The sequence below is a fragment of the Sulfuriferula sp. genome, assembly GCF_054605375.1.
Genome location: NZ_JBTSEG010000004.1, coordinates 112,599 through 170,269, shown reverse-complemented (window position 1 = coordinate 170,269; position 57,671 = coordinate 112,599). Strand labels below are relative to the sequence as shown.

The window sequence follows — 57,671 nt, the reverse complement described above, 5'->3', positions numbered from 1 at the left end:
TTGTCGAATACGATGCGGCCCTCGCGCACGGCCCGTGCGATGGTCGCGAAATTGTCATCGGTAAGCACCAGATCGGCGGCCTCACGGGCAGCATCCGTCCCCTTTTGTCCCATGGCCACGCCGATGTTGGCCGCCTTGAGCGCCGGCGCATCATTGACACCGTCGCCGGTCATGGCGACCAGCTCACCCTGAGCCTGCAAAGCTGCTACCAGGCGCAGCTTGTGCTCGGGGCTGGCGCGGGCGAATACATCGGTTTCGAGGCTGGCGCGCCCAAGGGCTACGGCATCCATCGTCTGAACTGCTTCACCTGTGAGAGCGCGATCAGCCCGAAGCCCGAGTTGCCGTCCGATGGCCGCCGCCGTGACGACATGGTCACCGGTGATCATCTTGACACGCAGTCCGGCGCGTTGGCATTCGGCCACCGCTGCGATGGCCTCCTCCCGTGGCGGATCGATAAGACCAGTCAGTCCCAGCAAGGTGAAGCGCCGGGTGATGTCGGTCATGGAAAGTGCCGTCGTGCCGGCAGGCATCTCGCAGCGCGCCAGCGCCAATACACGCTGTCCGGCGCTGGCGGCGGCTTCCATGCTCGCTTCCCAGGCGCTGCGATCGAGTGGTTGGCCGGTGGCATCCTGCACGCACAGATCGAGCACGCGCTCCGGTGCGCCCTTGAGCAACACGAAGGCGTGTCCCGCATGATCGTGATGTAATGTAGCCATGAAACGGTGTTCCGACTCGAAAGGAATTTCATCAATCCGGGGCATTGCCGCAGCAGTTTCGAGAGGATCAAGCCTGGCCTTGTGGGCAAGCGTCAGCAGAGCCCCTTCGGTAGGGTCGCCCACGAGCTGCCAGCCGGTTGCTTCATCGTGCTTAAGCTGAGCATCGTTGCACAGCAAGGCACAACGGGCCAGCCCTTGCAGCTCGTCATCCTGCACAAAGTCCACAGCCACCCCGTTGCGATGGAAGCCGCCCTCGGGCGCATAGCCGGTACCGCTTACTTCCAGAGTGTGGCTGGGTAGCATGACACGCACGGCGGTCATTTCATTTTTGGTGAGCGTGCCAGTCTTGTCCGAGCAGATCACGGTAACGGAGCCCAGCGTCTCCACGGCCGGTAACCGCCGAATGACGGCGTTATTACGGGCCATGACGCGGGTGCCGATGGCCAGCACGATGGTCACGACAGCCGGCAATCCCTCGGGGATGGCCGCTACCGCCAATCCGACGACCGCCAGAAAGATGTCGAGAACCGGCATCTGGCGCATGAAATGCCCGTAAAGAAACGTGATCAGCCCCGCTGTCAGAATGAACAGCGTGATCTGGCGGGCGAATTGATCGAGCCTGCGGGTGAGCGGCGTGACCAGCATCTGCACCTCGCCGACCAGCTTGCCGATGTGACCCATCTCGGTTGCTTCGCCCGTGCCGACCACCACACCATGCGCCTGGCCGAAGCTGACCACTGTGCCGGCATAGGCCATGCAGGTACGATCACCGATAGACGCGTCCCCGTCCGCCGGTTCCGTACCCTTGTCCACCGGAACCGACTCGCCGGTGAGGGCGGCTTCGTTGACGCGCAAGTTCTTCACGCGCACCAGACGCAGGTCGGCCGGTACTCGGGCACCTGACTCCAGCAGCACGATATCGCCCGGCACCAGCAGCGCGGCGTCGATCTCGTGCCGCTCACCCTCGCGCAGTACCGTGGCGTGACTGGCCAGCATCGCGCTCACTGCTTCCAGCGCTTTCTCCGCCTTGCCTTCCTGAATGAAACCGATCATAGCGTTGATGAGCACTACACCCACTATTATCCCCGTATCCACGTAGTCCTTAAGCCCAAACGTGATGGCACCGGCAACCAGCAGCACATAGATCAAGGGGTTGTGGAATTGCAGAGCCAAGCGCAGCCAGGGGCCGCGCCGCTTTGATGCCGGCAGGCTGTTGCGGCCGTATTGTTCAAGACGCCGTGCGGCCTCCTCGCAGCTTAGACCAGTGCTGGCCGTGACGGACAGTGTGTGCAACGCCTCGTCCAGTGGCTGGGCGTGCCAAGCAGGCGATTCATCGGATGCTAAAGGGTGTGCTGGGATCACTATCTTTGCATCAGCCACAGGGGAATTTCTCATCGTAGTAATCCCTCACAGATATTTGAATTCCAAGGCGGCAACCATGGTGGGTAACAACACCAGCAGAATGGCGAGGTTGAATACGCAGCTGCCCGGTACGTCGCCGATGGCGATATTCGGTGCGTGTGCCACAGTAACTGCGCTGATGCCGGTAGCCAGTTCCGGCAAAGACGTGACGCTGACCAGCATCACCAGTCCTACCCAGGTGCCGCCCAGACCGGTCTTGTCGGCAATAATGTCGCCGTAGCGCGATAATTTGGTGCCGGCATAGCCAATCAATGCCATGCATACAAAAAATTTCAGCCAGACCATGGTGCGTACCCGGTTTCGAGCAATTGCTGGATCAGTTTGCGTACAGGCGTCGGGATGGCTGTCTGTAGGGCATCTTCCGGTGTCAGCCAGCGTTGCCCGGCTTGTTCCATCACACCATGATGAATGCGCGCCACATCCAGTAACTGGGGTGCGATGCGCAAGCTGAAATGCGTGAAGCTGTGCTTAAGCTCAGGCAGGTTCCCGGTTATCACCGTTTCCACGCCGAAGCGGGTACGGCAATGTGCTGCGATGTCGGTATTCATGCCTGCTTCAGGCAGGCTCCACAGGCCGCCCCAGATGCCGATGGACGGGCGTTTTTCCAGCAGAATTTCGCCTGCGTGACGCAGGATGAGCATGCGTGTGGTTTTTTGCGGGGTGACCTTTCTGGGACGTGGTGTGGGTAAAACGGCCACCTGATTTGTAGCGCGTGCGATACAGCTGGCGCTGACCGGGCAGCTGCCACAAGCCACGCGAGAACGTGTGCATACCGTGGCACCCAGATCCATCTGCGCCTGGATATAGGTCGCCACGCTGTGGGTGGGCAGCAGCGATTCTGCCAGTTGCCACAAGGCGGTTTCCACTTTTTTTTCGCCGGGATGACCGGTGATACCAAAATGGCGCGTCAGGACACGCTTTACGTTGCCGTCGAGAATGGCAACGCGCCTGCCGAAGGCAAACGCCGCAATGGCATGTGCGGTGGAACGGCCGACGCCGGGTAATGCAACAATATCTTCGACGCGCTCGGGGAATATGCCGCCATGCTGCTCTCGCACCTGCTGCGCTGCGGCATGCAGGTTGCGTCCGCGGGAATAATAGCCAAGCCCGCTCCATAGCTCGAGCACTTCATCCTGAGAAGCCTCGGCAAGCCGGGCAAGGTCGGGAAATCGTTCCAGGAAACGCCGATAATACGGAATCACCGTGCCGACCTGGGTCTGCTGCAGCATGATTTCTGACAGCCAGATGCGATAGGCATCATGCGTACCCTGCCATGGCAAATGATGGCGGCCGTGCGTTTGTTGCCAGCGGATCAGATGCTGCGCGAAGTCGGACATGGCGTCGTGCGAGTTTTCCATCAAAGTGTATGCAGTGCCATCGGGTATTACAAGTGCAGTCTCGAGTCGAAGTCGGGTTCGATTGTAGTGCACTCAAACAAAGCGTCCTAGTTCAAGCAGCTATTGCCTGGTACCAGTATGTGTCTGACCGCACAGACAGCGAGACAGCACACCCATATCATGGCTGTAATCAATCTGGCTCAAACTATCAATTCTATCGTCGGCCTCAGCTCTCATGCTGTTTTTTCAGTCTTCCCGCGCTTGCGGCTCCTGATATTTTAAAAATCCGGATGAAAAAAGTGTGAGCGGACGCAGATGCGCCAATCACTTGGGTCAGCTGTCAGAATCGCATGCGAAATTCATGACTTTAATTGGTGGCATCCTTTGCTTAGTGCAAATTATCCTATATGGTTAAAAGGTATACAGGCAACGAAGGTATGAAAATGTCATCGTCTACCAATCTTCCTGAAGCAGCACTTCTTCCCGCTACTTTACTCACTGAACAGGATATCTATCTGTTTAAACAGGGTAGCCATTTTCGTTTGTACGAAAAGCTGGGCCCGCACACCATGTCCGTGGATGGCGTACAAGGCATCTGGTTCGCTGTTTGGGCGCCTAATGCTTCTGTCGTTGCGGTGATCGGCGAATTCAACCATTGGGATGCGGGGCTCAATGCCCTGCAGCTTCGCAATGACGGTTCCGGTATTTGGGAAGGATTTATCGCCAATGTGCCGGACGGCGCAAGTTATAAATACCGGATCGTTTCCAGTAACGGCAAGATGGCAGACAAGGGTGACCCCTTCGCGCCATTCTGGGAAGCACCGCCGCTTACTGCTTCCCGGGTGTGGAATCTGGATTATGCTTGGGGTGATGCCGCCTGGATGGCGCAACGGGGTGAAAAAAACCGTCTGGATTCACCCACCAGCATTTACGAAGTGCACCTCGGTTCCTGGCGCCGTGTGCCGGAGGATGGGAATCGCTCCCTCACGTATCGTGAAATGGCAGAGTGGTTGCCGAATTATGTCGCTGACATGAATTTTACCCATGTGGAATTCATGCCCATAACGGAGCATCCTTTCTATGGTTCATGGGGCTACCAGACTACGGGTTATTTCGCGCCCACAGCGCGTTATGGCACGCCGCAGGATTTCATGTTTCTGGTGGATACATTGCACCAGCATGGCATCGGCGTCATTCTCGACTGGGTACCCTCGCATTTCCCTGACGATGCGCATGGCCTGGGACATTTCGACGGTACCTTTCTGTTTGAACATGCGGACCCGCGCCAAGGGTATCACCCGGACTGGCATAGCTCGATTTTCAATTACGGCCGCCATGAAGTGCGCGCATTTCTTGCCAGCAGTGCCCTGTTCTGGCTGGATAAATATCATATCGATGGATTGCGTGTGGACGCCGTGGCATCGATGCTTTACCTGGATTACGGTCGCAAGGAAGGTGAATGGATTCCCAACCAATTTGGTGGTCGTGAAAATCTGGACGCGGTGACTTTTTTGCGCGATCTGAATGCCGCTGTGTACCGCGATTACCCTGATACCCAGACCTTCGCAGAAGAATCCACCTCCTGGCCGATGGTATCGCGTCCCACCTATGCTGGCGGCTTGGGGTTCGGACAGAAATGGAATATGGGCTGGATGCACGACACGCTCGCCTATTTTTCCCAGGATCCGGTTCACCGGAAATACCATCACTCGCAGCTTATTTTCAGCATCTGGTACGCCTTCTCCGAGAACTTCATTTTACCTTTTTCGCACGATGAAGTGGTGCATGGAAAGGGCGCGCTTATTGGCAAAATGCCGGGAGACGAATGGCAGCAATTTGCCAATCTGCGCGTAATGTATGGCTATATGTGGGGGCATCCGGGCAAGAAGCTGTTGTTCATGGGTTGCGAATTCGGTCAGAAACGCGAATGGCAGCACGAGGAGAGCCTGGAGTGGTCAGTGTTGCAATATCCGCATCACGCAGGTTTGCAGCGCTGGGTTGAGGATATCAACCATTTCTACCGGAACGAACCCGCGTTGTATCAGAAAGACTTTAGCCCGGATGGTTTCCAATGGATGGATTGCAACGATGGGGAGAATAGCGTGCTGAGTTTTGTGCGCCATGGAAATGACCCCGGCGATATGCTCCTGGTGGTGTGTAATTTCACACCGGTCGTGCGCGAAAACTATCTGGTTGGCGTACCCGCCAACGGATATTGGCAAGAGGTGCTCAACAGCGATGCCGAGTTATACGGTGGCAGCGGGGTGGGTAATTTCGGTGGCTGGGAAGCGGCGCCGGTAGCGGCGGGGGAAATGTACCATTCTTTGACGCTGCGTCTGCCACCCCTGGGCGTGCTGTACTTCAAACGGGGAAGTAATAATCCGTGACAGACTTCGCCAAACTGGATGGCGGGCAGCGTGTCGTCATCGAAAACGTACAGCCGCAAATCGATGGCGGGCGTTTTCCCGTCAAGCGCGTGATCGGCCAGTCTGTAGACGTTGAGGCAGATGCCTTCGCCGATGGGCATGATGCGCTGAGATGTGTACTGCGTTACCGCCACGACTCGGAAACAGGCTGGCACGAAATTTCCATGGTATCGATTGGTAACGATCGCTGGGGTGCCGCGTTCCCGATCAGCGAACTGGGCCGGTATTTATATACGGTGACCGCCTGGGTTGATCATTTCCTTTCCTGGCAGCATGAATTGGCGCGTCGTACCGATGCAGCAAATATCGCCGTGGCGCTGCAGGTCGGCGCAAAATTGATTGACGAGGCTGCGCAACGTGCAAGCGGTGATGATCAAGTGCAGCTGCAGCGTCATGCGGAAAAAATGGGCTCGGCCAGTCCAGCCACCGGTAAGCAGCTGGCGATGGCCGAAGTGCTGATGAGCCTGATGGCTCGGCATCCGGAGCGCAGTATGGCCACGCATTACCCGATCGAATTGGTCGTTCGGGCCGAGCGTGTCAAAGCCTTGTACAGTACATGGTACGAGCTATTCCCGCGCTCTTGCGTGGGCGAAGACATGCGCCACGGGACTTTTTCAGAATGCGAAAAACGGCTACTCGCTGTGGCGGAAATGGGTTTCGATGTAGTGTACTTGCCACCCATTCACCCCATCGGTATGACCAGCCGCAAGGGCCCGAATAATACTTTGCTGGCAAGCGAAGCTGATCCGGGCAGCCCCTGGGCGATTGGTGCCGCGGATGGTGGCCACAAAGCCGTTCATGCGCAATTGGGCACGCTTGAGAATTTTCGCAGCCTGGTGGCGAAAGCGCGCGAACTGGGTCTCGATATTGCGCTGGATATTGCCTTCCAGTGTTCACCCGACCATCCATACGTGAAAGAGCATCCGGAATGGTTTCGTCACCGGCCCGATGGCAGTATCCAGTATGCCGAGAATCCGCCCAAGAAATACGAGGATATTTACCCGTTCAATTTCGAAACCGATACCTGGAGCGGGCTATGGCAGGAACTGCTGGATGTGTTCCGGTTCTGGATCAGCCAGGGAGTGAGCATATTCCGGGTCGACAATCCGCACACCAAACCGTTTCCGTTTTGGGAATGGCTGATTGGTGAGGTGCAGCGCGATCATCCTGAAACAATTTTTCTGGCGGAGGCGTTTACCCGTCCGAAAATGATTTACCGTCTTGCCAAACTCGGCTTCAGCCAGTCCTATAACTATTTCCCGTGGCGCAACACGAAAAGCGAAATCGAGGCTTATTTCACCGAACTTACCCGCACTGAAGTGCGCGAATATTTCCGTCCCAATCTGTGGCCGAATACGCCCGACATCCTTTCCGAGTATTTGCAGTTTGGCGGCCGCCCTGCATTCATGGTGCGTCTGGTCCTTGCTGCGACGCTGGGCGCAAGTTACGGCATTTACGGACCGGCCTATGAATTGATGGAAGCGGCACCGCGCGATGCAGGCGGAGAAGAGTATCTCAATTCAGAAAAATACCAGGTGCGGCATTGGGATATCGGCCGTGCCGACAGCCTGAAGGATTTTATTGCGCGGGTGAATCGTATCCGCCGGGAAAGCCCTGCATTGCAACAGGATCACAGCCTGCGGTTTTTTGATGTCGACAACGATAGTCTGCTCTGTTACGCAAAAGCAACACTGGATAACAAGGAGGTCATTCTGGTGGTCGCCAACCTGGATCCGCATCATACCCAGTCCGGGTGGTTGACGTTGCCGATGGAAGAATTGGGGCTGGATGCGCAACATCCTTACCAGGTGCACGACCTGCTGACGGATGCGCGCTTTTTATGGAATGGTGCGCGCAACTATGTTGAAGTGAAACCACAGGCGGTCCCAGCGCATATTTTCAGGTTGCGTCGTCGGGTACGTACCGAACGTGACTTTGACTACTTTCTATAGAGATATCCATGAGCGAAACGCTACCCGGCAACAGAAAAAAAACGCCTGTAGACAACAGCCAATGGATGAACGATCCGCTTTGGTATAAAGACGCAGTTATTTACGAGCTCCACGTCAAAGCTTTTTTTGACAGCAATGACAACGGCATGGGCGATTTTGCCGGATTGATCAAGAAGCTCGATTATCTCCAGAATCTGGGCGTGAACACGCTTTGGCTGTTACCTTTCTACCCCTCGCCGATGCGCGACGATGGGTATGACATCGCCGATTATCACAACATCCACTCCGAATACGGCTCCATGGCCGATTTCAAGCAATTCGTGAAAGAAGCTCACCGGCGCGGTCTCAAGGTGATTACCGAGCTGGTCATCAACCACACCTCGGATCAGCATCCCTGGTTTCAGGCAGCACGTCGCGCGCCGGCTGGTTCGAGCAAGCGCAACTTCTATGTCTGGAGCGATAGCAACCTGAAATTCCCCGAAACACGCATCATTTTTACCGATGCGGAAAAATCAAACTGGACCTGGGATGAGGAAGCGAAGGCTTATTACTGGCATCGTTTTTTTTATCATCAGCCGGATCTGAATCACAACAATCCGCAGGTGGTGAAGGCGGTGATCAAGTTGATGCGTTTCTGGCTGGACCAAGGTGTGGACGGCGTGCGTCTGGATGCGATCCCCTACCTGTGCGTGCGCGAGGGCACACAAAACGAAAATTTGCCGGAAACGCACGCGGTGATCAAGCAAATGCGTGCGGTGATTGATGAGCATTACAAAAATCGCGTGTTTCTCGCCGAAGCCAATCAGTGGCCGGAAGATGTGCGTGATTATTTCGGCGAGGGTGATGAATGTCACATGGCTTACCATTTTCCGTTGATGCCGCGCATGTACATGGCTATCGCGCAGGAAGATCGCCATCCGATCGTGGAGATCATGCGCCAGACGCCGGATATTCCCGAGACCTGCCAATGGTCCATTTTTTTGCGCAATCACGACGAGCTGACTCTGGAGATGGTCACCGATAAGGAACGTGATTACATGTACCAGATGTATGCCAACGATCCGCGTGCGCGCGTGAATGTAGGCATCCGTCGCAGGCTTGCGCCACTGATGGACAATGAGGCGGATAAAATCCGCCTGATGAACGGTTTGCTACTGTCGATGCCCGGCTCACCGATCATCTATTACGGCGACGAGATCGGCATGGGGGACAATTTCTTTCTGGGCGACCGCAATGGGGTGCGCACGCCCATGCAGTGGAGCCCGGATCGCAATGCGGGTTTTTCCCATGCCGATCCACAACGTTTATATCTGCCGCCTATCATGGACTCTGTGTATGGTTACGAGGCCGTCAATGTGGAGGCGCAATTACGCGAACGCGCATCACTGCTGAACTGGATGCAGCGGGTACTGGCGGTGCGCAAGAATCATCAGGCCTTTGGGCGTGGCACGCTGGTTTTTTTGCGTCCAGGCAATCGCAAGATATTGGCTTATTTCAGAATATACGAAGACGACATCATCCTTTGCGTATCCAATCTGTCGCGTGCGGCACAGCCTGTTGAGCTTGATCTGTCCGCCTACAAGGGATACGTGCCGGTGGAGTTGATGGGGCGCGCGGCTTTCCCGCCGATTGGTGAGTTACCCTATTTTCTCACCTTGCCTGGCCACAATTTCTACTGGTTCCGGCTGACCAGCGGTGAGCATATGCCTGCCTGGCACGAGGAACACTTGCCACCCGATGAATTACCGATGCTGGTGTTGTTTGACGGCTGGCGCAGTTTCTTCCGTGACCGTGTCGTACCCTGGCGCATAGCCATGGCTGAGAAAGTGCGCAGCCATCTTGAAGAAGACGTGCTTCCGCATTTCGTAGCGGCCCAACGCTGGTATGGGGTTAAGGGTGAAGCGGTAAAACGTGTCGCCCTGAGCGATCATGCCGAATGGGGTGGTGGCGATAGCAAATGGCTGATATCCATATTCCGGATCGAGACGGCAGCCGGTTCCACGCAGACCTGCTTTTTGCCGCTTGCGCTTGCCTGGGAAAACGGCAGCGAGGAGCGCTTGCGCGCGATGCAGCCAGTCGCTGTGGCCAAAGTACGTCAGCAGGCACGGGTCGGAATCCTGGCCGACGCGTTTGCCGATGAACTGTTTTGTCACAAGCTGGTGCAGTCTATTGGTGCGGGAGATACGTTGACATGTGAACAAGGCAATATTCGTTTTATACCGACCGCAGTCTTCTCCGCGCTCGCCTGGGCCGACGCTACCATCCTGTCCGTACGAGCACCCGGCATGCAGGGCAGTAATACGGCTGTGGTGTTGGGTGAGCAGTTGTTTTTGAAAGGCTACCGGTATTTGCAAGCGGGGATTAATCCGGAACTTGAAATGGGCCGTTTCCTTACCGAAGTGGCGAAGTTCCCTAATATCGTTCCGGTGGCCGGAGCGGTGGAGTATGTTGCCAATGATGGTAATGCCATGACATTAGCCCTGCTGCAGGGATATGTCGAAAATCAGGGCGATTTCTGGAACTACACGGTAGGTTATCTGGAACGTTTTCTCGAAGAATGCTGCGCTACTGCCGACAATGCCGGCACTCCCGAGCCGCCGGAACAGGCACATGGTTCCTATCTGGTTCTGATTCGCACGCTCGGCCAGCGGACGGGTGAGCTGCATAAGGCGCTGGCAACGGCAACCGGCGATCCCGCCTTCGATCCGGAACCTGCGGTCGAAGCAGATTTCGTTACGTGGAATCAGCGCGTGCGTACCGGGATGGAGTCGACGCTGGATAACCTGACGCGACATCAGGACGCGCTGCCGGAATCGGTGCGAACCACGGCGCGGGCATTGCTTGGACAGCGCGATGCCATTGCGCAACGTATCCAGGCTTGTGCCAGGGCATCGACGCAGGCAATCAAAATACGTTATCACGGTGATTACCATCTTGGGCAGGTGTTGCTCACCCAGAATGATTTTATGTTCATTGATTTCGAAGGTGAGCCTGCGCGTCCACTCGCGGAACGTAATCAGAAACACTCACCCTTGAAGGACGTGGCCGGCATGTTGCGTTCATTCAATTATGCAGCCTATGCAGCACTCGCACAGGTTGGCGCTGAGCGCCCCGATAACTTTGCCACGCTCGAACCTTATGTGCGGGCATGGGAGGCTGAAGCTGCACGAGTATTTCTCGAGGCTTACCAGGAAGCGGTTCGCGACGCGAATCTGTACGCAAATCCGCAATCACTGCGCAGCTTGCTTGGCCTGTTTCTGTTGGAAAAGGCGTTTTATGAACTGCGCTATGAGCTGGATCACCGCCCGGATTGGGTGAGCATTCCGCTGCATGGCATTTTGGAGCTGTTGGACAGGCCGCTGCATGCCGCACAAGAAGCTTAGCTTGGCCGGTTGGATGGTTTTTAGAGTAAGGAACGACAGTTCTATACAACCAGGAGAGAATTATGGAACAGGTGAGCATGGTGCTGGAACCGGTACGCGCATTTCTTATCCAGCTAGGCGAGTTTTTACCCAAACTGATCATTGCCGTCATTATATTGCTGGCCGGTTGGCTCCTCGCCAAGGCAATCAAGCTGGCAGTAGTCAAGGGGCTCAGATCAATCAATTTCAATGTGGTGACCGAGCGGGCCGGTATCGACAATTTTCTGCAACAAGGTGGTGCCAAAACCGACACCATCGACATACTCGGCGTGCTGGTCTACTGGCTGGTCATCCTGGCGGCATTGATGATTGCATTTAACAGTCTGGGACTGGCGCTGGTAACCGAGCTGATCGGACGTATCGCCATGTTTGTTCCCAAGGTGATGGTGGCTGTGCTGGTGCTGGTGTTCGGCGCCTACTTTTCCCGTTTTATCGATAATGCCATCAGCACTTATGGCAAGAACGTGGGTCTTGAAGATGCCGAACTGCTGGGTCGATTGGCGCGTTACGCGATCATGGTGTTCGTGGTGTTGATTGCGCTCGAACAGGTGCAGGTTGCCACCGAACTGGTGCGACTGAGCTTTTTGATCCTGCTGGCGGGCGTAGTACTGGCGTTGGCACTGGCATTCGGGATCGGCAGTCAGAACCGTGCCGCAGAGATGCTGGAACGATGGTGGCCTAAACAAACCAAAAAAACCATTTCAGACAAGGAATAGGAGCATCAAGGGGGCGGTTGTGTGAAAGCGGGTCAGGGCAAACGCAACAAGCGCAGTATTGGCAAGCCATTGCACATGTCGGCTTGTCGTGGAAATTAGAGGCATACGATCAAATCCAAGGAGAAAAAATGAGTTCAACGCCCACCATTCTGGCGCTTGTGCTGGCTGGTGGTGAAGGCTCGCGCCTGCATCCCTTGACAGCTGTCCGCTCCAAACCTTCCGTACCTTTCGGCGGGCGTTATCGTATCGTGGATTTCGTGTTGAGCAACCTGGTGAACTCGGGCATTAAATCAATCTATCTGCTGGTTCAATACAAATCGCAATCGCTTATCGAACATGTCAATCATGCGTGGACACTGTCCAATGCGATTCCTGATCAGTTTGTTACGGTCGTACCGCCGCAGATGCGGGAAGGGCCAGAATGGTTCCAAGGCACGGCCGACGCGGTATACCAGAACATCAATCTGATCGAGAGCCGCGCGCCGGATATGGTTGCGGTATTTGGCGCAGACCATATCTACCGTATGGACGTGCGGCAGATGGTGAAATTCCATCAACAAAATGGTGCCGATGTGAGTGTGGCTGCCATCCCCGTTCCACTGAATCTGGCCCCCTCGTTTGGCGTCATAATCGCCAATAGTGATGGGCGTGTCAGTGATTTTATCGAAAAACCTACGCAGCCTGTGCCAATGCCAGGGCGATCAGACTGCGCCTATGGCAGCATGGGGAATTATCTGTTCAATACCGCAGTGCTCAAAGAGGCATTGCTGGAAGCGCGCGAGCGCGGCGAGAATGATTTCGGGCGTCATATTCTGCCGCGCCTGATCCGCAGCCACAAAGTTTATGCCTATGATTTTGCCACCAACCGGATTCCGGGGACACGGGATTACGAGGAGCCGGCGTACTGGCGTGATGTGGGCACCATTGAGGCCTACTACGCAGCACATATGGATTTGTTGGGGCTGGAACCGCATTTCAATGTGTTCAATCCAAAATGGCGAATTTTTTCGAGCGGCTATCAAGGGCCTACCTCCAAAATCATCGGCGGACATGTCCAGAACAGCATGATCGGGGCCGGTGCAATCATCAAGGGCGGCTCGATCCGCAATTCCATCATCCGGCGTGAAGTCATCATTGAAGAGGATGTGGAGCTGGAGGATTGCATTGTCATGGATTACACCATCATCCGTAGAGGCGCCAGATTGCGTCGCGTTATCGTGGATCGCTACAACACAATCGCTGCAGATACGCAGATTGGTTATGACAGCGACGCCGATCGTGTGCGTTACCACGTTTCCGAATCGGGCCTGGTGGTGGTTAAAAAAGGTAATGAACTGGATACCAGCCGCTATTTTTGAGGCGGTGTCACTTTTCCGGGAATCCAATGACTATCTTTAGGAAACAGCATTATGAGTAAGCCGATTACTGCAGTGTGGCCAGGCAGGCCAAATCCGCGTGGTGCGACCTGGGATGGTGAAGGCGTGAACTTTGCACTGTTTTCAGAGCATGCGGAAAAGGTGGAGTTGTGTATTTTTGATATCAAAGGACGGCGCGAGGTTCAGCGTATCGAACTGAAGGAACGCAGTGACCTGATCTGGCATTGCTATCTACCCGAGGCGCGTCCCGGTTTGCTATACGGTTATCGGGTGCATGGTCCATATCGTCCGCAGGAAGGGCATCGCTTCAACCCGCACAAATTGCTGATCGAGCCTTATGCCAAGGATATCGTAGGTTCTCCCAACTGGAGCGATGCGCATTTCGGCTACCGGATTGGCAGCAAACATGCAGACCTGTCTTTTGATCGCCGCGACAACGTCAACGGGATGCCGAAATGCCGGGTGATAGACCAGGCCTTCACGTGGGGGAACGACAAACCTCCAGGCATCCCATGGCACGACATGGTGATCTACGAGATGCACGTCAAGGGATTCACCATGCAGCATCCGGACGTACCTGCCCAATTTCGCGGCACTTACGCCGGCCTCTCCATGGCTCCACCCATCGAGCACCTCAAGCGCCTGGGGGTCACAACGGTCGAGTTGATGCCGGTACATGCTTTTCTCGATGATCGTCATTTGGTCGAGCGCGGACTGAGTAACTACTGGGGCTATAACTCCATCGGTTTCATGGCGCCGGATTCCCGTTTCTCTGCCAGCGGCCATGTCAGCGAATTTAAAACGATGGTGAAAACACTCCATTCAGCAGGCATCGAGGTTATTCTGGATGTGGTCTACAACCATACTGCCGAAGGTAATCATCTGGGGCCGACATTGTCTTTCCGTGGCATCGACAATGCCTCCTACTATCGTCTGGTGGAAGATGATCCGCGGTATTACATGGACTATACCGGTTGCGGCAACACGCTCGACATGCGTCATCCACGTGTGCTCCAGCTGATCATGGACAGTTTGCGTTACTGGGTGCAGGAGATGCATGTAGATGGCTTCCGTTTCGACCTGGCTTCGGCCCTGGCCAGGGAGTTGCATGAAGTGGACAGGCTGGGCACCTTTTTTGATACGATCAGCCAGGATCCGGTACTCAGTACGATCAAGCTGATTGCCGAACCCTGGGATCTGGGCGAAGGCGGTTACCAGGTGGGTAATTTCCCGATCGGCTGGGCGGAGTGGAACGATCGTTATCGTGACAATGTGCGGGCTTACTGGAAGGGCGACGGAGGGCAGATTGGCGAACTGGCGCAACGCCTGGCCGGATCCAGTGACCTGTACGAACGTAGCGGACGCAGACCCCATGCCAGCATTAATTTTGTCAGCGCTCACGACGGGTTTACCTTGCACGATCTGGTGAGTTACAACGACAAGCACAACGAGATCAATCAAGAGGGAAATCGCGACGGTAACGACAACAACAATTCCTGGAATTGCGGCGTCGAAGGTGAAACCGATGATCCTGAAATCAATGCTTTGCGTGCGCGCCAAAAGCGTAATTTTTTGGCGACGCTGCTATTTTCGCAGGGCGTTCCCATGCTGGTTGCAGGCGACGAGATGGGCCGCACCCAGGGCGGCAATAATAATGCGTATTGTCAGGACAACGAGATCAGCTGGCTGTCATGGGATTTGAAACCGCAGGATCAGGAGCTGCTGGAATTCACCCAATATATTATCAGTCTGCGCAAAGCTCATCCGCTGTTACGGCGGCGCTATTTCTTCCACGGACGCCCGATTCGCGGCGGTGAAGTAAAAGATATTGTGTGGCTGAATCCGGACGGAATCGAAATGGGCGACAGCGACTGGGCGCAGGCATTTTCGCGGTGTCTGGGCGTGTATTTTGCGGGCGACACGCTGCTCGAAACCGACGATCGCGGGCGTGTCCTGACCGATGATAATCTGTTGATGCTGATCAATGCCCATCATGAAGATATCGATTTCTCGCTGCCGAAATTCGACGGGCATTATTATTGGGATGTACTGCTCGATACGCTGGAGGCTACCGGTACACCCAGGATCACCCGTTACAAGGCAGGGCAAGATTATCCGGTAAGCGGACGATCGCTCGTGGTGCTTAAACAGGCGCTGACAGCATGAAGCGTGTGCATGAAATGCCATTTGGCGCCAGCGTGCTTGCAGATGGCGGCGTGCGGTTTCGTTTGTGGGCACCTGCGGCACGCAGTGTGGAACTGTGCCGTGCAAATCTGGCTGGTGAAGACAGCAAGACGGCGATGAGCCAGCTTGAGGATGGTTGGTTCCAGCTCGAATTGGCGCAAGCTCAGGCAAAGTCGGGAACGCGTTATCGCTATCGTATCGATGGCGGCCTGAACGTGCCGGACCCGGCTTCACGCGCCAATCCTGAGGATGTTCACGGCTACAGCCAGGTGGTCGATGGCGCGGCATTCGAATGGCAGGATGGCGGCTGGAGCGGCCGCCCATGGCATACCGCAGTCATTTACGAACTGCATCTGGGTTGCTTCACCCGGGAAGGCACCTGCACGGCTGCTATCGAGCGTCTGGATTATCTGGTCGAATTAGGCGTCAGTGCTATTGAACTGATGCCGGTAGCGGATTTTCCGGGGCGACGTAACTGGGGTTACGACGGCGTATTGCCGTTTGCACCGGATAGCAGCTACGGTATGCCGGATGAACTCAAGGCGCTGATCCAGGCGGCGCATTTGCGTGGATTAATGGTACTGCTTGACGTGGTATACAATCACTTCGGACCGGACGGCAATTATCTGCATGCCTATGCACCGCAATTCTTTAGCGAGCGTCACCATACGCCGTGGGGAGTCGCGATCAATTTTGATGGGGACGGCAGTCGTGTGGTACGGGATTTTTTCATCCACAACGCACTTTACTGGCTGGATGAATACCATTTCGACGGTTTGCGACTCGATGCCGTACATGCCATCGTCGACGATACCCGCCCGGATATTCTGAAGGAGCTGGCTGCCGTGGTACAAGCCGGACCGGGGCGCACCCGGCAGGTTCATCTCGTGCTGGAGAACGATGCGAATGCTGCGCGCTATCTGCAACAGGGTGCCATCACTGCGCAATGGAACGACGATATCCACCACGCCCTGCATATTCTGCTGACGGATGAACGCGACGGTTACTATGCCGACTATGCCGATCAGCCTGTCCGGCATCTGGCGCGTTGCCTGGCCGAAGGATTTGCTTTTCAAGGCGAGCCTTCGCCCTTCCGTGCGGGCCAACTGCGTGGGGAACCCAGCACACACCTGACACCCGGCGCTTTTATCAATTTCAGCCAGACGCACGATCAGGTTGGTAATCGCGCATACGGTGAGCGGATTGCCATGCTGGCAGCGCCAGCCCCGTTGCAGGTCGCGCTGGCGGTGCTGTTGCTGGCGCCTTCGCCGCCCATGCTGTTCATGGGTGAGGAATTTGCCGCGGCCACGCCATTCCAGTTTTTCTGCGATTTCCAGGGCGATCTGGCCAATGCGGTCACCGAAGGGCGCCGGCGCGAATTCGCGGGTTTCCGCGAATTCGCCGACCCTGCTGCGCGGGCGCGAATTCCTGATCCCAACGATGCGCTGACCTTTGAACGCTGCAAACTTGACTGGGATAGTCTCGAGAGTCCGCAACACCAAGCCTGGTTTCAGCACTACCGGTATCTGCTGATGCTGAGGCGCGACCATGTTGTCCCGCGTCTGCCGGGTATGGGCGCGGGTGCTGAATTCGAGCTGCTCGGGGCGGCTGGTCTGTGCGTGCGCTGGCGTCTGGGGGATGCTTCCCGGCTGACATTGCTGGCCAATCTGGGCGATGCTTCGAGCGAGGGCATTCCGCCTTTTTGCGGCACGGATGTTTATCTCAGCCAGCCGGATTTGCCGGAAATTCTCGCCTCGGGTCATATTCCGGCGTGGAGCGCCGCCTGGTTTATTGAGGAAGCGACCCTATGACGCAACAGGAGGCGTTGGAGCAGCTCGCTGGCTTGCATGGGATTGCGACTGACTATTACGACATATGGGGCAATATCCGTCATACCAGTGAGGGAACGCAGCGCGCACTGCTGGCTGCGATGGGCGTGGAACTGGACGGCGATCTATGTGCCCTCCTCGCCGAGCACGAAGCCCGGCCATGGCGCAGGCTGCTGCCCCCTGTACTGGTGGTGCGAACCACGGACGACACACTGGCTGTTCCGGTTACTTTCCCATCTGCGCTGGCTGCCGCCACTTATCGATGGACATTGTCCCGGGAAGAAGGGGGGCGGGAAGAGGGGAAATTCCAGCCTTCCATGCTGGAAATAACGGGCAGCAAGCCCATTGATGGCGGGACGTATCAGCGCGGCTTATTGCGCCTGCCATGTCCTCTACCGGGCTATCATCAGCTGACTGTCTGCAAGCCGGATGGTGCGGAAATCAGCATGACGCTCATCATCGTGCCGGTGACCAGTTATCAACCAGCAGCGCTCGCCGATGGTGGCCGGATTTACGGCCCTGCTTTGCAGCTCTACGGCGTACGTTCCCAGCGTAACTGGGGTATCGGCGATTTTACCGATTTGCGTCTGATGGTCGAGCTGGCGGGTGAGTCCGGTATGGACATTATCGGACTCAATCCGCTGCATACCCTGTTTCCCGGCAATCCTGCCCATATCAGCCCGTACAGCCCATCCAGCCGCCTGTTCCTGAACATCATGTATATGGATGTGGAAGCCGTGGCGGACTTCGCCGAATGCCAGGAAGCGCGCGCCATAGTGGCGGATGAGGCTTTCCAGGCACGTCTGCGTGCGCTACGTTCGGAAGAGCTGGTGGATTATCCGCAAATCACCGCGGCCAAACTGACGCTGCTGGCACAGCTGTATCAACATTTCCGCAAACAGCATTTGCAGGTCGATAGCGAACGTGCAAAACAGTTCCGTGTTTTCCAGGTCGAAGGTGGCGAGGCACTGCGACGCCACGCCTTGTTCGAGGCCTTGCAGGCGCATTTTCAGGGACAGGATGCCGGCATATGGGGTTGGCCGGTATGGCCCGAGGCGTATCGCAATCCAGCCGCGCCCGTGGTTATTGCATTCGCCCAGGATCATGTAGAAGAACTCGAGTATTACGAATACCTGCAATGGCTGGCTGACCAGCAGCTTGATGCGGCTGGCAAGGCCTCACTGACCTTCGGCCTGGGCGTGGGACTATATGGAGACCTGGCGGTCAGCGTGGATCGCGGTGGCGCGGAAGCCTGGGCGAATCAGGATATTTATGCACTCGGCGCCAGCGTGGGTGCGCCGCCGGATGATTTCAACCTGAACGGACAGGATTGGGGATTGCCGCCATGGATACCTGGCCGTTTGCAGATGGCCGCCTATGCGCCGTTCATTGCGACATTACGCGCCAACATGCGCCACATGGGCGCGTTGCGTATTGATCATGTGATGGGGTTGATGCGACTGTTCTGGATTCCGCATGACAATGGCGGAGGCGCAGTTGCCGGCGCTTACGTGAGTTATCCATTCGATGATCTATTGGGTATCTTGATGCTGGAAAGCCAGCGTAATCGCTGTCTGGTGATCGGCGAGGATCTGGGTACCGTGCCGGATAGTTTGCGCGAACCACTGCAACACGCGGGTATCCTGTCTTATCGCGTGCTGTTTTTTTCGCGCGATGCGCAGGATGGTTTTATGCCGCCTGCCGCTTATCCTGCGCAGTCGCTGGTGACGGCGACTACACACGACCTGCCCACACTGCGCGGCTACTGGGATGGCCGGGATATCGATCTGCGCGCAACACTGGGGCTGTTCCCCAATGAAGATGTACGTCAGCAGCAGATCATCGCACGTTCGCATGATCGCGCCGCCCTGTTGATCGCGCTGGAGCGGGAAGGACTGCTCGATGCGGGCAGCAGCCTGCACCCGGTAGCGAATCCGGACATGACACTGGATCTGGCGAGTTCGGTGCATCGCTTCCTGGCCAGAACGCCTGCGCAGGTGATGATGATCCAGCTGGACGATATTTTCGGTCAGATAGAACAGGTTAATTTACCCGGCGCAAGAAGTGAAGTTTATCCAAGCTGGCGACGGCGCTTGACGGTCAATCTGGAGGAATGGCGCGATGATCTGCGCGTGAAGCGCATGGTCGAGGCGATGAGCGCGGAAAGGGTCAGGACCGCCGGGCCGTCTCCATTGCAGCAGACGGATACGGCGCAGGTACTTCCAGCCCGCATTCCGCTATCCACCTATCGCCTGCAATTCAACCGCGACTTCACGTTTAATCAGGCGCGCGAAATTATTCCTTACCTGAGCGCGCTGGGTATCTCCCACTTGTATGCCTCGCCTTATCTCAAGGCGCGTCCGGGTAGCACCCATGGCTATGACATCATTGATCACAACACGCTGAATCCCGAGATCGGTACACACGAGGAATTTGAACAGCTTTGCGCCGCCCTTGCCGGACATGGCATTGGTCAGGTGCTGGATATCGTGCCTAACCACATGGGCGTGCAGGGCGGTGACAACGTATGGTGGCTGGACGTTCTGGAAAACGGTCAGGCATCGGCGCATGCCGGATTCTTCGATATCGACTGGAAGCCAGCCAAGGCCGAGTTGCACGGCAAGGTGCTGCTGCCGGTGTTGGCTAACCGCTATGGTGCGGTGCTGGACAATGCCGAATTACAACTGCGTTTCGACGCGCAACGCGGTGAATTCGTCATTTATTACTATGAACACCATTTCCCGGTGGACCCGGCGGAATACACGCAAATTCTGACCTATCGAATGGATATGCTGAGCGCGCGCCTGGGTCTGGATCATCCTTTGCTGATGGAATACCAGAGTCTGGTAACGGCGTTCCGCAATCTGCCGTCGCGAGACGAAACTTCCCCCGAACGTCAGATTGAGCGGCGGCGCGACAAGGAAGTGCATAAACGCCATCTTGTCGGGCTGGTTGAGCGCTCTTCCGATATTGCCTGGTTCCTGGAGGAAAATCTGCAGATATTCAATGGCTCGCCAGGGGAGCCGTCCAGCTTCGATCACCTGCATCACCTGATCGAGGCACAGGCCTACCGGCTGACATTCTGGCGCGTGGCTTCGGATGAAATCAATTACCGGCGGTTTTTCGATATCAACGATCTGGCCGGGTTGCGCATGGAGAACGACGAGGTTTTCGATGCAACCCATCAGCTATTGTTGCAACTGGTTCAGGACGGCAAGCTGGATGGTTTGCGTCTGGACCATCCGGATGGCCTGTATGATCCGGAAGCCTATTTTTGCAAGCTGGTAGAGCAATGCAAGCGTGTGGGTCATGCCCCTTATCTGGTGGTGGAAAAAATCCTGGCCGTACATGAACGTTTGCGCGCCAGCTGGCCGGTGCATGGCACCACCGGTTACGAATTCATCAATCTGCTCAACGGGCTGTTTGTAGTGACCAGTGCTGCCGAGCGTATGGAGCGTCTGTATAGCGGTTTCATCGGAGAGCATATTGATTTCGATGATCTGCTCTACAGCTCCAAGAAACTCATCATGAAAACGGCCCTGTCGGGCGAGCTGAATGTGCTGGCTAATTTGCTCTCGAAAATTGCTGAAGCGGATCGGCAGACCTGCGATTACACGCTGAATGGATTGCGTTCTGCATTGGCTGAAATTGTTGCCTGTTTCCCCGTTTATCGGGGTTACATCAGCGCCCGCGAAGTCACGGCAGAAGATCGGCGTAACGTCGAACAGGCGACGCTGGCGGCGAAGCGCAGAAGTACCGCAGCCGACACCAATATTTTTGATTTTCTGCGTGATGTACTCACGCTGGCGGTAGCGGAAGGAAAAACGCCGGAATACCACGAGCAAGTCCTTGCGTTTGCAATGAAATTCCAGCAATTCACCAGCCCGGTGATGGCGAAAGGGCTGGAAGATACCAGCGCTTATATTTATCACCGTTTGCTGTCGCTCAATGAGGTCGGCGGTGATCCGCGTCAATTTGGTGTGACACGCACAGCATTCCATCGCGCCAATCTGGCGCGGGCAGAGCATTGGCCGCATGCGATGCTGACTTCTTCCACGCACGACACCAAGCGTAGTGAAGATGTGCGCGCACGGCTAAACGTACTGTCCGAAATGCCGGCCGCCTGGCGCCTGGCGTTACGTCACTGGAGCCATGCCAATAGCCGTTTGAAGCACAAGGTGGATGGACTGTTGGTACCCACACCCAACGACGAATATTTTATCTACCAGACCTTGCTGGGCATTTGGCCACCAGGCGAGCCAGAGCCAAATGAAATGGCGGATTTCAATGCGCGATTGACCGCATATCTGGTCAAGGCAGTGCGTGAAGCCAAAGTGCATACCAGTTGGATCAATCCCAACTCGGCCTATGAAGAAGCGATCGTGGCATTTGCCGACGCGCTGATCAATGCACCGGCAAAGGGTGAATTTCTAGCTAGCTTTCTGCCCCTGCAGCAACGCATCGCCTGGTTGGGCATGTTTAACAGCCTGTCCCAGACCTTGACCAAGCTGACCGTGCCGGGTGTGCCGGATGTTTACCAGGGATGCGAGTTGTGGGATTTCAGTCTGGTAGATCCGGACAATCGACGTCCGGTCGATTTTGCGCACCGGCGAGGCATGCTCGAAGTATTGCATACGCTCGCTGCGCAGCCGGTGAAACAACGGATTGCCGGGGTAAAAGCGCTATGCAATACACTGGAAGACGGGCAAGCAAAATTGCTGGTTGTCAGTTCGGCGCTGGCACTGCGGATGCGTTGGCCGGATCTGTTTCTGTATGGAAAATACCTGCCTCTGGCAGTCAAGGGTGTACATGCAGCTCATGTTTGCGCCTATGCGCGCATTCTCGACACGCGGATTGTCATTACGCTGGCGCCGCGCTTTTTTGCGCAGCTGTTAGGAGAAACGAGAAGCTTGCCCCTGGGAGACAAAGTCTGGGTGGATACTGCCGTGGACTTGCCGTTTCACCGCAAGGACATGCAATACAAATGCGCCTTTACGGGCAAAGCCCTTAGCCCGCATCGGCGCGGCAGTGGGTGGGCTATCTCCATGGCGCTGGCGCTGACAGAATTTCCGGTAGGGCTCATCGCCGGAGAAAGTATTCAAGCCGATTCAGCGTGACTGGGCGGCTGTCCAAACAGTATTCAGGCCGCCTTGCTTTGCAGGCGGTGAATAAGCTTTTCGACTGCGCGCTCGGTCAGAGGCGATGCCTCGATGAGGCGCGCCTCATTGTTGCGTAACCGTGCAGCCAGACGCGGCAGCGCAATAGTCAGTGCATCCATCCCCTCGTTGTTGGTAAACAGATAGATACCACGCATCGAACTGACCCAGGACAGTCGTGCCAGGCGCATGTCCGTGTCGTCATGGACAAACTCCAGCCAGTCACCTTTTTTCAGGCTGCGTGCCAGGTCGGTGTATTCGTCTTCGATCATGTCGTCGGCCGCATCGAGCTCAAAACGCTCGGGTGCGGCAGGTTGCGGCGCATTGATTTCCACGCTTGCGACGGTGGTTTCCGGACTATTGTTTTCGCTGATCCCGGGTGTGGGTTCGCCCGATTGCAATTCCTGCTGTAGTTGCAATCCTGCCTTGACCGCAGCAGCGTGGCATGTGACCAGTCGTGAGAACACGATTTCACGCTCTTTGGGATCGATCTGGACGCTATTCATGCCTTCGCGCAAGTGCTTGAGCAGATCCGGCAACATGACGACCAGTGACAAGCGGTCTTCGGTGTTGCGCTTGGGCGTAACGCTCCATACCAGGTCTTGCATGGTTTTCAGGCTGGATTGCCAGGCCTGGCTCTGTTCTCCCTGATCCGTGAAGGCATGACTGAGCACTTCTTTCCATGGGCCATTCAGAAACTCGCGGATTACATCAGGCAGCTGCAGGTTTTCAGTCACGCGACGGATTTCGTCGGCAACGACCACTTTGGCAATTTCTGCGCGTTCAGCGGCCTCTATATTTTGAGCGGACTGTTCGACTGCGGACTCTGCCTGAGCCTGGTGTGCGGACAAAAATTCCAGCAAATCGTCAAGCAGGGTCGCAAATATTTCCACATCTTCGGAGAAATCGGCAAGAATGGTTTGTACGATGCTGTCGAGTTTGATGAATAGTTGAGCGTTGTATCCATCCGTCTCCTGCCAGCCGATAGAGGCAGCCGCAATTTCATCCAGCAGGCGTCGCGCAGGGTGCGATTTTTTCGAGAAAAACTGTTTGTCCAGCATCGCCACCTTCAATACCGGGATCTGCAGGCGGCCAATCAGCGCCTTGAGCTTGTCCGGGATGGTGCGGTCATCAAAGATATAGTCAAACAGCATGGCAACGATATCTATGGTGAATGCATCCACCTGGTTATCCATGTTAACCAGACCGGCTGAACGAATATCACGCAGGATATTGACTGACCCGGATTGCAACGAGCCGGTATCGAATCCTGGCACATTGCCGAGCGATACAGTACCAACCACGCCGTGCTGTAGCTGGGTGAGCGAGCCGACAAGGCTGGCTATGTGCGCGGGTGATGCGACGGCAGTGATACCCGGTAATTGGAACGGTGCGCCGCCACTCGGCCCGGCTGCCGCGTTTGCCCCGATCAACTGCTGCAGCAACAAGGCAAATATATCCTGCTGATCGGCGTTCTCGGTTTGGGTCGCACCGGTTTTGACAGAGGCATGACGGGTGCGGCTTTTATGCTCTGCCAGACCGACGCGGATCGAAGGCAGGATGTCCTTGCTGACCAGAAACTGGTTCAGCCGCTGGTATATTTTAGGCAGGTCGCCGGCGATCCTGAACCCGAATTGCTGTAGCAGTACCAACTGGATTTGGGAGCCGATCTCGAGTTGTTCGCAGGCGGCGAGGAAAGCCTGGCAAATGGCTTTGGCGCCGAGCGGATTGCGCTCATCCTTTGCTTGCGGATCCTGCATCAGGGCCGAAATGCGCTGATCCAGCGCCGCCAGTTCCTCTACCGAGTCAAACTGCAGGCGCGCGACCGCTTTGCTCAGCGCCAGCGATTGCTCGAAATCCTCCTCATCGACCAGAGCCAGCTCCATGCTCAACGCACCGGGTTTAGTGTCGTTGCGGGCTGTTCCGCTGGCACGGATCCGGCTCTCGAAAGTCTCGATAAAATGCTTGCGTAGCGCGAGCGTCAGCGCATCGCCCCGGTTATGCACGATACCTTGCGCGGCATAGTAAAGATTGCGTGTTTCCAGCGTAGGAGACTGATCTGCGTTGGCCAGCAGACTGTCCTCTATTTGCGTATTTCTGTCCCGCCAGGCATGGCAGATGGCTTCAATGGCCTGATTACGGCATGCATGCAGCAGTTCGATCGCCTCCGCAGCCGTCAGCGACTTGCGCGACCGGTCAAAAGAGTTGGCATTTATATTTACTACATTGCGTTGCAGCGTGTCCGTCATGACATATGTCCTTCAGGCTGAGCGGCAGGCACATGGAGCGTATCGTCCCAAGGAGACGGTACAATGCTGAAGGCGGGAGCGTGACAAACCCGCATTTGGCAACCCCGCTGTCATAGCGCCTGAGCCCCTTAGACCGGAAATTTTGCGTCTCCGCCTTTCAGCGGATTTGCCCTGACAAATGCTATGGTACGCCGTGAGGCGGAATGCATCTGTAACGGGAATGGAGGTGTTCATACCCGTCGTAAGCTATTACGGCGGCAGTTTTTGGAACTTTAGGGAAAATTCTTGGAGCGGGCGATGGGAATCGAACCCACGGCTCTAGCTTGGGAAGCTAGGGTATTACCATTATACGACGCCCGCTATGGTAAAATCGAAAACGCATCATACTTGAATTGCAAGGGTATTTGAAGTTGATCGAACTCACTATTAATGGCGCTGCCAAACAATTTCCGCAGCCGCTCAATGTAGCCCAGCTGGTCGTCAATCTGGAATTGACTGGTAAACGCATTGCCATCGAACGCAACGGCGAGATTGTGCCGCGTAGCCAGTTCGACACTGTGGCGCTGGCATCCGGCGACCAGCTGGAAATCGTGGTCGCGGTCGGCGGCGGTTAGCCAGCTATCTTCGCGTCTGGCCTGGGCCAGGCGCATCCTGAACCTTACTTTCGAGATTCCGAGAATCGTATGGACACTTTAACTATCGCAGGCCGCGATTATTCATCCCGCTTGCTGGTCGGCACCGGCAAATACAAGGATTTCGACGAAACACGCCTGGCTGTGGAAGCCAGTGGTGCCGAGATTGTTACCGTGGCCATCCGTCGCACCAACCTCGGCCAGGACCCCAGCCAGCCTAATCTGCTGGATGCGCTGCCACCGTCGAAATATACCTATCTGCCCAACACCGCCGGCTGTTACACGGCCGATGAGGCGGTGCGCACGTTGCGGCTGGCGCGCGAACTGCTGGACGGCCATGATCTGGTCAAGCTGGAAGTGCTGGGCGATCCGAAATCTCTCTATCCCAATGTGGTGGAGACCATCAGGGCCGCTGAAATTCTCATCAAGGAAGGCTTCAAGGTCATGGTGTATACCTCCGACGACCCCATCATCGCCAAACAGCTGGAACAGATGGGGTGCGTGGCGGTGATGCCGCTGGCGTCCCTGATCGGCTCGGGCATGGGCATCCTCAACCCTTGGAATCTGCAAATCATCATCAATGAAGCCAGGGTGCCGGTGATCGTGGACGCGGGCGTGGGCACTGCGTCGGACGCGGCCATTGCGATGGAACTGGGTTGTGCCGGGGTGCTGATGAATACCGCCATTGCCGGGGCGCAAAACCCGGTGCTGATGGCCTCTGCCATGAACAAGGCGGTGCAGGCCGGGCGTGAAGCCTACCTGGCCGGGCGCATGCCGAAAAAAATCTATACCGCCAGCCCGTCCTCGCCCACCAGCGGCGTGATCGGTTCCTGAAGCATGGCCGAAACCAGCCCGGTCGGGCGCCCGATCCGCAGTTTTGTGCTGCGCCAGGGGCGCATGTCGGTTGCCCAGCAACGCGCGCATGACAGCCTGACAGCGGTGTATGGCATCCCCTATGCCGTTCAGCCACTGGACCTCGCGGCCGCGTTTGGACGCGACGCACCGAAAATTCTGGAAATCGGTTTCGGCATGGGCGATGCCACGGCGGTGATCGCCAGCGCGCATCCCGAAAACGACTATCTTGGCATCGAAGTGCATAGTCCCGGCGTGGGCAGCCTGCTGAACCAGATCCAGGAGCGCGCACTCACTAACCTGCGCATCATCCAGTACGACGCTGTGGAAGTGCTGCGCGACATGATCCCCGATGGCAGCCTTGCAGGCGTGCATATTTTTTTTCCCGACCCGTGGCACAAAAAACGCCACAACAAACGCCGCCTGATCAAGCCCGATTTCGTCGCGCTCATTGCCCGCAAGCTCGCCTCCGGCGGTTATTTGCATTGCGCCACCGACTGGGAGGACTACGCCATCCAGATATTGGAGGTGCTGTCCGGTGAGCCGGCACTCACCAACACGGCCGACGGCTACGCCCTGCGGCCGGACTACCGTCCGCTGACCAAATTCGAGCAGCGCGGGCTGCGGCTGGGGCATGGTGTATGGGATATTGTGTTCAAAAAGGCAAAATAACCTTTCCAAAGAAAAGATTTAGGAATAAAATTTCTCCAGAATTAGGAGGAATTCATGATCGCTGCTCACCCTACCCCACTCCCCGAAGCTGGAGCCACGCTTTCCAAAGCCGTGGCACGCACACTCAATCTGCTCCAACTCAGGCAGTCTACGCTGGCACGCATCCTGGGAGTGAGCGGGGCCACGGTTTCACGCCTGTGCGCTGGAACTTACACGCTGAACCCGAGCCGCGCCAAGGAATGGGAATTCGCCCTGCTGTTCGTGCGCCTGTTTCGCTCGCTCGATGCCATTCTCGGGCATGGCGACAACGCGCAAAAATGGCTCACCGGCCACAATACCGCACTCAATGCCCGCCCGCTTGACCTGATCGAGAGCACCGAAGGCCTGGTGCGTGTAGTGCATTATCTCGACGCCCATCGTGGCCGAATTTAACCCGGCCCGGATCGAACTCGATGTATGGCGCGCAGTCGAGGCGCAACACCGGGTATCTACAATGGCGCTGGTGGATACGCTGGATGAACAGGCGCTGCTGGAGCGCTTGCTGGACGCCTCCAAGCCGCCCCTGATGGCAGAACAGCGCGCACTGCACTGGCTGCTGTTCACGCCGTTCCGCTACCCGCCGCTGCCGTCCGGGTCACGCTTTCGCGCACCCGATGATCCGGGTGTGTTCTATGGCGCTGACGAGCGCCGCAGCGCCTGTGCCGAGCTCGGTTACTGGCGTTGGCGCCTGTTGCTGGACAGCCCCGCGCTGGACGCCATCGAACCAATACCGCAAACCGTATTCAAGACCCCGCTGCGCGGTACGGCCATTGACCTGCGCCAGCCGCCGTTTTTGACGCAGCGCGCGCGCTGGACCCATGCCAGCGACTATCAACTGTGTCAGGATTTGGCGCACCAGGTACGGCTGGCAGGGATACAAATGATCCGCTATGAATCGGTGCGCGACCCGGAACATGGCGGCTGCGCAGCGCTGTTGAGCCATGCCGCCTTTGCCGTCAATGCACCTACCGAACACCAGACCTGGATGCTGGCTGTGCACCGCGACCGGGTGGTATGGCGGCTGGATTCGATTTTTGACGAGGCCGCGTTTGAGTTTGAAGCGTCTGCATGGCGCAGCGATTCGCCGAATAACCTGGTCTGATCCATGTCAACGAATAAACAGGTTGCCATCATCGGCGGCGGCCCGGCCGGATTGATGGCGGCGGAAACCCTCACGGCAGCAGGTGTGCGGGTTGCGGTGTACGACGCCATGCCCTCGGTGGGGCGCAAGTTCCTGTTGGCGGGCAGGGGGGGATTGAACCTCACCCATACCGAAGCGCACGAGTCCTTCCTTTCACGCTATGGAACGCGCAGCGAATACCTTGCGCCGTGGCTGCAAGATTTCGACGCACAGGCCTTACGTGATTGGGTGCATGCCCTGGGGCATGACACTTTCGTTGGTACATCGGGGCGCGTATTCCCCACCGACAAAAAAGCCGCACCGCTGCTGCGCGCCTGGTTGCACCGTCTGCGTGAATCCGGCGTTGTGTTTCATGTGCGGCACCGCTGGCTGGGCTGGGCGGAGAACAACGCACTGTGCTTTGCCACCCCGGAGGGCGAACGCCAGATCCGCGCCGATGTCGTGGTGCTGGCGCTGGGCGGCGGCAGCTGGGCGCAACTGGGTTCGGACGGCGCCTGGGTGCCGATACTCCAGGCGCGGGGCGTGCCGGTCGCCGCGCTGCAACCGGCCAACTGCGGCTTCGACGTGGGCTGGAGCGAGCACTTGCGCACTCGCTTTGCCGGCCAGCCGATCAAATCCGTGGTGCTGAATTTCACCGCTGCCACAGGCGCGCCATTCCGCAAACAGGGCGAGCTGATGCTGACCGCCACCGGGCTGGAAGGTGGGCTGATCTACGCCGCTTCCGCGCGGCTGCGCGACGCCATTGCCGCAACCGGGTCAGCCACAATCTATCTCGACCTTGCTCCCGGCTGGGAACTGGCGCGGCTCACCCGGGAAATCGCCCACCCACGCGGGTCGCGTTCGCTGTCCAGCCACCTGCACAGCCGTATCAATATTCATGGCGTCAAAATGGCGCTGCTGCGCGAAATCGGCAGTGCCGGAGACTTCGCCGAACCTGCGCGCCTGGCTACCCTCATCAAAGCCCTGCCGATACGCCTGATCGCCCCGCGCCTACTCGACGAGGCAATCAGCAGCGCAGGCGGCGTGATGTTCGAGGCGCTGGATGCGCACGGGATGCTGCGCACGCTGCCCGGCGTATTTTGCGCGGGTGAGATGCTCGACTGGGAAGCGCCTACCGGCGGCTATTTGCTGACCGCGTGTTTTGCCAGCGGGCGTGCAGCAGGGTTAGGGGTGCTGGACTGGCTGGGCGCTATTTGAAAAATTCAACCTAAAAACGGCTATTGATCCACAAAAAACACGAAAGGCACGAAATAAATCAACAGCTTGTACAGACCTAGTCATTCACCCATTGGGTAACGATCTACGGCTTGATATCTCTTTGAATATTTTGCGAGCCTTCGCCTTACGGCGAAATGCCTGCTTACCCCATTTCGTGCTTTTCGTGTTTTTCGTGGACTAACTGCTTTTTCCAGGTTCATTTGCCACAGAGAACACAGAGGTCACAGAGTTTCCAGTGCTCAAACAGATGGGGTGATTTTCTCTGTGATTTCTGTGGCTAAAGCTGCTCAAGCCTTATCCACCCCCAATTTGTTCCATCCCTCAAGCCCCAGCGCATTGAGCGTTTCCATATTCTTTTCAAAAATCTGTTCGGCTTCCGGGAAAGCTGCCACGGCGCGCTCCACACTGGCCTCGCGCAACAGGTGCAGCAGCGGATAGGGCGAGCGGTTGGTGTAGTTCTCGATGTCGTCCGGGGCGGTATCGGCGAACTGGTATTGGGGGTGGAAACTGGCGATCTGGAACGCGTCGCCAAACTCCGGCTCGGCAGCGGCGGCATCGGCGATGTCGAGAAAATCGTTGTAGTCGAGGAAATCCTCAAGCACGTGCGGGTGGATCAGCAGCGTGGTATCGGTTTGCTCGGGGTCGGCGTCCTGCAGCGTACGCAATTCAGCCAGCAAGTCTTCGAGCAGCGCCTCGGGCGTGGTGGCCGGGCTGACCACATAACGGATTTGCTGTTTGACGTGGACGGCCTTGGCGAAGGGGCAGAGGTTGAGGCCGATGACGGCTTTTTCGAGCCAGGTTCGGGTGGCGTCGATGATTTCGGTATCGGTGGGCATTGGGGTACTCCTTGGTGCTGAAAACGGATTTTGCCACAGAGATCACAGAGGACTCAGAGAAAAGCATCCAATGTTGGCTCCGTACTTTCTGAGATATCTGTGGCGCATGCTGTTGGAAATCACCCTACCCACAGCGGCGGCTCGTCCATCAGCGCGATCTGCTCGCGCAGTTCCAGGATGCGGTCCTGCCAGTAGCGCTGGGTATTGAACCAGGGGAACGCCGCAGGGAAAGCCGGGTCGTCCCAGCGCCGGGCAATCCAGGCAGCGTAGTGGATCAGCCTCAAGGTGCGCAGGGCTTCGATCAGGTGCAGTTCGCGCGGGTCGAAATCGTGGAAATCCTCGTAGCCGGCCAGCAGGTCGGCGAGCTGTCGCGTCATCTCGCCGCGTTCGCCGGACAGCAGCATCCACAGGTCCTGCACCGCGGGTCCCATGCGGCTGTCGTCGAAATCCACGAAATGCGGGCCGGCGTCAGTCCACAGCACGTTGCCGATGTGACAATCGCCGTGCAGGCGCAGGCTGGCAACTTCTCCGGCGCGGTCGAAGCAATGACGCACGCCGTCCAGCGCCTGCGCCACTACGCCGCGATAGACTTCAACGAGTTCAATCGGGATGAAATCGTGGCTTAACAGGTAGGCGCTGGGCTCTTCGCCAAAGCTGGCGATATCGAGCGTGGGGCGGTGCTGATAGGGGGCAATGGCGCCGACCGCGTGGATGCGGCCGATGAAGCGGCCCAGCCACTCCAGCGTGGCGGGATTGTCCAGCTCCGGGGCGCGGCCGCCGTGCTTGGCGAAGACGCTGAAACGGAAGCCGGCGTGGGTGTGCAGTGTGCGGTCATGCATGGACAGTGCCGCCACGACCGGGATCTCGCGGCCCGCGAGATCGCTCACAAAGGCGTGTTCTTCGAGTATGGCGGCGTCGGTCCAGCGCTGCGGGCGGTAGAATTTGGCGACAATGGGCGCGCCGTCCTCCATGCCGACCTGATACACACGGTTTTCATAGCTGTTGAGCGCGAGCAGACGGCCATCGGTGCGCAAGCCGAGGCTGTCGACTGCATCGAGCACATGATCCGGTGTCAAACCGGCAAAAGCGTGTGTTTCCATTGGCGTATTGTACGGGAAGCTGGCTGATATCGAACGCGTAGCCGTGTCAACTATCCAGCAGCGTGATTCGTTATACTGCTCAGGTCACACCCGTGGCTGGCTTTTCTTAACCAACAAATCGTGGAGACAACATGAATAAATTGATGACCGCACTGATTATGGCCGCAGCACTTGCCTTTACCCCGTTCGCTGCATCGGCAAAAACCGAACAGCAAACCAAAATGAGCGCTTGCAATAAAGATGCCGCAGCCAAGTCACTCAAAGGCGACGAGCGCAAAGCCTTCATGAAGAGTTGCCTGTCAGCACCTGCTGCTGCCGCTGCACCAGCGAAAGCCGAGCCTGCTGCTGCCGCCAAACCCAAAAACGCCATGGGCGCATGCTCGACTGCTTCCAAAGGCATGAAAGGCGCTGAGCACAAGAAATTCATGAGCGAGTGCCTGAAAGCCAAAGGCCCGGAAAACATGAAAAAATAAGTTTGGATATTACTGAAAAAACCCCGCTGCGGCGGGGTTTTTTATTGGCTACCTGACGTGTTGCGATCGCAGGGCTGGTTGTGCGATTCAAACTTCGCACAGCCCCACGGTGGTGGCTATTCCATCCTGATCCACGCTCTCCATCCGCACACTGTAGCCCCACAGGCGCGCTATGTGGCGCAGCATTTCCGGGGTGGTGTCGCCGAGCGGGCGGCGGTCGTGCATGTAGTGGCGCAGGGTCAGGGCGCGGTCGCCGTAAACGTCTACCTTATAGACCTGGATGTTGGGTTCACGGTTGCCGAGATTGTATTGTTCGGCCAGGTGCTGGCGCACCGCGCGATAGCCGGCGTCGTCATGGATGGCGCTGATTTCGAGCTTGTCCTCGCTGTCGTCGTCGCGCACGGCGAACAGCTTGAAGTCGCGGATGAGTTTGGGCGACAGGTACTGGGCGATGAAGCTTTCGTCCTTGAAGTTGCGCATGGCGAAATCAAGTGACTGCTTCCAGTCGCTGCCGGCCAGTTCCGGGAACCAGTGGCGGTCTTCGCCGGTGGGGTGTTCGCATATGCGGCGAATGTCCTGGAACATCGAAAACCCCAGCGCGTAGGGGTTGATGCCGCTGTAGGCGCGGCTGTGAAACGGCGGCTGGTAGACCACATTGGTGTGGCTTTGCAGGAATTCCATCATGAAGCCATCGGTGAGTTTCCCCGCGTCGTACAGATGGTTTAACAGCGTGTAGTGCCAGAACGTGGCCCAGCCTTCGTTCATCACCTGGGTCTGGCGTTGGGGGTAGAAATACTGGGCAATTTTCCTGACGATACGGACGATTTCGCGTTGCCAGGGCTCGAGACGCGGGGCGTTTTTTTCGATGAAGTACAGCAGATTTTCTTGCGGCTCGACCGGAAACTGCTTGCTCTGGTTTTGTTTGTCGGTTGCCTGACGGGTGGGCAGGGTGCGCCACAGGTCGTTGACCTGGGACTGCAGATAGGTTTCGCGCTCGATCAGGCGTGCTTGTTCCTTGGCCATGGAGAGCCGGGTCGGGCGCTTGTAACGGTCTACACCATAGTTCATCAGGGCGTGGCAGGAGTCGAGCATATTTTCGACGGCTTCTTCGCCGTGGCGCTGCTCGCATTCGGCGATGAAATTGCGCGCGAATACCAGGTAATCGAGGATGCCCTCGGCGTCGGTCCAGGTGCGGAACAGGTAATTGCCCTTGAAAAACGAATTGTGGCCATAGGCGGCATGCGCAATCACCAGCGCCTGCATGGTCATGGTGTTTTCTTCCATCAGGTAGGCGATGCACGGGCTGGAATTGATGACGATTTCGTAGGCCAGCCCCATCTGGCCGCGCTGGTAGCTTTTTTGCGTAGACAAAAAGCCTTTGCCGTAGGACCAGTGGTGATAGCCGACCGGCATACCGACCGAGGCGTAGGCATCGATCATCTGTTCGGAAGTGATGACCTCGATCTGGCGCGGGTAAGTGTCCAGTCCGTAGTACGCGGCGGCCAGGCCGATCTCGCGATCGTAGGTGTCGAGCAGTTCGAAGGTCCATTCGGAGCCTTCGGACAAAGGCCGGCGTTCGGCGACGGGCTCTGTATCGGTCATCTCAAGCCACCTTTTTCCTGAACAGTTCACGAAATACCGGGTAGATGTCTTCCAGCGAGAGGATGCGTTGCATGGCAAAGCGGCGGCTGGCTGCACTGACCTGAGTGTATTCGCGCCACAGGCTTTGCGGCTGTTCGGTTTCGATTTCGACGTAAGCGAAATACTGCGTCAGAGGCAGAATGTCCTGCACCAGCAGTTCCCGGCAGCGCGGCGAATCGTTTTCCCAGTTATCGCCATCCGACGCCTGCGCGGCGTAGATGTTCCAGTTGGCCGAAGGATAGCGCTCGCGGATGATGTCGCGCATCAGCACCAGCGCACTCGATACCACCGTGCCGCCGGACTCGCGCGAAGAAAAGAAATCCTCCTCTTCGACCTCCTTGGCCGTCGTGTGGTGACGAATGAACACCAGATCGATGCGCTCGTAGCTCTTGGTGAGAAACAGGTAGAGCAGCATGAAAAAGCGCTTGGCGATATTTTTGCGGTTTTCGTCCATCGAGCCGGATACATCCATCAGGCAGAACATCGCGGCCTGGCTGCTCGGCGTGGGCTGGTTCACCCGGTTGGCGTAGCGCAAGTCCCATGTGTCGATGAAAGGCACGGCGGCAATGCGCGCCTTGAGGCTGGCAATTTCCTCACGCAAGGCGTCGGCTTCAGGGCTGGCGTCGCGGCCTTGATCTAGCAGTTCCTGCAGCGCTTCTTCGGCTTCGCGCAAAGCTTCGCGCGGGCTGGATGACATCGCCATGCGCCTGCCGATGGCCTGTTTCATGGAGCGCACCACATGCAGACTGGACGGGTTGCCCTGACTGACGAAACCGGCGCGTGCGCGCTTCACTTCGGGCACAGCGGCGAGCTGTTTCTTTACCATGTCCGGCAGCGCCAGATCCTGGAAGAAATAGTCCATGAATTCTTCGCGCGACAGTTCGAACACAAAATCGTCCATGCCTTCGGCGTCTTCCGAGGCGCTGCCGCTGCCCCCGCTACCGCCGCCACCGGGAGGGCGATCCGCCTTGTCGCCGCGCACGAACTCGCGGTTGCCGGGATGGACGATGTTGCGGCGCCCGCCCGGACCGTGATGGAACGCCGGCTCGGCCATGTCCTTGGCGGGTATGGAAATCTTCTCGCCGCGCTCCAGGTCAGCCACGCCACGACTGGAAACCACGTGCTTCACGGCGTCACGTATCTGCTCCTTGAAGCGGCGCAGAAAGCGCTGGCGGTTGACGGCGCTGCGGTTTTTGCCGGCCAGGCGGCGGTCGACGAGCTGGCTCATGGCAGCAATTCCATCATGAGGTTTTGCGGGCGCGCAGATACCATTCGGCCAGCAAGCGCACTTGCTTGTCGGTGTAGCCTTTGGTCACCATGCGCTGGACGAAGTCGTGATGCTTTTTCTGCTCTTCGCTGGACGCTTTGGCGTTGAATGAAATGACCGGCAACAGGTCTTCGGTGCTGGAGAACATGCGCTTTTCAATCACCACCCGCAACTTCTCATAGCTGGTCCAGGCCGGATTCTTGCCGTGATTCAGGGCGCGTGCACGCAGAACGAAATTGACCACTTCATGGCGGAAGTCTTTCGGATTGGCAATGCTGGCGGCCTTCTCGATTTTTTCCAGCTCGGCGTTGAGCTGGCTACGGTCCAGGCTCTCGCCGGTGTCGGGGTCGCGGTATTCCTGATCCTGTATCCACATGTCGGCGTAGGTCACGTAGCGGTCGAAGATATTCTGGCCGTATTCAGAATAGGATTCGAGATAGGCCGTCTGCAATTCCTTCTCGATGTATTCGGCATAGTGTGGCGACAAATATTCTTTCAGGTAGGCCACATAGCGTTGCTCCACTTCGGGTGCAAACTGCTCCTGTTCGATCTGCTGTTCCAGTATATAAAGCAGATGTACCGGGTTGGCAGCGACCTCGGTGTGGTCGAAGTTGAACACGCGCGACAGAATCTTGAACGCAAAGCGCGTGGAAATTCCGGTCATGCCCTCGTCCACCCCGGAAAAATCGCGGTATTCCTGATAGCTTTTGGCCTTGGGGTCGGTGTCCTTGAGATTGTCGCCATCATAGACGCGCATCTTGGAATAGATACTGGAGTTTTCCGGTTCCTTCAACCGCGTCAGCACCGAAAACCGCGCCAGCATTTCCAGCGTGCCCGGAGCGCATGGCGCTGCCGACAGCGAACTGTGCTGCATCAGCTTTTCGTAAATCTTGACCTCTTCGGATACGCGCAGGCAGTACGGCACCTTGACGATGTAAATACGATCCAGGAATGCTTCGTTGTTCTTGTTGTTGCGGAACGTCGTCCACTCTGATTCGTTGCTGTGCGCCAGTATCACGCCGTCGAACGGAATCGCGCCGAAGCCCTCGGTGCCCTTGTAGTTGCCTTCCTGCGTGGCAGTCAGCAGCGGGTGCAGCACCTTGATCGGCGCCTTGAACATCTCGACGAATTCCATCAGCCCCTGGTTGGACAGGCACAATCCGCCGGAAAAGCTGTAGGCATCGACGTCATCCTGCGAATATTTTTCCAGCTTGCGGATATCGACCTTACCCACCAGCGAGGAAATATCCTGGTTGTTTTCGTCGCCCGGTTCGGTCTTGGAAATCGCCATCTGCCCCAGTACCGAAGGCCAGCGTTTGACCACGCGAAATTTTGTGATGTCACCGTTGTATTCATGCAGGCGCTTGACGGCCCAGGGCGACAGGACTTTGCCCAGGTAGCGACGTGCAATACCGTATTCCTGCTCCAGGATATCGCCGTCCTCGTCCGCAGCAAACAGCGACAGCGGCGAGTCGTTCACCGGCGAGCCCTTGATGGCGTAGAACGGCGCTTTTTCCATCAGGTGTTTGAGCTTTTCCGCCAGTGACGATTTACCCCCGCCCACCGGCCCCAGCAGGTAGAGAATCTGCTTGCGTTCTTCCAGGCCCTGCGCGGCGTGGCGGAAGTAAGACACGATCTGCTCGATCGTTTCCTCCATGCCGTAGAAATCCTTGAATGCCGGGTACACCTTGATGACCTTGTTGGAAAAAATACGGGACAAGCGCGGATTGAGCCGCGTATCGAGTAGCTCCGCTTCGCCGATAGCCATCAGCATGCGTTCAGCGGAACTGGCGTAGGCAGACGGCTCCTGTTTACAAACATCAAGGAATTCCTCCAGCGAGTATTCTTCTTCCTCGTGGCGGTAGCGTTCGATGTACTGATTGAATAGACCCATGACGAACTCCTAATTGTTGATCAATCGGGTGTTGCATTGTCTCCAGCAAGGCGCATGCCAAATACATAACGTCAAAGTTTGGACAGGGTTGAGGATAAATAGTGCAATTGCGTGGCACCGACATGAATTCAGTATAGTCATTGTGCACAGAGGTGGTGCGCTGCAAAGGGAAAAAGCAAAGCTCGATTCAAGCTGGTGCGCATGCTGTGTTGATGCTGCCATCCAGTGCATATCACGCTGGGCAAACTCGCCAATAGCGCCGATCTTTCGGCAGGGAGTGGATTTCAGAGGTGACAACGTAGCGCGTCAAAATGTGCCGGGATTGTGAAAAACGGCCCAGCCATTCTGTTTAAGGTGCCGGGTTTTTTATTCGGTGAAGACTGATGTGTCGACTGGTCAAAAACTATCAAAGGCGAGAAGCTTTCGAGTTCAGGCCTGCCAAACGCCATATCCCGCTTCGCGCAGACTGATGGCCAGTTCCACCTCCATGTCCCGGGCACCCTCATAGGGCATCGGGTTATAAACTTCGTAGAGATCAGGCAATAACCGCAGGCCGAATTGTTTGACGTAGCGATTGGACTGGATACCAGCCTTGTGTTTATCGAAACGCACGTCGGGATCCAGTCCTGTCATGCCGACATAAACGCAAGGCTTTCCGGTCAGGTAACCGGGGTTGGATTTCTTGAATCGCCCTTCGTACAGCACATCCCTGGACAATTCGATGACATACACGTGATAGTGATTGCGGCGTCCCATGTCTGGATCAGAGGACTAAATGAAGGTTTGTTGCAGCAAGACCGGCAGGTGATTGCCGGTCTTTGGGTGGCAGGCTTACTTCTTTACACCGTTCACAGCGGCCTTTAATGTTGCGCCGGCCTTGAATGCAGGGGCTTTGGATGCCTTGATCTTGAGCTCTGCACCGGTGGCAGGGTTGCGGCCGGTACGCGCTGCGCGCTTGCGAACTTCAAATGTACCAAAGCCGACCAGAGCGACATTGTCGCCTTTCTTCAGCGTGGCGGTGACAATTTCGATGAGGGCCGCAATGTTACGGTCGGCATCAGCCTTGGTGCCGCCAGTTTTTGCTGCCAGTGCGTCGATCAGTTCTTTACGGTTCATGTGTGACTCCCGGTTGTTGTGGTCAAAGTACCGATGTGGATTGTTGTGGAAATTTGGCTGACTTGCAAGTGCCTATGATCATTTGTTGTGCGTTTGCGACAGTCAAGCCGGGAAATTATCGTGCTATTCAAGTGGCAGGACGGCCCGATTTTATCGCTTGGCATGCCTGTTAGGGCAGCCAGATCATGCTCTGGAAACAGTGATTGCATGGGCAACAGAAATGGCCGTGTGCTGCCATATCTAGCCCAGCGCCTCGAAATCCGGTACATGGGCGACTTCCCATAAATGGCCGTCCGGGTTCTGAAAGTATCCGGCGTAGCCGCCATAGAAGGTTTTTTGTGCGGGCTTGATAATACTGGCCCCGGCCTTTTCAGCGACCAGCATGACTGCATCAACTTCTGCATCCGAAGACACATTGTGTCCAATGGATAACTCGGTCGGGTTTGGCGCCTGAAGCGGCAATCCCGTATCGGCGGCAAGGTTCTTGCGGGGCCATAGCGCCAATTTCAGGCCGGATTCCAGGCTGAAGAAGGCAACCGCCCCGTGCTCAAGCGCTGTTCCGATTATGCCCTGCGTCGCGAAGCCGAGGCCGTCTTTGTAGAACGCAACAGAGCGTTCCAGGTCGTCGACACCCAGTGTGATCAGTGTGATGCGAGCTTGCATATGGCGCCCCGTTCAATAAGGAAAGCATGATTGTGGCTTGCAAAATTTAATCGGAAACGGCACGTTCCAGCCCGGCATTTGTTGCGTTCGCCAGCCAAACGCGGCCACATTTCTACCCTTGTAGCGTGCGTAAAAATTCATTCCGTGATTGATGGCTGGAGTCAAAGCAGCCCGTAAATGCCTGGGTTACCACGCGTTCGTCACCGCGCCGGTCTTCGCCAAGCAGCAGGCACAGCTGTTCTGCTTCGATGATGCACGCTGCGCCCAGCGCTTTGCCGTGGGTCATCAGTGCTTCGGCGATGTCGCGTGTCATCCATTCCTGATAAGTGAAGCGGTGGCCGATGGCGTCCACCAGCCGGGCGATGCGGCCGAAGCCATGCAGTCGTCCGCCAGGGATGTAGGCGACATGCGCGACGCCGCGAAACGGCACGAGATGATGCGGGCAAACACCGTGGATAGCGATGCCGCGCACCACCACCATGTCCTGGCGGTTGTCCTCGAAGCCTTCGCCCAATGCTTCGGCGGGGTCAATGGCATAGCCGCCCAGCAGGCGCTTTTGCCACAGTTCGCGCACGCGCTGCGCAGTTTTGCCGGTGTGCGTGCTCTCCGGGTTGACCCCGCAGGCCAATAACAAATCAGTGACTGCCTGCTCGAATGCGTCCGGGTTGAATTCCCCCTGGCGTGGAATGCCGATGCTGCCCGGGATTGAATGGCCGGCGGGTTCATGATCACAGTGATGGTTACTCATGTTTATCCTTACAAAACGGTGTTGCTGTTGCGTTGATCGTGAGGTTGCCGAACCCGGAACCACGCCGCATACAGTGCCGGCAGAAACAGCAGGGTCAAGATCGTGGCGATGAACAGGCCGCCCATGATGGCGGTGGCCATGGGTCCGAAAAATACATCGTCCGACAACGGAATCATCGCCAGTATGGCTGCCATGGCGGTGAGCATGATTGGTCGAAAACGGCGCACAGCTGCTTCGATAATGGCGTCCCAAGGCGCCTGCCCTTCGCTGATGTTGCGTTCGATCTGGTCGATCAGGATCACCGAATTGCGCATGATCATGCCGGTTAGCGCCAGTGTACCCAGCATGGCGACAAAACCAAATGGGCGATTGGACAGCAATAAGGCCATCGCCACGCCGATTAACCCGAGTGGCGCAGTCAGTACCACCATCACGACGCGCTGAAAGCTTTGCAACTGCAACATCAAGAGTGTCAAAACAGCCACCAGAAAAATCGGCAGCCCTGCATTGATGGATGCATTGGCTTTTGCGCTTTCTTCTGTTGCGCCGCCGGTTTCAAGCCGGTAGCCAAGCGGCAGCGTCGCGCGAATTTTATCCATTTGCGGCTCAAGTTGAGCGGACACGGTCGGCGCCTGAACGGTATTGTAAATATCCCCCATGACCGTGATGGTCGGGACACGGTTGCGTTTCCATATCAATCCTTCCTCCAGGCCATAGCGCAGTGTGGCGACTTGCGATAACGGTACGGTTTTGCCGCTGGCGGTGGGGACATTGAGATTGGCGAGCAGGCCCATGTGCTCGCGTTCCAGCGGCGCACCGCGCAACACGACTTCGATAAGCTGGTCGCGTTCTCGGTAAGTAGTGATATTGGCACCCTGGATTGCAGTTTGCAAAAGTTGTGACAGACTCTGCTGGGTGACGCCCAGCGCTTGCGCGCGCGCCTGATCCACATCCAGAAAAATTGCTTTGGAGCGCTCGCCCCAGTCCATTAGTACGTTGCGTAAATTCGGATTGGCGCGCATCTCCGCGGCCATCCGTTCGGCGATACTGCGCAAGGTGTCGAAATTGTCACCGGAGATGCGAAATTGCACCGGAAAGCCGACGGGTGGGCCGTTTTCCAAACGCAGTACGCGTCCGCGCAATGCCGCGAATTCGACGCTGTCGAGCAAGGCGATGAGCTGGCCGCGCAAATGTTCACGGGTCTGGATGTTTTGAGTGGTGATCACGAACTGGGCAAAATTGGCTGCGGGCAGTTGCTGATCCAGTGGCAGATAAAAACGTGGCGAGCCGCTGCCCACATACGCCACATAATTATCGATGCCGGTTTTGTGTTGCTTGAGCCAATGCTCCAGTTTGACAACCTGGCGCTGGGTATCAACCAGCGAGCTGCCTTCGGGCAGTTTCAGATCGACCAATAGCTCCAGCCGGGTAGCGTCCGGGAAGAACTGCTTTTGCACAAACTGGAAACCGACGACCGCGCTGATGAATACCAGCAGCGTGATCAGAATGACAGTTTTGCGCCGGGTAACACACCACGTCACCACGTTACGAAAGCGTTTGTAAAACATTTCGCCCAGCGCATGCTGACGCGCGCTGATTGCCCGGACTGTGCGTTGCAAGCCGCCAAACCGGCGAGACTCTGCGTCACCTTGATGCGGGTTGGGAAGTAATTTGTAGCCCAGATAGGGAATCACGACCACGGCAGCCAGCCATGACAGTAGCAGTGCAATGGTCACGACTTCAAACAGCGAACGAGTATATTCGCCCACCGTGGATTGTGCGGTGGCGATCGGTAAAAAACCGGCAGCGGTGACCAGCGTACCGGTGAGCATGGGAAATGCGGTGGTGGAATAGGTCGCGCTGGCTGCCTTGATGCGATCGAGACCTTGCTCCATTTTTACCGACATCATTTCCACGGCGATAATGGCGTCGTCCACCAACAGGCCGAGCGCCAGAATGAGCGCACCGAGCGAAATTTTGTGCAGGCCGACATCAAAGATGTTCATAAAGAAAAAAGTGGCTGCCAGCACCAGTGGAATAGACAGTGCGACCACGGTTCCTGCACGCAGGCCGAGGCTGAAAAAACTCACTGCCAGAACAATAAAAACGGCCTCTGCTACGGATCGCTGGAATACGCCGATCGAGGCGCGTACAGCACGTGGCTGGTCGTTTACCCGGTGCAGCACCAGTCCGGCCGGGAGTTGTTTCTCAATGCGGTTAATGTCGACATCAAGATGTTTGCCCAGCGCGATGATGTCGCCGCCCGCCTGCATGGATACACCGATACCGATTGCCGGTGTGCCTTCATAACGCATCTCGGGTTGTGCGGGATCCGCATAGCCGCGTTTAACCTCGGCGACGTCTTTCAGCAGTACGGTGCGATTGCCGACGCGTATCGGCAGATCGCGGATTTGTTCAACCGTCCGGAATTTGCCGCTCGGGCGCAGATATATCCTATCCGTCGGTGTTTCGAAGCTGCCCGCCGGATTCATGCTGTTCCAGGCTTGCAGTGCTGTGATTATTTCGTTGGCGTTAAATCCCAGATTGGCCAGTTTCTGGTTGGAAAGATCGACATGGATTTTTTCGTCCTGCACACCGATCACGTCGACCTTGGCCACACCCGGCACACGCAGTAATTCCTTGCGCAACCGGTCTGCCGTATCGCGCAGTTGCGCCAGACTGAAGCCATCGCCGGTCAGCGCGAATACATTGCCATAGGTTTCCCCGAATTCGTCGTTGAAATAAGGACCGATCACGCCTTGCGGCAGCGTGTGCCGAATATCGCTGACCCGTTTGCGTACCTGGTAATACATGTCCGGAATGTCGCGAGGCGGCGTGGCATCCTTGCCGGTGATGAAGATTTGTGTCGAACCGGGACGTGAAAAACTTTTTACCGTGTCGATGTGAGGTGATTCCAGCAGTGCTTTTTCTATGGGATTGGCGACCAGTTGCTCCATCTCGTGGGCAGTTGCGCCAGGCCAGTAAGCCTGTACCAGCATGACCTTGAAGGTGAATGGCGGGTCTTCCGACTGGCCCAGTTTGCCATAGGCAAGTACCCCCAGAACGGTGAACAGCACCATCAGGTAAAGTACGAAATTACGGTGTGCGAGTGCCCATTCCGACAGATTGAACCGGCTCACAGGCGGCTTCCCGCCCCCACGGGGGAGACGCCGTCATAAGGTACAGGCTGAATTTTCTGTCCGGCCAAAAGTTTGTGGGCACCTGCCGCAATTACCTGGGTGCCGGGGGGTAAGGTGCCACGCACCAGAACGGCATTGCTGCGGTATTGCACCACTTCAACCGGTACTGCGTTGATCAGATGCTGCGTGTTGACTACCCATACAGCAGGCTGTTGTCCGTTCTGGAACAAGGCACCCGGGGGGAGAGAAATCGCGGGTATGTTGCTGGTGGCACCGGCAAACAGCAGACTGGCGCTCATGCCCAGCTTGACTGCATCATTGGCATCCTTGACGGTAGCTTTCACCAGATAGGTACGATTTTCATCGGCAGCGGGTGCCACCTCACGGATGACACCAGTATAGGTTTTATCCGGAGCCGACCACAGCCGGATCTGTACCGGCATACCCGTTTTCAACTGGTGTGCCTGTGCTTCGCCCACGCGCACATGGACTTCCTTGTCACCCGTGTAAGCCAGACGCAGAACCGGCTGACCTGCGCTGACGACTTGCCCTGCCTCGAAATTGACGGTGGTCACAATCCCCGCTGCGCTTGCTGTCAGAGCGGTATAACGCGACTGGTTGGCGCTGATGTCGAACTGGGCACGTGCGGCAGCAAGTTTGGCACGCGCAGTTTTGTCGGCAGTGAGGCGCGTATCCAGTGCGGCCTGGCTGATGAATTTCTGCTGCACCAGTTTTTGTGCCCGTGCCAATTCGCTGGCGGCGTTGGCAGCTTCGGATTCAGCACCTGCCAGCTGTGCCCGCGCCTCGGTAGTGGCGAGTTGCGCATCCTGCGGATCGAGTCGACCAAGTACTTGCCCGGGCGTAACAGCACTGCCGGAATCAACCAGTCGGGCAGTGACCTTGCCGCCGACACGGAAGCTGATATCCGCTTCGTGGCGCGCGTGTATTTCGCCGGCATACACGCTGGCGCCATGGTTTTCGTTTGCGGTTACGGTATAGACCAGTGCCGGACGCGGCTGCACGACCTGTTCGGTAGGCTTGCCGCATGCCGACAGGATCAGCAGCAATGGGAATGTGAAAAAGGTACGTATCGCCATCCGGTTAAATCCAGCGCCGTACACGGGCACTGTAGTCGTGATAGGGGGTGCCGAATCTGGCGCGTAGATGGACTTCCTCATGGGCGATGACCGCGTAGCGCATGATCACCCATACCAGCGGCGCGAATACCAGTGGCCAAAAACTGCCGATGAGCAGCATGACCCCCACATAGATCACGACGTCGGCGAGATAGATCGGGTTGCGCGAAAATGCGAAAGGCCCGCTGGTAACCAGCTCGGAAGCGCCTTTGAAGGGATTCACCGTAGTGCGGTGACGCCAGATGGTGAGCACAGCCCATAGCATCAGCGCGCAGCCCAATCCAACATCAGTCCAGCCCAGCGTATGCAATAGCGGGGTGACGTCAAAACCCAGCGGGAAGTGGCGTTCCAGCCACCATGACACAATCAGGGCGGCTGCATAAACCAGGGGAGGAGGAACGCGGGTGCGGGGACGCTGGTTGGCATCGTTCATGGCGTCGCTTTCAGCATGTTGATGTAGGAAATCAGCTGACTGCCGCATTGACGCAACGTGGTGGCAGACTGATGGTTTTTGGCCAGGCTCATGCAACCTTCCATGCCGGCGATGATGAACAGCGCAGCGGCGTCACAATCCACATCGGCGCGAATTTCGCCGCTTTTCTGTGCACGTTGCAGCGCGATGGTAAAGGCGTTTTGCCATACTTCCAGCCAGTGCGCCAGACGTCGCTGGAATGCGGGATTGATGCCGCTCATTTCCTGCATCAGGTTATTGAATGGGCACCCCAATGCAGTGGACGCATCGCACGAGCTACGCCCGACCTCATTGAGGGTTCGTAGCAGGGCATCCACCGGTGAGCGGGCCTCGGCAAGCGGGGTGATGAAATTGCGCTGAATATACGCGCCGATGACTTCGTCCAGGACTGCCAGGCCAAGCGCCTGTTTGCCGGCAAAGTGATGATACAGGGCGCCTTTGGTGAGCCCCGCCGCAGTCAGAATATCGGTCAGGCTGGCGGCTTGATAGCCATTGCGATGAATTTCAGCGAATGCGGCTTCCAGCAGGCGCGCGCGGGTGACGTCGGGTTGGCGGTTGGCAGTAACGGTGTCCATGAATTGATCATACCGACCGGTTTGTATCTGTCAAGAAGGCAAGCTGGCGGTCCTGGAGTCGAGCCAATCCCAATTGCCCAAGGATGCTGCCTATCAGTGCCATAGCCATGTCTTTTTGTGTGTCCCATATATCGCCCTGGGTGGCGAGAAAAGCGACCGCATCGCTACCGCTTGCTTCGGCTACACCCCATTCGATCAGCTCATAGCTTGCGCTGATGGCCAGGCTCACGCTCACCACCAGGAAAAACAGCATCTTGCCAGGTTGCAAAAGTGTGCGCCGTAGCAGGATTTCCCGGGCTACCAGCGCCGGTACCAGGCCCTGCGCAAAATGCCCGACGCGGTCATAGTGATTGCGTGCGAGCTCAAAGGTATCGCGCAGCCAGTTGAACAACGGCACCTCCGCGTAAGTGTAATGGCCACCCACCATCAGGATTGCGCAATGCAACATAATCAGCACATAAACCAGCGGCGTGAGCGTAAAAGTCTTGCGCGTGGCAATCAGTAGCGGTAGCGCGATCAGCACTGGCGCCACTTCCAGCAGCCAGGTGAAATAATCGTGTGGATGAATCCCTGACCAAACCAGTATGCCCAGCGTGACGATGAGCAGTCCGGCTTGTAGTGGTGTTGCTACAGTGTTCATGGCAGGAACAAGCCCAGCAGATCGTTGAGAAAACGCCGCCCGGTTTGCGTAGGCATGATGCGGGCATGGTCGCGAACGATCAAGCCGCGCTGTTCAGCCTCTTCCAGCGCGGTTTGTGCGGCAGTGATCGGCAGCCCGGTGCGCTCGGCGAACAGTGCCGTATCAAAGCCACCGGTCAGACGCAGCGTATTCATCATGAACTCAAACGGTAAATCAGTGTGTGTGACTTCGTGCTGACTCTGTATTGGATTTCCCGTCAGCGCATGCTCCATGTACTCGCGTGGATGTTTGTGGCGCATCTGGCGCAGAATGCGATTGTGGAACGACAATTTGCTGTGGGCCCCCGCGCCGATGCCAAGGTAATCGCCAAACTGCCAGTAATTCAGGTTATGCCGGCATTGGCGGCGCGGCTGGGAAAAGGCAGAGGTTTCATAGTGCTGATAGGCGGCTCCAGTCAGGCTGGCCTCCACCATCAGTTGCATGTCAGCCGACAAATCATCATCCGGTAACGCAGGGGGGGCAGCGTGGAACGGCGTGTTTGGCTCCAGCGTGAGGTGGTAGCACGACAGGTGCGGCGGTGCGTAACGCAGTGCCGTATCCACGTCATGCTGCGCCTGTTGCAGGGTTTGGCCGGGTAGCGCATACATCAAATCCAGATTGAAATTATCGAACGTGGATGCAGCGATTTCCACTGCACGGTGCGCTTCCTTGTCGTCATGGATGCGTCCTAAAGCATGCAGATGACCGGGGTCGAAACTCTGGATGCCGAGTGACAGCCGATTCACGCCTGCGGCCTTGAAACCCGCAAATTTTTCAGCCTCCACTGTGCCTGGGTTGGCCTCCAGCGTGATTTCTGCAAAGTGATCAAGCTTGGTCAAGGTGCGTACCATACCTAGGATGGCATCGATCCCCTCGGCAGAGAACAGACTCGGCGTGCCGCCACCAAAAAAGATGGAATGAATGCCGCGTCCCCAGATTAGCGGTAGTGCCGATTCCAGATCGCGGGCAAGTGCTTCGATATAGCGCGCCTCGGGCAGGGATTCACGGGCTGTGTGCGAATTGAAATCGCAATAGGGGCATTTTTTGGCGCACCAGGGAATGTGGATATACAGCGCTAGCGGCGGTAATGCGGTAAGACGGAATTCCAACGGCAGGATAGTCATCGCAGGATTGTACCGCGATGCGCGGGGGCCATGATTGTTGGGTGTAAAATACGGGGTCCGGCACCTTATGCCACAAAAAGTATTTGTGGCATAAGGGCTTAAAATTGGCCGGAATTTACCGATAATTGCGTATGCTAAAAAAAATCCATATACGTGACGTGCGTCTGGGCATGTACATTCACGAAATTTGCGGTAGCTGGATGGATCATCCGTTCTGGAAAAAATCGTTCCTGCTTTCCGAACAAGCTGATTTTAATACGCTCGCACAGTGTGGCGTGAAAGAGGTTTGGATTGACATCAGCAAGGGGCTGGATGTGGCGGCGCTGGTTCATACTGTCAGCGCCGAAACAGAAAACGCGCGCGTAGAAACCACATTCCAGCTATTGGCCAAGACCGCCAAAGAGAAAGAGCCGCCGCGCGCGAATTTGCAGGATGAATTGGGGCGTGCCAGGAAGATTCACGCCAAAGCCGCACAGGCGGTTACCTCCATGTTCAATGAAGCGCGCATGGGCAATGCCTTCAAGGTGGAACAGGTGGCTACCCTGGTGGAGGAAATCAATCAGTCGATTGCGCGTAATTCGGATGCCTTGCTTAGTCTGGCGCGTTTGAAAAATGCCGACAATTACACTTATCTGCACTCGGTCGCCGTATGTGCCCTGATGATTGCCCTGGGGCGCCAGCTCGGCCTCGAAGACGATATCCTGAAAGAAGTCGGAATGGCTGGCTTATTACATGACGTAGGCAAGATGGCCATTCCCAGAGACATATTGAACAAGCCTGGGCGTCTGACGGATGAAGAATTTCTGATCGTCAAGGCGCATCCGCAGCAGGGATGGGAGATGCTCAAGGACTGCCCTGATGTCGGTGAAATGGCACTGGATGTTTGCCTTCACCATCACGAGACTGTGGTCGGCACGGGCTATCCTGACGGGCTTTCCGGCGAAGTATTGAGCTTGTATGCCCGCATGGGTGCGGTGTGCGATGTGTACGATGCCATCACTTCCAACCGCTGCTACAAGGTTGGCTGGGCACCAGGGGAAGCGATCCGAAAAATGACCGAATGGAAGGATGGCCGGTTCGACGAGGCGGTTTTCAGCGCATTTGTCAAAACGGTAGGCATCTATCCTGCCGGTACCTTGGTTAAACTTAAATCCGGGCGTCTGGGTGTGGTGCTGGAACAATCTGAAAAAGGCCTGCTCACGCCTGTGGTCAAAGTGTTTTTCTCGACCCGTTCAAATACCCATATCAAGCCGGAGCTGATCGATTTATCGAAATCGGCGGAAGCGATCGCCAATCTGGAAGATGCACAGAAGTGGGGGTTTGATCTGGATGAACTGACCGGTTTAAAGATGTGACTGCTGGCAGATTGCCCCCGCATCATTGACCGGAACGTAGTTTGTCCACCAGTTGCAGCAGCGCCTTCCCGCGGTGACTGATCGTGTTTTTTTCATCGGGTGCCAATTCGGCACCTGTCTTGCCTAATGCAGGTACCAAAAAGTAGGGGTCATAACCGAAGCCACCATCACCACGCGGCGTATCGATGATTTCACCGTGCCAGCTGCCTTCGGCTATGAGCGGTTGCGGATCATCCGCGTGACGCAGATAGACAATCACGCAGTAATAATGAGCCTGCCGGTTGCTTTGTCCAGCGAGCGCGGCAATCAGTTTTTCATTATTGCGCTGGTCGGATTTGGGTTCGCCGGCGTAGCGTGCAGAATACACGCCCGGCGCGCCCCCAAGGGCGTCCACGCAGATGCCGGAGTCGTCGGCCAGTGCCGGCAGGCCGGTGAGATGCGCAGCATGGCGCGCCTTGGCGATGCAGTTTTCGACAAAGGTGACATAGGGTTCTTCCGCTTCGGGTACGTTATAGGCGGATTGCGGCACGGCTTCAAATCCCAGTGGGGCGAGAATGCGGCTGATTTCGCGTAGCTTGCCGGGATTGTTGCTGGCAATGACGAGTTTTTGCATGGCTAGAAAAAGTCTCCAATTGTTGATTTATTTTTTTTATATTCTATATTGAGTCCAGTTACTGTACTCGATTCATAATTTTTCCCTCGTTTAATATTTTTGTCATATAAATTTTCCATCATGTTTTTACGGAGCCTCATTTTACGTTTTGACCACGTCAGGTAAAGGAGTAGCTGGTTATGAGGATGATGAAAGGCTATTTGTTTGGTGTATGGGCACTCGCAGCAACATCGATTTCCCTGACAGCGATGGCCGCGCCGCTGGGCCTGCCGCCTGTTCCCATTCCTGCAGGCAATCCGCAGAGTCCGGAGAAAATCAAGCTGGGCGATAAATTATTCCACGATAAGCGGTTCAGTTCTACCGGGCAGGTGAGTTGCGCCACTTGCCACGATGCCAAAAAAACCTTTACCGACAGTCCGCTGCGAGTTTCGCAGGGCGTCAACAAGCTCAAGGGTACACGCAACGCCCCAACCGTGGTTAATGCAGCTTATTTTCATAAGCTGTTCTGGGATGGGCGAGAACCAAGCCTGGAAGAGCAATCCAAGGATCCCATGGTGAATCCGGTAGAAATGGGGTTGCCAAATCACAAGCCAGTACTTCAGCTTGTACGAACCGATCCGAAATACGTGAAGGCGTTTAAAGCGGTATTCGGCAAGAGCGGAGATCAGCTGACGATGGAGGAGGTGAAAAAAGCCATCGCCAGTTTCGAACGCACTATCGTTGCGGGGGATTCGCCCTTCGATCACTACTATTTCGGCGGTGACAAGAAAGCCATGACGTCCGCGCAGATTCGGGGCTTCCAGGTATTTATGGGGCAAGGGCGCTGCGTTTCCTGCCATACCGTGGAACAAGACCAGGCGCTTTTTACCGACAACCGTTTTCACAATATTGGCATAGGCATTAACCAGATGCAGAAAGACGTGCCGCGTCTGGCTGGTGAATTCCTGAAAGCCAAGGCGCAAGGCGGAGACGTGGACAAGGCCGTGCTGAGCGACCCGAAAACCTCGAATCTGGGCCGTTTTGCGGTGACGGAGGCATTGGACGACATGGGTTCGTTTAAAACTTCGACATTGCGCAATATCGCCATGACCGCGCCGTACATGCACGACGGCAGCTTGAAAACCCTGAAGGAAGTGGTCGTCCACTACAACAACGGCGGGTTTACCAGAAAAGGCGAGCGGGTCAATGACTTCCTGAGCGGAGGCATCCGGCCATTGCACCTGAGCGAACGGCAGATGTCGGACCTGGTTGCTTTTCTGGGCGCTCTGACCAGCCCGGAATACGCAAAATCAGTCAAGACGGCCAAAAAATAGGGGAACAGGCATGAGCAAATCAATCAATCGCCGGGATTTTCTGAAAGGCGCAGGTGTGCTGGCGGCTGCGAGCGCGTTGCCTGTCAGCATGGTAGAGCTGGCGTTCGCCGACAGCGCGCAAAACTTCAGCTTTGCGTATATTTCTGATGCGCACCTTCAGCAAATCAAGGGTACGAAGTTCGTAAATAACTGGGATCGCGGCCTGATCCGCGCCGTGGCGGAAACCAATTTGCTTACCCCGAAACCGGATTTCATTGTGTTTGGCGGAGACCTTGCCCAGCTTGGCAAAAAGGCCGAGCTTGATCACGGTGCAGAAATCCTCTCGGCCTTGCGGAATAACAAAGTGCACCGCGTGATGGGTGAGCATGATTATTATCTGGATCTCGGACAATACTGGGAGAAGCTATTCGGGCCCCAGTACTACAGCTTTGATCACAAAGGGGTGCATTTCGTGGTGTTGAACAGTATTCTCACCTACGATGACTGGACTTATAAACGCTGGCCTACTGCCGAGCAGCGCATGCTGGAAATGGCCGACCTGGATAATCCGAATGGCTCACCGTTCATGGTGGGAGACGGGCAGCGTGAGTGGTTGAAGAAAGACCTGGAAAAAATCAACAAGGCCACGCCTATCGTGGTGCTTTCGCATTCGCCGCTGCAAAAAATTTACAAGAACTGGAACTTCTGGACCGACGATGCCGATCAGGTGCAGGCGCTGCTACGGCCGTTTAACAAGGTGACCGTGCTGTACGGGCATGTACATCAGATTCAGTACAACCAGATTGGCAACATCAGCTTCAACTCCGTCATGTCTACCGCCTGGCCCTGGCCTTATCCTTCCACCTATGCGAAAGCGGAGCAATATCTGCCCAAACTCACGGTGCCGATGAGCCGTGCCGATCCGTTCTTCGAACGCGATGCAACCGGATGGCAATTCATTAACCTGTCAAACGGCAATGTGGATATGCACTATGACTTGTTCGGCAATACCAGCCGGACCGTGGCTTTCAATACCGCAACCGGCGAGCCGGAAGATACGGTATTCCAGTCCCCGGACAAGCGTATTCCATCGCAAACCCAATATTAAGGATAGAGGGAGTGAAACCATGCATTTTGCACAACTGAAATTTGCGGCCTTGTGGATGATGGCAACGGGCCTGGCTGGCGTATTGTCTGCGCCGGCGCAGGCAGATGAATTCACCCAGGCCGATTTAAATCGCTGGCAGGAACAATACGCGAAAGTGGTCAAGGACGGGCGCGAACTCTGGACCAGTTCCAACAAGCTGGGCAGTAACGGCGTGGCTTGCGTACAGTGCCATCCCAATGCCGCTGATACCCACCCTGAAACCTATCCGAAATTCCAGAAGCAGCTCGGCAAGGTGGCGCCAATCTGGGAAATGATTAACTGGTGTATCCAGAATCCCCTGGAAGGCAAGGCGCTCGCCGCTGATGACTACAGAATGATTGCGCTGCAGGCTTATATTACCGAGGAACGTCGTGGCGTGAAGCTGGCGCCGGGCAAGCATTAGAATACTTGTCAAATTCCCAGGGCGGCTTTTTGTGCGATGGTGAGTTGCTGGATGCCTTGACTGGCAAGATCGAGCAACGCGTCCATTTCGGTGCGGCTGAATGTAGCGCCTTCGGCCGTACCCTGCACTTCGACGAAGCTGCCGCCTCCGGTCATCACGACGTTCATGTCGGTATCGCAGTCGGAGTCTTCCAGATAATCGAGATCCAGTACCGGCACACCCTGGTAAACGCCGACCGAGATGGCCGCAACAAAATCGCGGATCGGCGATTCGGTGAGCAGGCCCTGTTCCAGCAGCGTGCCAATGGCATCGTGCACGGCAATGAAAGCGCCGGTGATGGAAGCGGTGCGGGTGCCGCCGTCAGCCTGAATGACATCGCAGTCTATGTGCAGGGTGCGCTCGCCAAGCTTGTCCAGGTCTACCGCAGCGCGTAGCGAACGCCCGATCAGGCGCTGGATTTCCTGGGTGCGTCCGGACTGTTTGCCGCGTGCCGCTTCGCGATCCATGCGACTGCCGGTCGAGCGCGGCAACATGCCGTACTCGGCAGTCAGCCAGCCCTGATTTTTGCCTTTCAGAAAACCGGGGACTTTTTCCACGATACTGGCGGTACAAATGACCTTGGTGTCGCCGCATTCGACCAGCACGGAACCCTCTGCGTGCTTGGTGTAATGGCGGCTAAACTGAATGTCGCGTAATTGATCGGGACGACGCAGGCTGGGACGGTTCATATGATTATTTTCCTGAATATTTTTTGATGGCATCCTGAATTTCGGCAATGGCTCGCTCTACTTCGTCGTCAGCCAGGTCCGCAGGTAATGCAGGGAAATCATCCATTTTGGTGGTGAAAGTATTGACCGGCATGGTCAGCGTGGATACCGACTGGCTGCCCGCTTCGCCCAGCATGCCCCAGGTCATGGCTACTGCCGACAAATTGTCACCGGTATGACCGGCACGCAGCTCCGCATGATCCATTAAAAATTCGATTGCACGCTCGAGCGGGAAGGCGCGCAGGGTAGCAGCGATTTGTTCCTCGGTGAGTGCGCCCCACAGGCCGTCGGTACAGAGCAGAATAGTATCGTGTTCGGACAGCGGTATGGGACGGGAAACTTCCACCTCGGGCTGCATGTTCCCTCCCAGACAGTTATAAATCTTGTTGCGGTCTGGGTGGGTTTTCATTTCGTCCTGTGTAATGAAGCCCTCATCGCATAATTGCTGTACTGTGGAGTGATCGCGGGTCCGCGTCACCAGGCCGTGGTCGCTGTACAGGTAGAGCCGTGAATCGCCGACATGCGCCCACCATGCAGCGTCCTCCTGCAGTACGCAGGCTACGCAGGTAGTGTGCGGGATTTCGGCCAGATGATGGGTATTGGCGTGGTCATTGATGGCATGGTGCGCACGTTCCAGGGCGCCATGCAGGAAAGCAGCCGGATCATTGAGTTTGGGGCGGGCGTGGCGTTGAAAGGTTTCGGCCAGGGTCTGTACTGTAATCTGGGCAGCCAGCTCGCCATGGGAATGACCGCCCATGCCGTCAGCCACGACCATCAGCAACGCGTCGCGGCTGTATGAATAAGCTACCCTGTCCTGGTTGTAGTCCCGGCCACCCTGACGACTTGCCTGATAGATGGAAAAACGCATAATTGGTATCGTATCCCTTATGCCTGATTCAGAAAATTTCGCGGTTGAGCGTTTTACGCAGGCTGGCCATTATTTTGCGCTTTTTGCTAAGCGGCGGGGGCGTTTCCATCAGGGCTTTTTGCAACGCAAAAACGCTCTGCGGGCGTTCCATGTAGTTCAGGTGCAGGCAACTGTCCACAATTTCCAGCAGACCTTTGGAATATTCGTTGGGCCAGGTTGAACGTGCCGAGGCCAGTTTGTCACTGAGCAGACGTGCATCAGCGGCCTGGGGCGCAAATCCTGCCAGACAGGCATACAGGCTGGCCCCCACGCTGTAGATATCTGTCCACGGACCCAGCATGGTCTGGTCGGTGTATTGTTCCGGGGCGGCAAAACCGGGCGTATACATGGGAGCGAGTATGGGCTGGTCGACGGTCAGGGTCTGGCGTGCGGCACCGAAATCAATCAATACCGGCGAGCCATCCATGCGGATATATATGTTGGATGGTTTGATGTCGAGATGCAGTAACTTTTGGGTATGTACTTCGCGCAAGCCATTGAGCAGTTCGGCAAACACGCGACGGATAAAGCCTTCACGTACTTCGCCACGGTGCGCACGGATGTGATCCTGCAGGGTTTTTCCGCGTTCATAGCGCATCACCATATATACGGTATCGTTGGCACGGAAGAAGTTTTCCACGCGCACGACGTTGGGGTGCAGGATACGTGCCAGTGAGCGACCTTCTTCAAAAAAGCATTTCATGCCATAGCGGAAGGCATTGGAATTTTCTTCATTGATGGGCTCGACCTGATCGTTTTCGCCGCGCTTGACCAGACTGCCGGGCAGGTATTCCTTGATGGCCACGGGTTGATCGTTGCTGTCGTATGCCAGATAGACCAGGCTGAAACCGCCGCCGCCGATTTTGCGCACGATGCGGTAGTCCATCAGCAGATAGCCATTGGGTAGGGCGTAATTGGGTTGAGCAGCCATGAATCAGCGATGTACCATGCGGGTTGTTGAGTGGTGGGCGCATCCCGCCGAAGTTTTGAACCGAATTGTGTCTGATTAACGGTAATAAAGTAAAGGAAGTTTAATGGGTGCTGCAAATGATATCTAGCATGACAGGTTACGCGGCAGCGGCAATGCAACATGCCGGACTGCAATTGAGCATCGATCTGCGCTCGGTGAATTCACGCTATCTGGAGATCCATTTCCGTTGCGGCGATGAATTCCGGGCCATCGAAGCGTCGATGCGCGAGTGTATCGCCCGGCATGTTCAGCGCGGCAAACTGGAATGCCGCGTGACGCTGAGTAGCAGCGCAGGCGCTGACCGCGATATACAGATGAATCTGGTCTTGCTGGAACGGCTGAATGGCCTGAGCAAGACGGTGATCCAGCATATGCCAGGGGTGCAGCCAATGAGTGTGGCAGAAGTGCTGCGCTGGCCGGGGATGCTGGATGATCCGGCGGCCAGTCAGGATATGGCTCAGCCTTGTCTGCAGCTTCTCGATACGGTACTGGATGAATTTGTTGCCAGTCGGCAACGTGAAGGCGCCAAGTTGCGCGCACATTTGCTGGATCGGGCAGCACAGATGGAGGCGCATGTCGGTCGCGTCGCGCCGCGTCTGCCGGGACTGGTGCGTACCTATCAGGACAGGCTGGCACAGCGCTTTACCGAGGTGCTGGGCAGCGCGGATGATGAGCGTATCCGCCAGGAGATTGCGCTGTTCGCACAGAAAATAGATGTGGACGAAGAGCTGTCGCGCCTCGGGGTGCACATCCGCGAAGTGCGGCGTATCCTCGATGCGGGCGGAGCGGTGGGCAAACGCCTGGATTTTCTCATGCAGGAGCTGAATCGCGAGGCCAATACGCTGGGTTCCAAATCGGTGAGTGTCGAGACTACCCAGGTCGCAATGGAACTCAAGGTGCTGATCGAGCAGATGCGCGAGCAGGTACAAAATATTGAATAAGGAGCAGGCATGATCCCGGGAAATCTGTTTATTGTTGCAGCGCCCTCCGGGGCAGGAAAAACCAGTCTGGTGCGAGAGTTGCTGGCGCGTGATGGCCGGGTGCGCCTGTCCATCTCCTATACCACCCGGGCACCGCGTCCGGGCGAAACCGATGGTCACGATTATCACTTTGTCAGCAAGGAAGAATTCATTGCGATGCTCGACGCAGGTGAATTTCTGGAAAATGCTGAGGTGTACGGAAATTATTACGGTACATCGGAACATTGGATACGCGAGGCGATTGCGGCGGGCGACGATATCCTGCTGGAGATCGACTGGCAGGGCGCCGCCCAGGTGCGCCGTTTGTTTACCGAGGCGATAGGTGTGTTTATCGTGCCGCCCTCACTTGAGGTATTGCGGCATCGCCTGACCGGGCGCGGCCAGGACAGCGCCGAGGTGATCGAACGGCGTATGGCGGCAGCGCGTGAGGATATCAGCCATGTCGGCGAGTTTGACTATGTTATTATCAACGATGATTTCGCCGAGGCAGTGGCGGATCTGTGTGCGTTATTCCGCACCAGGCGCTTGAAGATAGCCAGGCAACTGGCGCGACATGCGTCCCTGTTCCACCAATTCAACCCATAGAGGATCACATACCATGGCGCGTATCACAGTCGACGATTGTATCAACACCATTACCAACCGCTTTGAATTGACGCTGGTTGCCACCATACGCGCGCGCCAGATTGCCAATGGCCATACACCACTGGTTGAAGCCGGTCGCGACAAGCCTAGCGTGGTGGCGTTGAAGGAAATCGCTGCGGGTAAAGTTGGCAGAGAAATCCTCAATCGCGGACGCGCCTGATTACGTTAATCCATGCCAGAACTCGAGGAAATCGGCGCAGAACTGGCCTACCTCAAGCCTGAGGACATTCGTCAGGTTACTGCTGCATTCGAATACAGCCGCGCTGCGCATAGCGGACAGTTCCGCAAAAGCGGCGAAGCATATATTCATCATCCGGTGGCGGTAACCGGCATTCTGGCGCAATGGCATCTGGACCCGCAGGCCTTGATGGCTGCGTTATTGCATGATGTGGTCGAGGATACCCCCACGACCAAGGACGAAATCAGCGAACGCTTCGGAAAATCAGTAGCAGAACTGGTGGATGGCGTCTCCAAGCTGGATAAAATGGAGTTCCAGACCGAGGAGCACGCGCAAGCGGAGAATTTCCGCAAAATGCTGCTCGCCATGGCGCGCGATGTGCGCGTCATACTCATCAAACTGGCTGACCGTCTGCACAACATGCGCACGCTGGGGTCGATGGTCGTCGAAAAGCGTGGCCGTATCGCGCAGGAAACGCTGGATATTTACGCACCGATTGCCAATCGGCTAGGTCTCAATAGCATTTACCAGGAACTGGAAGACCTGTGCTTCCAGAATCTTTACCCCAACCGTTATCGTGTGCTGGACAAGGCAGTCAGGGCTGCGCGCGGCAACCGTAAGGAGGTGGTGGAAAAAGTGCGCGAGGCGATTCAGGACAAACTCGCCGGTGCCAATATTCACGCTCTGGTTAGCGGGCGTGAAAAACACCTGTATAGCATTTACAAGAAAATGCAGGAAAAATCACTGGCATTTTCCGAGGTGTTCGATATCTATGGTTTTCGGGTGTTGGTAGACGAAGTGCCCGCCTGTTACCTCGCACTGGGCTGCATGCATGGCTTGTACAAACCTATTCCAGGAAAATTCAAGGACTACATCGCCATTCCCAAAGCCAACGGCTACCAGTCGCTGCATACCACGCTATTTGGTCCGTTTGGCACCCCTATTGAAATCCAGATACGTACCCAGGAGATGCACAAGCTGGCCGAGGCAGGCGTGGCCTCCCACTGGCTGTACAAGAGTTATGACACCAATGTCAATGAAGTACAGCAAAAAACCCATCAGTGGTTACAGTCGTTGCTGGACATCCAGGAAGGCGGCGGTGATTCGGCTGAATTTCTGGAACATATCAAGGTCGATCTGTTCCCGGACGAAGTGTATGTATTTACACCCAATGGCAAGATACTCTCGCTGCCGCGCGGCGCTACGGCAGTCGATTTTGCCTATGCAGTGCACACCGACGTTGGTAATCATTGCTCGGCGGTCAAGGTGAATGGCGAGCTGATGCCGCTGCGCATTCAGCTACGCAACGGCGATCAAGTCGAGGTGCTGACTTCACCCAATGCCTGGCCCAATCCGGCGTGGATCAATTTTGTGGTGTCCGGCAAAGCGCGGGCGCATATCCGCCATTATCTGCGCACCATGCACGCTGAAGAATCCGCCCAACTCGGTGAGCGTCTGCTTGATCAGGCATTGCGTGCGCTGGGGGCCGATTCAAGTAAGGCCCAGGCCAGTGGCTGGGAGCGTTTGCATAAGGAAACCGGCAAGGAACGCGTGGAGGTACTCACCGACATTGGCTTGGGAAAACGCCTCAATGTGGTGGTGGCGCGCCAGTTGCTGGCGCAGGAAGCCGGTCAGCCCATGCAGCGTCCGTATGGGTCGATTGCCATACGTGGTTCGGAAGGCGTGGCGGTTCAGCTTGCCAAATGCTGCCACCCGATTCCCGGCGATCCGATTATCGGTTTCATCAAATCCGATCAGGGGCTGATTATTCATACGCACGATTGTTCTTCCATCAAACATTATCGCGACGATCCGGACAAATGGCTGGACGTCGAGTGGGAGCCCGGGCTGACCAAGATGTTCGATGTCAACATCAAGCTGATCGTGCTCAACCAGCGTGGCGTGCTGGCAAAGTTGGCTGCGGTTATTGCCGACGAAGGCTCCAACATCGATAATGTGGCGATGGAAGAAGAAGACGGCAGCCAGTACACCACCATCTATTTCACTTTGCAGGTGGAACAGCGTATGCACCTGGCGCGTATCATGCGCAGTTTGCGGGTTCTGCCCGAAGTGGTGCGCATCATGCGCGTGAAAAATCGTAAAGACGGCCGCATGCAGACGCAATGATTTGGCGCTAAGGCAAGCCCGGTAAAATTCAAATCCGACAGGAATGCACATGGACAAACATATTATCCGTACCGACGCTGCGCC

46 protein-coding genes, 1 tRNA gene, 1 pseudogene and 1 riboswitch (2 of these 49 cut by a window edge) are annotated in these 57,671 nt (G+C 56.5%); of the genes and pseudogenes, 24 read left to right on the top strand and 24 right to left on the bottom strand.

The window, feature by feature from the left end:
- The 3 genes in view from ACYCZJ_RS04600 to mutY are tightly spaced (at most 12 nt apart) and all read right to left on the bottom strand, a layout consistent with a single transcriptional unit that may run on beyond the window.
- Positions 1 to 2,111, bottom strand: partial view of a cation-transporting P-type ATPase gene (locus tag ACYCZJ_RS04600; protein ID WP_461553040.1) — the 5' portion only. 634 nt of this gene lie to the left of the window's left edge; the window shows 2,111 of its 2,745 coding nt (coding positions 1–2,111); the start codon lies at positions 2,109 to 2,111; its stop codon lies beyond the left edge, outside the window.
- Positions 2,112 to 2,123: 12 nt separating this feature from the next.
- Complete coding sequence (locus tag ACYCZJ_RS04595; RefSeq protein WP_461553039.1) at positions 2,124 to 2,423, bottom strand: hypothetical protein; 300 nt, start codon at positions 2,421 to 2,423, stop codon at positions 2,124 to 2,126.
- Entirely contained in the window at positions 2,411 to 3,496 is a 1,086-nt protein-coding gene (gene mutY, locus ACYCZJ_RS04590; protein ID WP_461553038.1) for an A/G-specific adenine glycosylase, read from the bottom strand. Before mutY ends, ACYCZJ_RS04595 begins: the two co-directional genes overlap by 13 nt.
- A 422-nt stretch (positions 3,497 to 3,918) precedes the next feature.
- Here mutY and glgB point away from each other — a divergent pair, with 422 nt between their 5' ends.
- From glgB to ACYCZJ_RS04550, 8 genes are all read left to right on the top strand, one after another.
- A complete protein-coding gene (gene glgB / locus ACYCZJ_RS04585; protein ID WP_461553037.1) occupies positions 3,919 to 5,862 on the top strand; it encodes a 1,4-alpha-glucan branching protein GlgB in 1,944 nt (647 codons plus the stop codon).
- Positions 5,859 to 7,853 carry an alpha-1,4-glucan--maltose-1-phosphate maltosyltransferase gene (locus ACYCZJ_RS04580; RefSeq protein ID WP_461553036.1) on the top strand — a complete coding sequence of 665 codons (1,995 nt, stop codon included), beginning with the start codon at positions 5,859 to 5,861 and terminating at the stop codon, positions 7,851 to 7,853. Before glgB ends, ACYCZJ_RS04580 begins: the two co-directional genes overlap by 4 nt.
- An 8-nt stretch (positions 7,854 to 7,861) precedes the next feature.
- Positions 7,862 to 11,236 (top strand): maltose alpha-D-glucosyltransferase, encoded by a 3,375-nt coding sequence (gene treS / locus ACYCZJ_RS04575; RefSeq protein WP_461553035.1) that lies wholly within the window; start codon positions 7,862 to 7,864, stop codon positions 11,234 to 11,236.
- A 62-nt stretch (positions 11,237 to 11,298) separates the two neighbouring features.
- Positions 11,299 to 11,991, top strand: coding sequence for a mechanosensitive ion channel family protein (locus tag ACYCZJ_RS04570; protein WP_461553034.1), 693 nt, complete (start codon positions 11,299 to 11,301; stop codon positions 11,989 to 11,991).
- A 128-nt stretch (positions 11,992 to 12,119) separates the two neighbouring features.
- Positions 12,120 to 13,349, top strand: a complete 1,230-nt coding sequence (gene glgC / locus ACYCZJ_RS04565) for a glucose-1-phosphate adenylyltransferase (RefSeq protein WP_461553033.1) — start codon at positions 12,120 to 12,122, stop codon at positions 13,347 to 13,349.
- A 51-nt stretch (positions 13,350 to 13,400) separates the two neighbouring features.
- Positions 13,401 to 15,533: a glycogen debranching protein GlgX gene (gene glgX, locus ACYCZJ_RS04560; RefSeq protein ID WP_461553032.1), complete on the top strand. Its 2,133-nt coding sequence runs from the start codon at positions 13,401 to 13,403 to the stop codon at positions 15,531 to 15,533.
- On the top strand, positions 15,530 to 17,362 hold the full coding sequence (gene treZ / locus ACYCZJ_RS04555) for a malto-oligosyltrehalose trehalohydrolase (protein ID WP_461553031.1): 1,833 nt from the start codon (positions 15,530 to 15,532) through the stop codon (positions 17,360 to 17,362). Before glgX ends, treZ begins: the two co-directional genes overlap by 4 nt.
- Positions 17,359 to 22,497, top strand: coding sequence for a malto-oligosyltrehalose synthase (locus ACYCZJ_RS04550; protein ID WP_461553030.1), 5,139 nt, complete (start codon positions 17,359 to 17,361; stop codon positions 22,495 to 22,497). Before treZ ends, ACYCZJ_RS04550 begins: the two co-directional genes overlap by 4 nt.
- A 23-nt stretch (positions 22,498 to 22,520) precedes the next feature.
- Here the strand turns inward: ACYCZJ_RS04550 and ACYCZJ_RS04545 are convergent, their stop codons facing one another.
- Both ACYCZJ_RS04545 and ACYCZJ_RS04540 read right to left on the bottom strand, forming a co-directional pair.
- Entirely contained in the window at positions 22,521 to 24,785 is a 2,265-nt protein-coding gene (locus ACYCZJ_RS04545) for a DUF1631 domain-containing protein (RefSeq protein WP_461553029.1), read from the bottom strand.
- Between the two features lie 94 nt (positions 24,786 to 24,879).
- Positions 24,880 to 24,966, bottom strand: a riboswitch (cyclic di-GMP riboswitch).
- Between the two features lie 105 nt (positions 24,967 to 25,071).
- Positions 25,072 to 25,145, bottom strand: a tRNA-Gly gene (locus tag ACYCZJ_RS04540).
- Between the two features lie 50 nt (positions 25,146 to 25,195).
- On the opposite strand from ACYCZJ_RS04540, the gene thiS reads away from it, so the two are divergent.
- From thiS to ACYCZJ_RS04510, 6 genes are all read left to right on the top strand, one after another.
- Complete coding sequence (gene thiS / locus ACYCZJ_RS04535) at positions 25,196 to 25,399, top strand: sulfur carrier protein ThiS (protein ID WP_461553028.1); 204 nt, start codon at positions 25,196 to 25,198, stop codon at positions 25,397 to 25,399.
- A 69-nt stretch (positions 25,400 to 25,468) separates the two neighbouring features.
- The gene (locus tag ACYCZJ_RS04530) at positions 25,469 to 26,251 is read left to right on the top strand and encodes a thiazole synthase (RefSeq protein ID WP_461553027.1); all 783 of its coding nucleotides are present in this window, start codon (positions 25,469 to 25,471) and stop codon (positions 26,249 to 26,251) included.
- Positions 26,252 to 26,254: 3 nt separating this feature from the next.
- Positions 26,255 to 26,941 (top strand): tRNA (guanosine(46)-N7)-methyltransferase TrmB, encoded by a 687-nt coding sequence (gene trmB / locus ACYCZJ_RS04525; protein WP_461553026.1) that lies wholly within the window; start codon positions 26,255 to 26,257, stop codon positions 26,939 to 26,941.
- A 54-nt stretch (positions 26,942 to 26,995) separates the two neighbouring features.
- Positions 26,996 to 27,373, top strand: a complete 378-nt coding sequence (locus ACYCZJ_RS04520) for an antitoxin Xre/MbcA/ParS toxin-binding domain-containing protein (RefSeq protein WP_461553025.1) — start codon at positions 26,996 to 26,998, stop codon at positions 27,371 to 27,373.
- Entirely contained in the window at positions 27,360 to 28,082 is a 723-nt protein-coding gene (locus tag ACYCZJ_RS04515; protein WP_461553024.1) for an RES family NAD+ phosphorylase, read from the top strand. Before ACYCZJ_RS04520 ends, ACYCZJ_RS04515 begins: the two co-directional genes overlap by 14 nt.
- Positions 28,083 to 28,085: 3 nt before the next feature.
- Positions 28,086 to 29,318 (top strand): TIGR03862 family flavoprotein, encoded by a 1,233-nt coding sequence (locus ACYCZJ_RS04510; RefSeq protein WP_461553023.1) that lies wholly within the window; start codon positions 28,086 to 28,088, stop codon positions 29,316 to 29,318.
- A gap of 308 nt (positions 29,319 to 29,626) precedes the next feature.
- Here the strand turns inward: ACYCZJ_RS04510 and ACYCZJ_RS04505 are convergent, their stop codons facing one another.
- Together ACYCZJ_RS04505 and ACYCZJ_RS04500 are read right to left on the bottom strand one after the other, a co-directional pair.
- Entirely contained in the window at positions 29,627 to 30,175 is a 549-nt protein-coding gene (locus tag ACYCZJ_RS04505) for a DUF1415 domain-containing protein (RefSeq protein WP_461553022.1), read from the bottom strand.
- A gap of 119 nt (positions 30,176 to 30,294) precedes the next feature.
- Positions 30,295 to 31,275, bottom strand: a complete 981-nt coding sequence (locus tag ACYCZJ_RS04500) for a serine/threonine protein kinase (protein ID WP_461553021.1) — start codon at positions 31,273 to 31,275, stop codon at positions 30,295 to 30,297.
- Between the two features lie 131 nt (positions 31,276 to 31,406).
- Between ACYCZJ_RS04500 and ACYCZJ_RS04495 the strand changes: the two genes are divergently transcribed.
- Complete coding sequence (locus ACYCZJ_RS04495; protein ID WP_461553020.1) at positions 31,407 to 31,748, top strand: PsiF family protein; 342 nt, start codon at positions 31,407 to 31,409, stop codon at positions 31,746 to 31,748.
- A gap of 87 nt (positions 31,749 to 31,835) precedes the next feature.
- Here the strand turns inward: ACYCZJ_RS04495 and ACYCZJ_RS04490 are convergent, their stop codons facing one another.
- The 13 genes and pseudogenes from ACYCZJ_RS04490 to hemW all read right to left on the bottom strand — a co-directional run bounded on the left by ACYCZJ_RS04490 (position 31,836) and on the right by hemW (position 46,203).
- Entirely contained in the window at positions 31,836 to 33,350 is a 1,515-nt protein-coding gene (locus tag ACYCZJ_RS04490) for a SpoVR family protein (RefSeq protein ID WP_461553019.1), read from the bottom strand.
- Between the two features lies 1 nt (position 33,351).
- Complete coding sequence (locus tag ACYCZJ_RS04485; RefSeq protein WP_461553018.1) at positions 33,352 to 34,617, bottom strand: YeaH/YhbH family protein; 1,266 nt, start codon at positions 34,615 to 34,617, stop codon at positions 33,352 to 33,354.
- 13 nt (positions 34,618 to 34,630) lie between these two features.
- The gene (locus ACYCZJ_RS04480; RefSeq protein WP_461553017.1) at positions 34,631 to 36,550 is read right to left on the bottom strand and encodes a PrkA family serine protein kinase; all 1,920 of its coding nucleotides are present in this window, start codon (positions 36,548 to 36,550) and stop codon (positions 34,631 to 34,633) included.
- A gap of 429 nt (positions 36,551 to 36,979) precedes the next feature.
- Positions 36,980 to 37,306 carry a hypothetical protein gene (locus tag ACYCZJ_RS04475; protein ID WP_461553016.1) on the bottom strand — a complete coding sequence of 109 codons (327 nt, stop codon included), beginning with the start codon at positions 37,304 to 37,306 and terminating at the stop codon, positions 36,980 to 36,982.
- 75 nt (positions 37,307 to 37,381) lie between these two features.
- Positions 37,382 to 37,696 (bottom strand): annotated as a pseudogene (locus ACYCZJ_RS04470) (HU family DNA-binding protein); the annotation flags it as partial.
- 210 nt (positions 37,697 to 37,906) lie between these two features.
- A complete protein-coding gene (locus ACYCZJ_RS04465) occupies positions 37,907 to 38,329 on the bottom strand; it encodes a VOC family protein (RefSeq protein ID WP_461553015.1) in 423 nt (140 codons plus the stop codon).
- 112 nt (positions 38,330 to 38,441) lie between these two features.
- On the bottom strand, positions 38,442 to 39,077 hold the full coding sequence (folE, locus tag ACYCZJ_RS04460; RefSeq protein WP_461553014.1) for a GTP cyclohydrolase I FolE: 636 nt from the start codon (positions 39,075 to 39,077) through the stop codon (positions 38,442 to 38,444).
- An 8-nt stretch (positions 39,078 to 39,085) separates the two neighbouring features.
- The gene (locus tag ACYCZJ_RS04455; RefSeq protein ID WP_461553013.1) at positions 39,086 to 42,217 is read right to left on the bottom strand and encodes an efflux RND transporter permease subunit; all 3,132 of its coding nucleotides are present in this window, start codon (positions 42,215 to 42,217) and stop codon (positions 39,086 to 39,088) included.
- A complete protein-coding gene (locus ACYCZJ_RS04450) occupies positions 42,214 to 43,314 on the bottom strand; it encodes an efflux RND transporter periplasmic adaptor subunit (RefSeq protein WP_461553012.1) in 1,101 nt (366 codons plus the stop codon). Before ACYCZJ_RS04450 ends, ACYCZJ_RS04455 begins: the two co-directional genes overlap by 4 nt.
- A 4-nt stretch (positions 43,315 to 43,318) precedes the next feature.
- Entirely contained in the window at positions 43,319 to 43,786 is a 468-nt protein-coding gene (locus tag ACYCZJ_RS04445) for a methyltransferase family protein (RefSeq protein WP_461553011.1), read from the bottom strand.
- Positions 43,783 to 44,400, bottom strand: coding sequence for a TetR/AcrR family transcriptional regulator (locus ACYCZJ_RS04440; RefSeq protein ID WP_461553010.1), 618 nt, complete (start codon positions 44,398 to 44,400; stop codon positions 43,783 to 43,785). Before ACYCZJ_RS04440 ends, ACYCZJ_RS04445 begins: the two co-directional genes overlap by 4 nt.
- Positions 44,401 to 44,407: 7 nt before the next feature.
- Positions 44,408 to 45,040: a DUF2238 domain-containing protein gene (locus tag ACYCZJ_RS04435; protein ID WP_461553009.1), complete on the bottom strand. Its 633-nt coding sequence runs from the start codon at positions 45,038 to 45,040 to the stop codon at positions 44,408 to 44,410.
- Positions 45,037 to 46,203 carry a radical SAM family heme chaperone HemW gene (gene hemW, locus ACYCZJ_RS04430; protein ID WP_461553008.1) on the bottom strand — a complete coding sequence of 389 codons (1,167 nt, stop codon included), beginning with the start codon at positions 46,201 to 46,203 and terminating at the stop codon, positions 45,037 to 45,039. Before hemW ends, ACYCZJ_RS04435 begins: the two co-directional genes overlap by 4 nt.
- A gap of 131 nt (positions 46,204 to 46,334) precedes the next feature.
- Between hemW and ACYCZJ_RS04425 the strand changes: the two genes are divergently transcribed.
- Positions 46,335 to 47,558: an HD-GYP domain-containing protein gene (locus tag ACYCZJ_RS04425; protein WP_461553007.1), complete on the top strand. Its 1,224-nt coding sequence runs from the start codon at positions 46,335 to 46,337 to the stop codon at positions 47,556 to 47,558.
- A gap of 22 nt (positions 47,559 to 47,580) precedes the next feature.
- On the opposite strand, the gene rdgB is transcribed toward ACYCZJ_RS04425, so the two are convergent.
- On the bottom strand, positions 47,581 to 48,171 hold the full coding sequence (gene rdgB / locus ACYCZJ_RS04420) for an RdgB/HAM1 family non-canonical purine NTP pyrophosphatase (protein WP_461553006.1): 591 nt from the start codon (positions 48,169 to 48,171) through the stop codon (positions 47,581 to 47,583).
- Positions 48,172 to 48,350: 179 nt separating this feature from the next.
- Between rdgB and ACYCZJ_RS04415 the strand changes: the two genes are divergently transcribed.
- From ACYCZJ_RS04415 to ACYCZJ_RS04405, 3 genes are read left to right on the top strand one after another with little or no spacing between them, the layout of a single operon-like run.
- Positions 48,351 to 49,484, top strand: coding sequence for a cytochrome-c peroxidase (locus ACYCZJ_RS04415; protein ID WP_461553005.1), 1,134 nt, complete (start codon positions 48,351 to 48,353; stop codon positions 49,482 to 49,484).
- A 10-nt stretch (positions 49,485 to 49,494) separates the two neighbouring features.
- Positions 49,495 to 50,571, top strand: a complete 1,077-nt coding sequence (locus ACYCZJ_RS04410; protein ID WP_461553004.1) for a metallophosphoesterase — start codon at positions 49,495 to 49,497, stop codon at positions 50,569 to 50,571.
- Positions 50,572 to 50,590: 19 nt separating this feature from the next.
- Positions 50,591 to 51,013 carry a hypothetical protein gene (locus ACYCZJ_RS04405; RefSeq protein ID WP_461553003.1) on the top strand — a complete coding sequence of 141 codons (423 nt, stop codon included), beginning with the start codon at positions 50,591 to 50,593 and terminating at the stop codon, positions 51,011 to 51,013.
- An 8-nt stretch (positions 51,014 to 51,021) separates the two neighbouring features.
- Here ACYCZJ_RS04405 and rph read toward each other — a convergent pair whose 3' ends face one another.
- Genes rph through ACYCZJ_RS04390 form a run of 3 tightly spaced genes read right to left on the bottom strand, consistent with a single transcriptional unit; the run spans position 51,022 to position 53,618 of the window.
- A complete protein-coding gene (gene rph / locus ACYCZJ_RS04400; protein ID WP_461553002.1) occupies positions 51,022 to 51,741 on the bottom strand; it encodes a ribonuclease PH in 720 nt (239 codons plus the stop codon).
- 4 nt (positions 51,742 to 51,745) lie between these two features.
- Positions 51,746 to 52,648, bottom strand: coding sequence for a PP2C family protein-serine/threonine phosphatase (locus ACYCZJ_RS04395; protein WP_461553001.1), 903 nt, complete (start codon positions 52,646 to 52,648; stop codon positions 51,746 to 51,748).
- A 28-nt stretch (positions 52,649 to 52,676) separates the two neighbouring features.
- Positions 52,677 to 53,618, bottom strand: coding sequence for a serine/threonine protein kinase (locus ACYCZJ_RS04390; protein WP_461553000.1), 942 nt, complete (start codon positions 53,616 to 53,618; stop codon positions 52,677 to 52,679).
- 128 nt (positions 53,619 to 53,746) lie between these two features.
- Between ACYCZJ_RS04390 and ACYCZJ_RS04385 the strand changes: the two genes are divergently transcribed.
- The 5 genes in view from ACYCZJ_RS04385 to ACYCZJ_RS04365 are tightly spaced (at most 49 nt apart) and all read left to right on the top strand, a layout consistent with a single transcriptional unit that may run on beyond the window.
- Positions 53,747 to 54,598 carry a YicC/YloC family endoribonuclease gene (locus ACYCZJ_RS04385; RefSeq protein ID WP_461552999.1) on the top strand — a complete coding sequence of 284 codons (852 nt, stop codon included), beginning with the start codon at positions 53,747 to 53,749 and terminating at the stop codon, positions 54,596 to 54,598.
- A 9-nt stretch (positions 54,599 to 54,607) separates the two neighbouring features.
- On the top strand, positions 54,608 to 55,222 hold the full coding sequence (gene gmk / locus ACYCZJ_RS04380; RefSeq protein WP_461552998.1) for a guanylate kinase: 615 nt from the start codon (positions 54,608 to 54,610) through the stop codon (positions 55,220 to 55,222).
- 13 nt (positions 55,223 to 55,235) lie between these two features.
- Positions 55,236 to 55,442, top strand: a complete 207-nt coding sequence (gene rpoZ, locus ACYCZJ_RS04375; RefSeq protein ID WP_461552997.1) for a DNA-directed RNA polymerase subunit omega — start codon at positions 55,236 to 55,238, stop codon at positions 55,440 to 55,442.
- A gap of 12 nt (positions 55,443 to 55,454) precedes the next feature.
- Positions 55,455 to 57,587, top strand: coding sequence for a RelA/SpoT family protein (locus ACYCZJ_RS04370; RefSeq protein ID WP_461552996.1), 2,133 nt, complete (start codon positions 55,455 to 55,457; stop codon positions 57,585 to 57,587).
- A gap of 49 nt (positions 57,588 to 57,636) precedes the next feature.
- Positions 57,637 to 57,671, top strand: the 5' portion of a protein-coding gene (locus ACYCZJ_RS04365; RefSeq protein ID WP_461552995.1) for a RidA family protein. It continues 346 nt past the right edge of the window; only the first 35 of its 381 coding nucleotides appear in the window; the start codon lies at positions 57,637 to 57,639; the stop codon falls past the right edge of the window.

Excerpts from the sequence above, each read along its gene's own strand:
- ACYCZJ_RS04485 (WP_461553018.1), bottom strand. The coding sequence starts at position 34,617 with ATGAGCCAGCTCGTCGACCGCCGCCTGGCCGGCAAAAACCGCAGCGCC.
- rph (WP_461553002.1), bottom strand. The coding sequence starts at position 51,741 with ATGAACCGTCCCAGCCTGCGTCGTCCCGATCAATTACGCGACATTCAG.
- folE (WP_461553014.1), bottom strand. The coding sequence starts at position 39,077 with ATGAGTAACCATCACTGTGATCATGAACCCGCCGGCCATTCAATCCCG.
- ACYCZJ_RS04490 (WP_461553019.1), bottom strand. The coding sequence starts at position 33,350 with ATGACCGATACAGAGCCCGTCGCCGAACGCCGGCCTTTGTCCGAAGGC.
- ACYCZJ_RS04475 (WP_461553016.1), bottom strand. The coding sequence starts at position 37,306 with ATGGGACGCCGCAATCACTATCACGTGTATGTCATCGAATTGTCCAGG.
- ACYCZJ_RS04545 (WP_461553029.1), bottom strand. The coding sequence starts at position 24,785 with ATGACGGACACGCTGCAACGCAATGTAGTAAATATAAATGCCAACTCT.
- ACYCZJ_RS04410 (WP_461553004.1), top strand. The coding sequence starts at position 49,495 with ATGAGCAAATCAATCAATCGCCGGGATTTTCTGAAAGGCGCAGGTGTG.
- ACYCZJ_RS04465 (WP_461553015.1), bottom strand. The coding sequence starts at position 38,329 with ATGCAAGCTCGCATCACACTGATCACACTGGGTGTCGACGACCTGGAA.
- ACYCZJ_RS04550 (WP_461553030.1), top strand. The coding sequence starts at position 17,359 with ATGACGCAACAGGAGGCGTTGGAGCAGCTCGCTGGCTTGCATGGGATT.
- glgC (WP_461553033.1), top strand. The coding sequence starts at position 12,120 with ATGAGTTCAACGCCCACCATTCTGGCGCTTGTGCTGGCTGGTGGTGAA.
- ACYCZJ_RS04435 (WP_461553009.1), bottom strand. The coding sequence starts at position 45,040 with ATGAACACTGTAGCAACACCACTACAAGCCGGACTGCTCATCGTCACG.
- rdgB (WP_461553006.1), bottom strand. The coding sequence starts at position 48,171 with ATGCAAAAACTCGTCATTGCCAGCAACAATCCCGGCAAGCTACGCGAA.
- ACYCZJ_RS04440 (WP_461553010.1), bottom strand. The coding sequence starts at position 44,400 with ATGGACACCGTTACTGCCAACCGCCAACCCGACGTCACCCGCGCGCGC.
- ACYCZJ_RS04570 (WP_461553034.1), top strand. The coding sequence starts at position 11,299 with ATGGAACAGGTGAGCATGGTGCTGGAACCGGTACGCGCATTTCTTATC.
- ACYCZJ_RS04385 (WP_461552999.1), top strand. The coding sequence starts at position 53,747 with ATGACAGGTTACGCGGCAGCGGCAATGCAACATGCCGGACTGCAATTG.
- ACYCZJ_RS04390 (WP_461553000.1), bottom strand. The coding sequence starts at position 53,618 with ATGGCTGCTCAACCCAATTACGCCCTACCCAATGGCTATCTGCTGATG.
- ACYCZJ_RS04500 (WP_461553021.1), bottom strand. The coding sequence starts at position 31,275 with ATGGAAACACACGCTTTTGCCGGTTTGACACCGGATCATGTGCTCGAT.
- ACYCZJ_RS04480 (WP_461553017.1), bottom strand. The coding sequence starts at position 36,550 with ATGGGTCTATTCAATCAGTACATCGAACGCTACCGCCACGAGGAAGAA.
- treS (WP_461553035.1), top strand. The coding sequence starts at position 7,862 with ATGAGCGAAACGCTACCCGGCAACAGAAAAAAAACGCCTGTAGACAAC.
- ACYCZJ_RS04425 (WP_461553007.1), top strand. The coding sequence starts at position 46,335 with ATGCTAAAAAAAATCCATATACGTGACGTGCGTCTGGGCATGTACATT.
- ACYCZJ_RS04370 (WP_461552996.1), top strand. The coding sequence starts at position 55,455 with ATGCCAGAACTCGAGGAAATCGGCGCAGAACTGGCCTACCTCAAGCCT.
- ACYCZJ_RS04520 (WP_461553025.1), top strand. The coding sequence starts at position 26,996 with ATGATCGCTGCTCACCCTACCCCACTCCCCGAAGCTGGAGCCACGCTT.
- treZ (WP_461553031.1), top strand. The coding sequence starts at position 15,530 with ATGAAGCGTGTGCATGAAATGCCATTTGGCGCCAGCGTGCTTGCAGAT.
- ACYCZJ_RS04505 (WP_461553022.1), bottom strand. The coding sequence starts at position 30,175 with ATGCCCACCGATACCGAAATCATCGACGCCACCCGAACCTGGCTCGAA.
- trmB (WP_461553026.1), top strand. The coding sequence starts at position 26,255 with ATGGCCGAAACCAGCCCGGTCGGGCGCCCGATCCGCAGTTTTGTGCTG.
- ACYCZJ_RS04450 (WP_461553012.1), bottom strand. The coding sequence starts at position 43,314 with ATGGCGATACGTACCTTTTTCACATTCCCATTGCTGCTGATCCTGTCG.
- ACYCZJ_RS04495 (WP_461553020.1), top strand. The coding sequence starts at position 31,407 with ATGAATAAATTGATGACCGCACTGATTATGGCCGCAGCACTTGCCTTT.
- ACYCZJ_RS04530 (WP_461553027.1), top strand. The coding sequence starts at position 25,469 with ATGGACACTTTAACTATCGCAGGCCGCGATTATTCATCCCGCTTGCTG.
- ACYCZJ_RS04510 (WP_461553023.1), top strand. The coding sequence starts at position 28,086 with ATGTCAACGAATAAACAGGTTGCCATCATCGGCGGCGGCCCGGCCGGA.
- ACYCZJ_RS04595 (WP_461553039.1), bottom strand. The coding sequence starts at position 2,423 with ATGGTCTGGCTGAAATTTTTTGTATGCATGGCATTGATTGGCTATGCC.
- glgX (WP_461553032.1), top strand. The coding sequence starts at position 13,401 with ATGAGTAAGCCGATTACTGCAGTGTGGCCAGGCAGGCCAAATCCGCGT.
- mutY (WP_461553038.1), bottom strand. The coding sequence starts at position 3,496 with ATGGAAAACTCGCACGACGCCATGTCCGACTTCGCGCAGCATCTGATC.
- hemW (WP_461553008.1), bottom strand. The coding sequence starts at position 46,203 with ATGACTATCCTGCCGTTGGAATTCCGTCTTACCGCATTACCGCCGCTA.
- ACYCZJ_RS04415 (WP_461553005.1), top strand. The coding sequence starts at position 48,351 with ATGAGGATGATGAAAGGCTATTTGTTTGGTGTATGGGCACTCGCAGCA.
- glgB (WP_461553037.1), top strand. The coding sequence starts at position 3,919 with ATGTCATCGTCTACCAATCTTCCTGAAGCAGCACTTCTTCCCGCTACT.
- gmk (WP_461552998.1), top strand. The coding sequence starts at position 54,608 with ATGATCCCGGGAAATCTGTTTATTGTTGCAGCGCCCTCCGGGGCAGGA.
- ACYCZJ_RS04395 (WP_461553001.1), bottom strand. The coding sequence starts at position 52,648 with ATGCGTTTTTCCATCTATCAGGCAAGTCGTCAGGGTGGCCGGGACTAC.
- ACYCZJ_RS04445 (WP_461553011.1), bottom strand. The coding sequence starts at position 43,786 with ATGAACGATGCCAACCAGCGTCCCCGCACCCGCGTTCCTCCTCCCCTG.
- rpoZ (WP_461552997.1), top strand. The coding sequence starts at position 55,236 with ATGGCGCGTATCACAGTCGACGATTGTATCAACACCATTACCAACCGC.
- ACYCZJ_RS04405 (WP_461553003.1), top strand. The coding sequence starts at position 50,591 with ATGCATTTTGCACAACTGAAATTTGCGGCCTTGTGGATGATGGCAACG.